General features: G+C 62.5%; 47 protein-coding genes and 1 tRNA gene (1 of these 48 running past the window's edge). 27 read left to right on the plus strand and 21 right to left on the minus strand.

Annotation, left to right across the window (positions count from 1 at the left end; all coding sequences use genetic code 11):
• Together ACYVHT_RS09900 and ACYVHT_RS09905 are read right to left on the minus strand one after the other, a co-directional pair.
• Nucleotides 1-227 (minus strand): helix-turn-helix domain-containing protein (locus ACYVHT_RS09900; protein WP_460550549.1); only part of this gene is annotated, 227 nt, incomplete at its 3' end.
• 200 nt (nt 228-427) lie between these two features.
• On the minus strand, nt 428-2,041 hold the full coding sequence (locus ACYVHT_RS09905; RefSeq protein ID WP_460550552.1) for an OLD family protein: 1,614 nt from the start codon (nt 2,039-2,041) through the stop codon (nt 428-430).
• Nucleotides 2,042-2,173: 132 nt separating this feature from the next.
• Between ACYVHT_RS09905 and ACYVHT_RS09910 the strand changes: the two genes are divergently transcribed.
• On the plus strand, nt 2,174-2,302 hold the full coding sequence (locus ACYVHT_RS09910) for a hypothetical protein (RefSeq protein ID WP_460550555.1): 129 nt from the start codon (nt 2,174-2,176) through the stop codon (nt 2,300-2,302).
• Between the two features lie 13 nt (nt 2,303-2,315).
• Here the strand turns inward: ACYVHT_RS09910 and ACYVHT_RS09915 are convergent, their stop codons facing one another.
• Together ACYVHT_RS09915 and ACYVHT_RS09920 are read right to left on the minus strand one after the other, a co-directional pair.
• Nucleotides 2,316-2,918, minus strand: coding sequence for a Uma2 family endonuclease (locus ACYVHT_RS09915; protein WP_460550557.1), 603 nt, complete (start codon nt 2,916-2,918; stop codon nt 2,316-2,318).
• Nucleotides 2,919-3,214: 296 nt separating this feature from the next.
• The gene (locus ACYVHT_RS09920; RefSeq protein ID WP_460550560.1) at nt 3,215-3,562 is read right to left on the minus strand and encodes a hypothetical protein; all 348 of its coding nucleotides are present in this window, start codon (nt 3,560-3,562) and stop codon (nt 3,215-3,217) included.
• 177 nt (nt 3,563-3,739) lie between these two features.
• Between ACYVHT_RS09920 and ACYVHT_RS09925 the strand changes: the two genes are divergently transcribed.
• Nucleotides 3,740-5,623 (plus strand): ABC transporter ATP-binding protein, encoded by a 1,884-nt coding sequence (locus ACYVHT_RS09925; protein WP_460550563.1) that lies wholly within the window; start codon nt 3,740-3,742, stop codon nt 5,621-5,623.
• Between the two features lie 152 nt (nt 5,624-5,775).
• Here ACYVHT_RS09925 and ACYVHT_RS09930 read toward each other — a convergent pair whose 3' ends face one another.
• Nucleotides 5,776-6,381, minus strand: coding sequence for a Uma2 family endonuclease (locus ACYVHT_RS09930; RefSeq protein ID WP_460550566.1), 606 nt, complete (start codon nt 6,379-6,381; stop codon nt 5,776-5,778).
• Nucleotides 6,382-6,629: 248 nt separating this feature from the next.
• On the opposite strand from ACYVHT_RS09930, the gene ACYVHT_RS09935 reads away from it, so the two are divergent.
• Nucleotides 6,630-7,244 (plus strand): DUF4136 domain-containing protein, encoded by a 615-nt coding sequence (locus ACYVHT_RS09935; RefSeq protein WP_460550569.1) that lies wholly within the window; start codon nt 6,630-6,632, stop codon nt 7,242-7,244.
• Nucleotides 7,245-7,388: 144 nt separating this feature from the next.
• Here the strand turns inward: ACYVHT_RS09935 and ACYVHT_RS09940 are convergent, their stop codons facing one another.
• Together ACYVHT_RS09940 and ACYVHT_RS09945 are read right to left on the minus strand one after the other, a co-directional pair.
• Entirely contained in the window at nt 7,389-8,384 is a 996-nt protein-coding gene (locus ACYVHT_RS09940; RefSeq protein ID WP_460550571.1) for an XdhC family protein, read from the minus strand.
• Between the two features lie 135 nt (nt 8,385-8,519).
• Nucleotides 8,520-9,941 (minus strand): urate hydroxylase PuuD, encoded by a 1,422-nt coding sequence (locus ACYVHT_RS09945; RefSeq protein ID WP_460550574.1) that lies wholly within the window; start codon nt 9,939-9,941, stop codon nt 8,520-8,522.
• A 204-nt stretch (nt 9,942-10,145) separates the two neighbouring features.
• Between ACYVHT_RS09945 and allB the strand changes: the two genes are divergently transcribed.
• The 7 genes from allB to ACYVHT_RS09980 all read left to right on the plus strand — a co-directional run bounded on the left by allB (nt 10,146) and on the right by ACYVHT_RS09980 (nt 16,350).
• Nucleotides 10,146-11,480, plus strand: coding sequence for an amidohydrolase family protein (gene allB, locus ACYVHT_RS09950; RefSeq protein ID WP_460550577.1), 1,335 nt, complete (start codon nt 10,146-10,148; stop codon nt 11,478-11,480).
• Nucleotides 11,481-11,484: 4 nt separating this feature from the next.
• Entirely contained in the window at nt 11,485-12,738 is a 1,254-nt protein-coding gene (locus ACYVHT_RS09955; RefSeq protein ID WP_460550580.1) for a Zn-dependent hydrolase, read from the plus strand.
• Nucleotides 12,739-13,485 carry a (S)-ureidoglycine aminohydrolase gene (allE, locus tag ACYVHT_RS09960; protein WP_460550583.1) on the plus strand — a complete coding sequence of 249 codons (747 nt, stop codon included), beginning with the start codon at nt 12,739-12,741 and terminating at the stop codon, nt 13,483-13,485.
• A gap of 208 nt (nt 13,486-13,693) precedes the next feature.
• The gene (locus ACYVHT_RS09965; protein ID WP_460550586.1) at nt 13,694-13,966 is read left to right on the plus strand and encodes a hypothetical protein; all 273 of its coding nucleotides are present in this window, start codon (nt 13,694-13,696) and stop codon (nt 13,964-13,966) included.
• Nucleotides 13,963-14,472: a 2-oxo-4-hydroxy-4-carboxy-5-ureidoimidazoline decarboxylase gene (uraD, locus tag ACYVHT_RS09970; RefSeq protein WP_460550589.1), complete on the plus strand. Its 510-nt coding sequence runs from the start codon at nt 13,963-13,965 to the stop codon at nt 14,470-14,472. Before ACYVHT_RS09965 ends, uraD begins: the two co-directional genes overlap by 4 nt.
• Nucleotides 14,469-14,807 carry a hydroxyisourate hydrolase gene (gene uraH / locus ACYVHT_RS09975; RefSeq protein ID WP_460550592.1) on the plus strand — a complete coding sequence of 113 codons (339 nt, stop codon included), beginning with the start codon at nt 14,469-14,471 and terminating at the stop codon, nt 14,805-14,807. The genes uraD and uraH overlap by 4 nt, the downstream gene beginning before the upstream one ends.
• A gap of 109 nt (nt 14,808-14,916) precedes the next feature.
• On the plus strand, nt 14,917-16,350 hold the full coding sequence (locus tag ACYVHT_RS09980) for a DUF6986 family protein (protein ID WP_460550595.1): 1,434 nt from the start codon (nt 14,917-14,919) through the stop codon (nt 16,348-16,350).
• Between the two features lie 459 nt (nt 16,351-16,809).
• Here ACYVHT_RS09980 and ACYVHT_RS09985 read toward each other — a convergent pair whose 3' ends face one another.
• The 7 genes from ACYVHT_RS09985 to ACYVHT_RS10015 all read right to left on the minus strand — a co-directional run bounded on the left by ACYVHT_RS09985 (nt 16,810) and on the right by ACYVHT_RS10015 (nt 24,191).
• Nucleotides 16,810-17,772, minus strand: a complete 963-nt coding sequence (locus ACYVHT_RS09985; protein ID WP_460550598.1) for a hypothetical protein — start codon at nt 17,770-17,772, stop codon at nt 16,810-16,812.
• Nucleotides 17,773-17,844: 72 nt separating this feature from the next.
• Nucleotides 17,845-20,136 carry a xanthine dehydrogenase molybdopterin binding subunit gene (locus tag ACYVHT_RS09990; protein ID WP_460550601.1) on the minus strand — a complete coding sequence of 764 codons (2,292 nt, stop codon included), beginning with the start codon at nt 20,134-20,136 and terminating at the stop codon, nt 17,845-17,847.
• A 4-nt stretch (nt 20,137-20,140) separates the two neighbouring features.
• Nucleotides 20,141-20,590 carry a DUF433 domain-containing protein gene (locus ACYVHT_RS09995; protein WP_460550604.1) on the minus strand — a complete coding sequence of 150 codons (450 nt, stop codon included), beginning with the start codon at nt 20,588-20,590 and terminating at the stop codon, nt 20,141-20,143.
• Between the two features lie 16 nt (nt 20,591-20,606).
• Nucleotides 20,607-22,148 carry an FAD binding domain-containing protein gene (locus ACYVHT_RS10000; protein WP_460550607.1) on the minus strand — a complete coding sequence of 514 codons (1,542 nt, stop codon included), beginning with the start codon at nt 22,146-22,148 and terminating at the stop codon, nt 20,607-20,609.
• 26 nt (nt 22,149-22,174) lie between these two features.
• A complete protein-coding gene (locus tag ACYVHT_RS10005) occupies nt 22,175-22,537 on the minus strand; it encodes a four helix bundle protein (RefSeq protein ID WP_460550610.1) in 363 nt (120 codons plus the stop codon).
• A 32-nt stretch (nt 22,538-22,569) separates the two neighbouring features.
• On the minus strand, nt 22,570-23,046 hold the full coding sequence (locus tag ACYVHT_RS10010) for a nucleoside deaminase (protein WP_460550613.1): 477 nt from the start codon (nt 23,044-23,046) through the stop codon (nt 22,570-22,572).
• A 209-nt stretch (nt 23,047-23,255) separates the two neighbouring features.
• Nucleotides 23,256-24,191: a hypothetical protein gene (locus tag ACYVHT_RS10015; protein WP_460550616.1), complete on the minus strand. Its 936-nt coding sequence runs from the start codon at nt 24,189-24,191 to the stop codon at nt 23,256-23,258.
• A 250-nt stretch (nt 24,192-24,441) separates the two neighbouring features.
• Between ACYVHT_RS10015 and ACYVHT_RS10020 the strand changes: the two genes are divergently transcribed.
• The 9 genes from ACYVHT_RS10020 to ACYVHT_RS10060 all read left to right on the plus strand — a co-directional run bounded on the left by ACYVHT_RS10020 (nt 24,442) and on the right by ACYVHT_RS10060 (nt 39,304).
• A complete protein-coding gene (locus tag ACYVHT_RS10020) occupies nt 24,442-24,936 on the plus strand; it encodes a redoxin domain-containing protein (protein WP_460550619.1) in 495 nt (164 codons plus the stop codon).
• A gap of 36 nt (nt 24,937-24,972) precedes the next feature.
• Nucleotides 24,973-26,550, plus strand: a complete 1,578-nt coding sequence (locus tag ACYVHT_RS10025; protein WP_460550622.1) for a T9SS type A sorting domain-containing protein — start codon at nt 24,973-24,975, stop codon at nt 26,548-26,550.
• 81 nt (nt 26,551-26,631) lie between these two features.
• Nucleotides 26,632-27,741 carry a glycosyltransferase family protein gene (locus ACYVHT_RS10030; protein ID WP_460550625.1) on the plus strand — a complete coding sequence of 370 codons (1,110 nt, stop codon included), beginning with the start codon at nt 26,632-26,634 and terminating at the stop codon, nt 27,739-27,741.
• A gap of 112 nt (nt 27,742-27,853) precedes the next feature.
• Entirely contained in the window at nt 27,854-29,884 is a 2,031-nt protein-coding gene (locus tag ACYVHT_RS10035) for a peptidylprolyl isomerase (protein ID WP_460550628.1), read from the plus strand.
• Nucleotides 29,885-29,973: 89 nt separating this feature from the next.
• The gene (locus ACYVHT_RS10040; protein ID WP_460550631.1) at nt 29,974-30,783 is read left to right on the plus strand and encodes a mechanosensitive ion channel family protein; all 810 of its coding nucleotides are present in this window, start codon (nt 29,974-29,976) and stop codon (nt 30,781-30,783) included.
• Nucleotides 30,784-30,947: 164 nt separating this feature from the next.
• Nucleotides 30,948-34,142, plus strand: coding sequence for a PAS domain S-box protein (locus ACYVHT_RS10045; RefSeq protein WP_460550634.1), 3,195 nt, complete (start codon nt 30,948-30,950; stop codon nt 34,140-34,142).
• A 552-nt stretch (nt 34,143-34,694) separates the two neighbouring features.
• The gene (locus ACYVHT_RS10050; RefSeq protein WP_460550637.1) at nt 34,695-35,534 is read left to right on the plus strand and encodes a serine O-acetyltransferase; all 840 of its coding nucleotides are present in this window, start codon (nt 34,695-34,697) and stop codon (nt 35,532-35,534) included.
• A 96-nt stretch (nt 35,535-35,630) separates the two neighbouring features.
• Entirely contained in the window at nt 35,631-36,554 is a 924-nt protein-coding gene (gene cysK / locus ACYVHT_RS10055) for a cysteine synthase A (protein ID WP_460550639.1), read from the plus strand.
• Between the two features lie 248 nt (nt 36,555-36,802).
• The gene (locus tag ACYVHT_RS10060; RefSeq protein WP_460550642.1) at nt 36,803-39,304 is read left to right on the plus strand and encodes a GEVED domain-containing protein; all 2,502 of its coding nucleotides are present in this window, start codon (nt 36,803-36,805) and stop codon (nt 39,302-39,304) included.
• Nucleotides 39,305-39,392: 88 nt separating this feature from the next.
• Here ACYVHT_RS10060 and ACYVHT_RS10065 read toward each other — a convergent pair whose 3' ends face one another.
• From ACYVHT_RS10065 to ACYVHT_RS10080, 4 genes are all read right to left on the minus strand, one after another.
• The gene (locus ACYVHT_RS10065) at nt 39,393-41,336 is read right to left on the minus strand and encodes a peptide-N-glycosidase F-related protein (protein WP_460550645.1); all 1,944 of its coding nucleotides are present in this window, start codon (nt 41,334-41,336) and stop codon (nt 39,393-39,395) included.
• Between the two features lie 367 nt (nt 41,337-41,703).
• Nucleotides 41,704-41,777, minus strand: a tRNA-Ala gene (locus ACYVHT_RS10070).
• Nucleotides 41,778-41,963: 186 nt separating this feature from the next.
• Nucleotides 41,964-45,470 (minus strand): outer membrane beta-barrel protein, encoded by a 3,507-nt coding sequence (locus ACYVHT_RS10075; protein WP_460550648.1) that lies wholly within the window; start codon nt 45,468-45,470, stop codon nt 41,964-41,966.
• Between the two features lie 167 nt (nt 45,471-45,637).
• Nucleotides 45,638-46,264, minus strand: a complete 627-nt coding sequence (locus tag ACYVHT_RS10080) for a C40 family peptidase (protein WP_460550651.1) — start codon at nt 46,262-46,264, stop codon at nt 45,638-45,640.
• Between the two features lie 53 nt (nt 46,265-46,317).
• Here ACYVHT_RS10080 and ACYVHT_RS10085 point away from each other — a divergent pair, with 53 nt between their 5' ends.
• Nucleotides 46,318-47,739, plus strand: coding sequence for an FAD-binding oxidoreductase (locus ACYVHT_RS10085; protein WP_460550654.1), 1,422 nt, complete (start codon nt 46,318-46,320; stop codon nt 47,737-47,739).
• A gap of 86 nt (nt 47,740-47,825) precedes the next feature.
• Here the strand turns inward: ACYVHT_RS10085 and ACYVHT_RS10090 are convergent, their stop codons facing one another.
• Nucleotides 47,826-48,251 carry an acyl-CoA-binding protein gene (locus tag ACYVHT_RS10090; RefSeq protein WP_460550657.1) on the minus strand — a complete coding sequence of 142 codons (426 nt, stop codon included), beginning with the start codon at nt 48,249-48,251 and terminating at the stop codon, nt 47,826-47,828.
• Between the two features lie 229 nt (nt 48,252-48,480).
• Here ACYVHT_RS10090 and asnB point away from each other — a divergent pair, with 229 nt between their 5' ends.
• The 7 genes from asnB to ACYVHT_RS10125 are packed head-to-tail and all read left to right on the plus strand — an operon-like array spanning nt 48,481 to nt 56,235.
• Nucleotides 48,481-50,430 (plus strand): asparagine synthetase B family protein, encoded by a 1,950-nt coding sequence (gene asnB, locus ACYVHT_RS10095; RefSeq protein WP_460550660.1) that lies wholly within the window; start codon nt 48,481-48,483, stop codon nt 50,428-50,430.
• 49 nt (nt 50,431-50,479) lie between these two features.
• Nucleotides 50,480-51,823 carry a UDP-glucose dehydrogenase family protein gene (locus tag ACYVHT_RS10100; RefSeq protein WP_460550663.1) on the plus strand — a complete coding sequence of 448 codons (1,344 nt, stop codon included), beginning with the start codon at nt 50,480-50,482 and terminating at the stop codon, nt 51,821-51,823.
• A gap of 26 nt (nt 51,824-51,849) precedes the next feature.
• Nucleotides 51,850-52,797 carry a UDP-glucuronic acid decarboxylase family protein gene (locus ACYVHT_RS10105; RefSeq protein ID WP_460550666.1) on the plus strand — a complete coding sequence of 316 codons (948 nt, stop codon included), beginning with the start codon at nt 51,850-51,852 and terminating at the stop codon, nt 52,795-52,797.
• Entirely contained in the window at nt 52,798-53,226 is a 429-nt protein-coding gene (locus ACYVHT_RS10110) for a sugar 3,4-ketoisomerase (protein ID WP_460550669.1), read from the plus strand.
• 56 nt (nt 53,227-53,282) lie between these two features.
• Entirely contained in the window at nt 53,283-54,164 is an 882-nt protein-coding gene (locus tag ACYVHT_RS10115) for a hypothetical protein (RefSeq protein WP_460550672.1), read from the plus strand.
• A gap of 9 nt (nt 54,165-54,173) precedes the next feature.
• Entirely contained in the window at nt 54,174-55,277 is a 1,104-nt protein-coding gene (locus ACYVHT_RS10120; protein WP_460550675.1) for a DegT/DnrJ/EryC1/StrS family aminotransferase, read from the plus strand.
• Between the two features lie 28 nt (nt 55,278-55,305).
• A complete protein-coding gene (locus tag ACYVHT_RS10125; RefSeq protein WP_460550678.1) occupies nt 55,306-56,235 on the plus strand; it encodes a glycosyltransferase family 2 protein in 930 nt (309 codons plus the stop codon).
• A 20-nt stretch (nt 56,236-56,255) separates the two neighbouring features.
• Here ACYVHT_RS10125 and rffA read toward each other — a convergent pair whose 3' ends face one another.
• Both rffA and ACYVHT_RS10135 read right to left on the minus strand, forming a co-directional pair.
• Nucleotides 56,256-57,401 (minus strand): dTDP-4-amino-4,6-dideoxygalactose transaminase, encoded by a 1,146-nt coding sequence (gene rffA / locus ACYVHT_RS10130; RefSeq protein WP_460550681.1) that lies wholly within the window; start codon nt 57,399-57,401, stop codon nt 56,256-56,258.
• A 30-nt stretch (nt 57,402-57,431) separates the two neighbouring features.
• Nucleotides 57,432-57,671, minus strand: the 3' end of a protein-coding gene (locus ACYVHT_RS10135; protein ID WP_460550684.1) for a GNAT family protein. The gene runs 492 nt beyond the window's last position; the window shows 240 of its 732 coding nt (coding positions 493-732); the start codon falls outside the window, past its right edge; the stop codon is at nt 57,432-57,434.

Here is a 57,671-nt window from a genome sequence, read left to right on the forward strand (position 1 = left end):
GGCAGCGCCGCCGGGGTGGGCGCGGGGGCCTCGGCCGGGGGCAGGTGCTGCACCAGCGGCCGCAGCGCCAGCAGCAGCTCCGGGGTGAGGCGTCGGCGGCCGGCCTCCACGGAGCTAACCAGTGCCGGGCTCACGCCCAGGTACAGCGCCAACGCGGGCTGGTCGAGCCCGAACCAGGCCCGCACCCGGGCCAGCAAATTGGTAGAAGGACGGGAGCTGCGGGCCATAACCGGCTGTACAAGAATTTTTAAATCTGTTTATGTTCTTGTACGCGAATATACTGAAGTTTGTACAATAATATTTTATTTAATAAAAATTATTGTACAAAGATGTAGCGGGTGCGGCCTGGGGTTTCTGCTGGGCCGGAACCGCAAGAAGCCCCAGCCGCTGGCGGGGCGGGGGCTTCTGGGGGTGCAATGATAGCTACTTAAGTCGCGCTAAGCTGAGAAACGGTGCCCACAGTAGGAATGTATTGTTGCAAAGCCGCTACTATTTCCGCCTTCTTATCTGTTTTAAGTAGACGAATGATTAGCTTGTCATATTCACCCCTTCCTAAGTGAAGTATGTTTGACATATTTGGTAGCAATCCTTTGTTTGTATAATGACGGAGAGCTGCTCTTAGGTCACGAGTATCAATGATGCGTTGATACAATGCACGATGTCGTTCGTAAATGGCATCAACGTCAATGGTAGAGGCCAAGTCGGCGACAGCTTGTTTAATATCGGCTAATCCAAGTTTCTTTTTATTGAAAGCGTTGAGGCGGTAATTAATTTCTAAAGAAGAGGTATAGGACACCTCCTTTTCAAATTCTCGTTCCAAGTGGGTTATAACGAAATTTGTGGTTGCATCAATGAATTCAGTGGGGTCTTGGTACCCCTGATGCTTGGCAACGAGTGCAATCAATTCCGGAATCAAGAGTAGATTTTCTACTTCGGCGACATCGCATACTCTAATGTGGTTCTGCTCCAAGCCAGCTATTTCTTCTGACGTTTTATAGTCACGGTCAACTAATCCCCACGCTTCAATGGTGTGTAATGAAGCGTTACCTCGTAGTGCCTTAGTAGATTCAATAACCTTTGAGCCACCACCGCGGGGGAGGATAGTGAACTGGGGAAAAATATATTGGAATAGTTCGTAATCATAGCTGCCCTTTTCTCCTTCTACAAAAAGAATTGGTTTACGACTGCCTACTATTTGTAGAACTAGTTCTTCAGGAATTTCCTCAACCTCAGGTACTATTTGCCAATCCCAAGTGCTGTTTGCAGAAAATGATTTTACCCAAATCTTAGTTGCTTTTGTACGAGAAGATGCGAATTCTAAATCATGAGTGATATATATGAACTGACAGTCCTGTCGTGCGCTCTCTACCTGGCTCCATAAATTGCTCATTAGTGATTTATGCAAATGAAGCTCAGGTTCATCAACAATTATAATCGAATTTGCTTTTGCAGCAAGACAATGACCAATTAAATAAAGCGACACCCGTTCTCCGTCACTCATTTCCTTGCCTTGGTAAGCGTTTCCAGATGCTTTGGCTTTTACTCTACTATCAATAAATTCGATTTCTCTGTGGGGTAGAATATCCTGCCAAATTCTTACTATAGTGTCAATTGAAGAATTTGGTACTCCATCATTATTATTTGCACCTGAGCGTGCTAACTTAACAAAATTGGCGTTTCTGGTGTTTTCTTGGGCAAAAAGAGCAGATAGCAAATGACCGTAATCATTTTGTAGGTATACTGTAGGTGATTGATTGCTGTACTTGAAATGTTGAGGGTTATTGCGACCTTGAGGTGAACCATATTTTAGAGCGTCTTCTGCCTGTTCCATGCTAAGAAGTGTTGCATGGTCAGGCATATTCAGTGCCCTATGTGCAGATATCCTCACTACTGGATTTTGCCTTTCGTTATGCTGCTCTATAAAATAGCCCATTTTGGTTTTCCCAGAGCCATTAGCACCAATTAGCACTATTGGTTGGCTATTTGTTTCAATAGCGAAGGTGCCATTAGTATTATTTGCAGAAGGAATTTGTACAAGCATTGTGAAATGGAGTTGATTCGCTGGTTTGACTGATTAGACTGAAAAATTTACTATTGATATCGCAAGGTATTACAGCATCTGCCAAAACGGCCGCCCCCCAAACCCGGCCCCAACCTTGCCCACGCCCCGGCAATGTTTGACTTCCTGAAATCCATCTCCGCCAAGAACCCCAACGCCGGGCGCGGCCCCGAAAAGCCCGCCGGGCAGGTAGCGGGGTGGCGGTTGTTTCAAGCGCTACGCAGGCACCGCTACGCCCGCTAGCCGGGGGGGGGCGTTACCCCGCCGCGTCAAACACTTCGCTCCATTCCACGGCCAGCCCGGGCAGCACCGTGACGGGCATGGGGCCGGGGGCGGCGTACTCACCGGCCACCTCGTAGCGGCCGTGCGCGTCCAGCAAGTAGGCCAGCACGGTTTGCTCGCCGGGAAACACCACCCAGTATTCGCGCACCCCATTTTCCTCGTAAAGGTCGAACTTCGTTTTGGTGTCGTGCTTCAGGTTGCCGGGCGACACGATTTCGATAATCCAGTCCGGGGCCCCCACGCAGCCGCGCTCGTCCAGCTTGGCCGTATCGCACACCACCATAATATCGGGCTGCACCACGGTCTGCACCTGCGCATCGCCCGCGCCCACGTGGCGCGTGAGGCGCACATCAAACGGGGCGTGATACATCTCGCAGGGGCTGCGCCGCAAGTGGCTTTCAATAACGTACTCCAGGCGCCGCGACAGCTGCTGGTGCCGGCGGCTGGCTCCGGCCATCGGCCGCAATACCTTGCCCTTTATCAGCTCCACAAACTCATCAAACCGCCACGTCAGGTAATCGGCGTAGGTGTAAACACCGTCGGGGTCGAGCTGCGAGAGAGAGGTGATGGTTGACATGACAAAGGGCAGTTTGGGGCGTGAGGGGTATAAGCAAATATACCACGCCGGGTAGCAGGCCCCGCCGCCAAGCGTGTAAGCCCGGCCAGCACCCGTGCGCCGAGACGCCCGATAAGTCACCGGCCCCGGCCGGAACCGCAAGAAGCCCCAGCCGCTGGCGGGGCAGGGGCTGCTGGGGAAACGTTGAGTCGTAGCTGAGTTTCTTAGAATCTGTCGGGGCTGCGGCGGCCGGGTGGCTACCTGTTGCCGAGGGGTTGGGGACGTTTAGGAAACCGAGAGTTTCTGTGCTTGCTTGGCTACAAAACCACTTCCACAGACGGGTTGGCAAATCGGAGCAGTAGGTAGCGGTTGTCTATTGTGTTAATCACCGCCTCCGCCCCCTCAGCGGTCCAAGCGAAGTACATCAGTAAGCTGACGATGCCCATGCACTCTTCCAACCGGACAAAGCGGGGGCTTACGGCCTCCTCTTGGCAGCGGGCATCGGTCCATTGGTGAATCAACAAATGACAGGGCCCATCGTGGTAGCGCTTGGTGGCGATTTCCCAGCAGCCGGTGAAATGAATTTCCAGGCGCTTGCCGTCCATGTCGTAGTAAAACTTCGAAGCAACTTCGTCGTCAAATGAATAAGCAAGGTCCTTTGGCATGGGAACAGCAGAAGATAGACAGTGGCATCGGGCGCAAATAAGGCACCTAGCTGCTCTTTTAGCAAACGGTGGATTAAGCTGCTAGTTAGTGCTTAATTCCGAGCATCCGAGTAGCCCCACCCCCTGCCAAAACGGCCGCCCCCCAAACCCGGCCCCAACCTTGCCCACGCCCGGGCCATGTTTGACTTCCTGAAATCCATCTCCGCCAAGAACCCCAACGCCGGGCGCGGCCCCGAAAAGCCCGCCGTGAGCGTGCGCGAGCGGGTATCGGCCCTGCGCCACCTGCCCGCCTTCCTGAAACTCATCTGGGCCACCAGCCCCGCGCTGGCCTCCGCCAACCTCGTGCTGCGCCTGCTGCGCGCGTTTCTGCCGCTGGCCACGCTCTACGTCGGCCGCCTGATTATCGACGACGTGGTGGCCCTCACCAAGCTGCCCGCCGCCGCCCGCCAGCTCACGCCCGTGCTCACCCTCGTGGGCCTCGAGTTCGGCCTCGTGCTGCTCGCCGATGCCCTGGGCCGCGGCGTGGCCCTGCTCGATTCGCTGCTCGGCGACCTGTTCGCCAACCAGTCCTCCATTCGCCTCATGGAGCACGCCGCCCGCCTCGACCTCGACCAGTTCGAAGACAGCACCTTCTACGACAAGCTCGAGCGCGCCCGCCGCCAAACCCTCTCCCGCACCGTGCTCATGAGCCAGGTGCTCAGCCAGGGCCAGGATTTCATCACCCTCGTGCTCCTCGCCGGCGGCCTCGTGGCCTTCCAGCCCTGGCTGCTGGGGCTGCTGCTGCTGGCCGTGGTGCCCGCCTTCCTCGGCGAGTCGCACTTCAACGAGCGCAGCTACTCCCTCTCGCACTCCTGGACGCCCGAGCGCCGCGAGCTCGACTACCTCCGCCAAACCGGCGCCTCCGACGAAACCGCCAAGGAAGTCAAGATTTTCGGCCTCTCCGATTTCCTCATCGGCCGCTTCCGCACCCTCTCCGACGACTTCTACCGCCAAAACAAAAGCCTCGTGCTGCGCCGCGCCGGCTGGGGCACGCTCTTCGCCGCCATCGGCGCCGCCGGCTACTACGGCGCCTACGTCTACATCATCGCCCGCACCGCGGCCGGCAGCATCTCGCTCGGCCAGCTCACCTTCCTGGCCGGCTCCTTCGCCCGCCTGCGCGCCCTGCTCGAAGGCATCCTCAGCCGCTTCAGCTCCGTGGCCGACGGCGCCTTGTATCTCCAGGATTTCTTTGACTTCTTTGCGCTGCGGCCGCGCATCGTGCGCCAGGAGCTCACCGGCGAACGGCCCATTCCCTTCCCCCGGCCCATTCAGCAGGGGTTTCAGTTTGAAAACGTCGGGTTCCAGTACAAGAATGGTACAAAATGGGCCATTCGCAACCTCAGCTTTACCCTAAAAGCCGGCGAAAAGCTGGCCCTCGTGGGCGAAAACGGGGCCGGCAAAACCACCCTCGTCAAGCTCCTGGCCCGCCTCTACGACCCCACCGAAGGTCGCATCCTGCTCGACGGCTACGACCTGCGCGAATACGACCCCGCCGTGCTACGCCAGGAAATCGGCGTCATCTTCCAGGACTTTGTGCGCTTCCAGCTGCCCGCCGGCCAGAATATTGCCGTTGGCCGCATCGACGAGCGCCACAACCAGCCCCGTATCGAAACCGCCGCCCAGCAAAGCCTCGCCGATACCGTCATCGCCAAGCTCCCCGGCGGCTACGACCAGATGATTGGCCGCCGCTTCAACGGCGGCGTAGACCTGAGCGGCGGCGAGTGGCAAAAAATCGCCCTCGGCCGCGCCTACATGCGCGACGCCCAGCTCCTCATCCTTGACGAGCCCACGGCAGCACTCGACGCCCGCGCCGAGTTCGAAGTCTTCGAGCGCTTCAAGGAGCTCACCCAGGGCAAAACCGCCGTCCTCATCAGCCACCGCTTCAGCACCGTCCGCATGGCCGACCGCATCCTGGTCATCGAAAACGGCCAGTTCGTGGAGATTGGCAGCCACGAGGAGCTGCTGGCCCGGGGCGGGCGCTATGCCGAATTGTTTGCCCTGCAGGCCGCTGGTTACCGCTAGGGGAGAAGAGCGTTGATTTTTATCGTCTGTCATCCTGAGCGCAGCGAAGGACCTTATCTGGTCAGAACGATTGGCCGTAATTTCAAGCGGCGCGAACGTGATAAGGTCCTTCGCTCCGCTCAGGATGACAGACGTCCTACCCTAAACAGCGGCTACTCCTCTTCCGCCGCAAAGCCTGCCTGCATCGGCGCTACGCCGGCTTCCTCATAAATCTGTACCAGCGTCATCGTCAGGTTTAGCTCCGGGATAACGACGGCATCTTCTGCTTCGGCCAGGGCGGTGTGGCCCCACACGCCGTGCTCGCTCAGCTGGTACCACTCCACCAGCCAGGTTTTTTGCGATACCAGCAGGTAGTGCCGCAGCGAGGGCAGCTTCTTGTACTGGTTGAATTTCAGCCCCCGGTCATAGGCTTCGGTGGAGGGCGAAAGCACTTCTACGATAAGCGTTGGGTGATGCAAGCGTCGGCTCTCGCGCTGGTCCTGTGGGTCGCAGCTCACCATGATGTCGGGGTAGGTATAGTGGCGGTTGGCTTCTACCGCTAGCTGGATGCCTTCTATTTGCACCCGGCACTGCTTGCCACGGAGAGCCTGGCGGCAGGCCATTGCCATGTTCAGCGCAATGGTGTTATGCGCGATGCTCTCGCCCGCCATGGCGAATACCTCGCCCTCGAAAAACTCGTGGCGCAGGTCGCTCTTGTCTTCCAGTGCAAAATATTCCTCGGCCGTGTAGGAGCGCGGCGGTATTTCGGGGTGTCCCATAGGCGTCAAATATAGTAGCGGAGGAAGCAGGAAAGGGCCAGCTCATGGAGACTGAGAGCCACGAGGAGCTGCTGGCCCGGGGCGGGCGCTATGCCGAATTGTTTGCCCTGCAGGCCGCTGGTTACCGCTAGCGCCGGGTTTTGGCCGAAACGTTGAAAAAACCACAATTTTATTGACCCTCGGCCAAACGCTAAGTGCCTTAGGTTTCGTACATTGGTAGTCCCATAACCAGGATTAACCGTTACCTTATGAAACCTACGATTACGCTATTATTACTCGCCGTGCTCGCCCTGACGGGCTGCATGACCATGCGCGAAGCCCGCGTCGATTCGGACTACAGCTACCGGGGCAATTTCCGCCACTACCGCACCTACGATTTCGTAACCGGCACCGGCCTCACCTCCGACAGCAGCCGCCTGGGGCAGTCGGTGCGCGAGGCCATTCAGCAGCGGTTTATGGCCCAGGGCTACCGCCTGGCCAAGAAGCGGCCCGACATGCTGGTGAACTTCCGGGTGTATCAGGGCGATATGAACTTCCACGGCTTCCAGCAGGAAGACCTTAGCCAGTGGATTAAGCGCAACATCGAGGAAAACGACGACACACCCAAAGAAGAGCGCCAGGGCTACGAGCCCGTGCGCCTGCTGCTGGCCGAAGGCACGCTGCTGGTCACGCTCATCGACGTGAAATCGAACCGCGCCGTGTGGAACGGCTACGCCTCCGGCGTGACCGTGCCCGAAGGCCCCATGGGCGAAATCGTGCTCAAACGCTCCGTGCGCTCCATCCTCGACCGCTACCGCGTCTTCACCGAAGAGTTTGCCAACGGCACCTTGCCCCAGACCGAATCCAGCGACTCAGACCGGTAGGGCAGCTTCGGTTTAATGAAGAATCGAAATCTGTCATCCTGAGTGCAGCGAAGGACCTTGTCACCTCTGAACGATTGGCAGTAAATGCCGAGCAATTCGAACGTGATAAGGTCCTTCGCTGCGCTCAGGATGACAGATTTTTACTCATTGCTCATTGCCCCGCCGCACCTGAATCAGCTCGGCCGCGATGCTGATGGCAATTTCCTCCGGCGTCTGGCTGCTGATGGCCACGCCGATGGGGCCGCGCAGCCGCGCAATTTCCGCGGCCGAAAACCCGGCTTCGGCCAGGCCCCGGCGCAGCTCGGCTACTTTGGCCACGCTGCCCATCACGCCCAGATAGCGGTAGGGTAGGGGCAGCAGCTGGCGCAGCACCGCGGCATCGGTGCGGTAGCCCACGGTCATCACCACCACGTAGCGGTGGGGGCCGGCGGGCACCTCGGCCGCCACGTTCTCGTAGCTGATGACGCGGCGATGGTGGGCGGCCTCGTTGGCGTCGAGCGTGGGCAGGTCGGGGCGGTCGTCGAGCACGGTCAGCTCAAAATCGAGCGCCGCCGCCACCCGCGACAAGGCCAGGCTGACGTGCCCGCCGCCCACAATAACGAGCTGGTCGCGGAAACCCAGCCGCTCGCGGTAGCGCCAGGCGGGCCCAGGCTGGTAGCTATGGAATGCGGCATCAGCCCCTGAGGCAGCGGCCGCTTCCGCAGGGGCAACAAGCTGAAGGCCGGCGGCCGCGCTTAACTGCAAATAGCCGCCGATACCGGCCTGCAGGGCCTGTTCAATGGCCTGCACCGGGCCTGAGTCGGCCGCTGCCAGCGGCCAGAGCAGCACGTCCTGCTCGCCCGAGCACATCATGCCGGAGCGGTCGGCCGGGGCCTCCCGCCGATGAATCTGCGGGCGCAGCAGGGGCGTGGCGTCGGCCTCGCGCAGGCGCTGGCGGGCCAGCTCCACCCACTTATGCTCCATGATTCCCCCGCCGATGGAGCCGGCCACGGCGTCAGCCGTTACGGCCATCTTAAAGCCCTGGCGGCCGGGGCTGCTGCCCTCGCTCCGCAGCACGCACAGCAGGGCCACGGGCTTGCCGGCCTGCAGGCTGGCCGCCGCCAGGGTCCAAACGGGCAGGTCGCGGGGAGGGGAGGGCATGGGAGAAATTAAAAACGTCATGCAGAGCGCAGCGAAGCATCCTGCGTGCAGCAGTTACTCAATCGATTATATTACTTGAGCACGCGAGATGCTTCGCTGCGCTCTGCATGACGTTCGGATAGTTGCGGGCATCTGCTACTTATTCTGCGCCCCCTGATTTATCCAGCAGGCAATGAGGTCGCGCTCCTCCTGCGTAATCTGGGTTTTGTTGTTCTGGGGCATCGTTTTGGTCACCACCACGCGCTGCATGATTTTGTCTTTCAGGCGAATGATGTCCTCGGGCGTGTCGTACACCACACCGTTGGGCGGCGACTTGAACACGTCGTCCGTCGGGTGCGCGGAGTGACACTGAATGCAGCGCTTCTGCACAATCATGTTTACCTGGCTCATGCTCACCTGTTGGGTGCAGGCGGCTGCCGCGCCCGCCGTGCCGCCCGATTGGGCGGGCGGCGCCGTCACGAACACCACGCCCAGCAGCAGGGCCACGGCGGCGGGCAGCACCCACACGGCGGTATCGGTCTGGTGCTTTTCGCGCAGGTTCAGCCAGTGCTTCACGCCGGCCGTGCCCAGCGTGATGGCCGCCAGAATGGCCCACGGATAAGCATGGCCGAAGGTGCTGGGGAAGTGGTTGCTGACCATCACAAACAGCACCGGCAAGGTGAAGTAGTTGTTGTGCAGCGAGCGGGCCAGGGCGTTTTTGCCCAGCGTCGGGTCGAGCGGGGTGCCTTCGGTGGCGGCCTTCACCATGGCCTTCTGGGCCGGGATGATGATGAAAAAAACGTTGGCCACCATCAGCGTGCCCAGCATGGCCCCGAAGTGAATGTAGGCCGCCCGGGCGCTGAATACCTGCGCGTAGAAAAACGCAAACCCCGTGGCCAGGATGAAGCCCACAACCTTGAACCACGGGCTGCGCACGAACTCGGTGCGGCACAGCCCGTCGTAAATCAGCCAGGCGGCCACGAACGAGCCCACCCCGATGCCCACGCCCGCCAGCGGCGAGATGTCGAGCACGCGCGGGTCAATGAGCATGGAGCTGGCGTTGAAGTAGTACACCACGAACAGCAGGCTGAACCCCGAGAGCCAGGTGAAATACGCCTCGTACTTGAACCAGTGCAGGCTTTTGGGAATGACCGGCGGGGCCGACTTATACTTCTCCAGGTAATAAAAGCCGCCGCCGTGCACGGCCCAGAGGTTGCCGGCCAGCTCGTCGCGCACGTTGTCGGTGCGGTTGAGGGCGTTTTCGAGGAACACGAAGTAGAACGAGGCCCCAATCCAGGCAATGCCGAAGGTGATGTGCATGAGGCGCACCACAATGTTGAGCCATTCCATGATGTGGCCGGCCCAGGGCGAGTCGCGCGCCAGCACGTAGCAGATGCCCACGCCCGCCACCACGGCCAGCAGCATCAGGGCGTAGGAATAGCCCTCCAGCGTGAAGCCGCTGCTGCCGACCGCGCCGCCGCCGGGCCGCGTTTTGGCCACGCGCTGCAGCACGAAAATGACGCCCAGCAACAGCAGAAACGCGAGAATAAGGGAAAGCAGGGTAACGTATTGGAGCATACAGACGCGAGTAGGCCAGAAGAGTATTCGGATAAATTCAGAACGTCATGCTGAACGCAGTCGAAGCATCTCTACCGTGTAAGTAATTCATTTACTATTGCAGTAGAGATGCTTCTACTGCGCTCAGCATGACGTTCTTTTTCCTCCCCACCAATTTAATTGAACCGGGAAAAAGCCCCCAATTTAGCGCGAAACTTTGCTACCATGCCAACATCAGCCCTGCGCAGCCAGCGCGTCGTGACGCCCGAGGGCGAGCGCGCCGCCACTATTCTCATCGAAAACGGCCGCATCAGCGCCCTGCTGCCCTACGAGGCCGAGGTGCCCGGCCCCGTGCGCGACGTGGGCCGCCACGCCATTCTGTCCGGCGTGATTGACCCGCACGTCCATATCAACGAGCCCGGCCGCACCGACTGGGAGGGCTTCGACACGGCCACCCGCGCCGCGCTGGCCGGCGGCCTCACCTCGCTGGTCGACATGCCGCTGAACTCGGCGCCCGTCACCACGTCGGTGGCCAGCCTGGACGCGAAAAAGGCCGCCGCCCAGGGCCAGCTGCACTGCAACGTGGGGTTTTGGGGCGGCGTGGTGCCCGGCAACGAGGCCGAGATTGAGCCGCTGATTGCGGCCGGTGTGCTCGGCTTCAAGGCGTTTCTGACGCACTCCGGCATCGATGATTTTCCGAATGCCACGGAGGACGACCTGCGGCAGGTGATGCCCGTGCTGGCACGACACCGGCTGCCGCTGCTGGTGCACTGCGAGCTGTCGGAAGACCACGACGACTGGAAGCAAAACGACCACCGCTCGTACCCCAACTACCTGGCCTCGCGGCCCAAAGAATGGGAGGACGCGGCCATTGCGATGATGATTCGCCTGTGCGAGGAGTTCAATTGCCCGGTGCACATCGTGCATCTGTCGTCGGCCAATTCCATTGCGCCCATCGCGGCGGCGAAGGCGAAGGGCCTGCCGCTGACGGTGGAAACCGGCCAGCACTACCTCTACTTCAACGCCGAGGACATTGCCGACGGCCAGACGCAGTTTAAGTGCGCCCCACCCATTCGCGAAAAGGCCAACAACGACCAGCTGTGGGCCGCGCTGCAGGCCGGCATCATCGACTTTGTGGCCACCGACCACTCGCCCGCGCCACCCGACCTCAAGCAGCTGGCCAGCGGCGACTTCACCACCGCCTGGGGCGGCATTGCCTCGCTGCAGCTGGCCCTGCCGGTGCTCTGGACGGCCGCCCGCCGGCGCGGCGCCGGCCTGAATGACATGGCCCGGTGGCTGAGCGAGAACCCGGCGAAACTGGCCGGCCAGGCGCAGAAAAAAGGCCGGATTGCGCCGGGCTTCGACGCCGATTTAATCGTGTTTGACCCCGAGCAGACCTTCGTGGTGCGCGAGGAAATGATTCGGCACAAACACAAAGTATCCCCTTACATTTGCCAGGAATTGGCGGGGGTGATTGAATTAACTTTCCTCAAAGGCGAGGAAGTTTTTCGGCACCCGAGTTTCACCCATCTCCGCCACGGCGAAATCCTAACCCGGTAGCTGCATGCAACAATCCTACACTGCCCGCGCCGAGCGTATTATGCAGCGCATTCTGGAGCTGGCCGCCATCAGCGAGCAGGCCGAGGGCGTGACGCGCACCTTCGGCACGGCCGCTTTCCTCGACGGCCGCCGGCTGGTGCAGGGCTGGCTGGAAGCCGCCGGCCTGGCCACCCGCACCGACAGCATCGGCAACCTGCGCGGCCGGCTGGTGAGCGCCAACCCAGCGGCCAAAACCTTCGTGCTGGCCTCGCACATCGACACGGTGGTGAACGCCGGCAAGTTCGACGGGCCCTTGGGCGTGCTCATGGCCCTCGACGTGCTGGAGCAGCTGCTGGCCCAGCAGGTGGCGCTGCCGTTCCACGTCGAGCTGATTGCCTTCAGCGACGAGGAGGGCGTGCGCTTCCACACTACTTATTTGGGCAGCAAAGTGGTGGCCGGCTCCTTCGACCACAGCTGGCTGACGCGGCCCGATGCCGGCGGCATCACGCTGGCCCGCGCCCTGGAAATGATGGAAGCCGACGCCGCCCGCATTGCCGATGACGCCATTCCGGCCGACGACTGGCTGGGCTACTTCGAAATGCACATTGAGCAGGGCCCGGTGCTCTGGGAGCGCAACCTGCCGGTGGCGCTGGTGACGGCCATTGCCGGCCAGATGCGCGTGGAGCTGACCTTTACCGGCATGGCCGGCCACGCCGGCACCGTGCCCATGGACATGCGCCAGGATGCCCTCTGCGCCGCCGCCGAGTTCGTGCTCATTGCCGAGCAGTTTGCCCTCTCGCACGGGCGGGGGCTGGTGGCCACCGTGGGCAAGCTCAGCCTGAGCCACGCCGCCAGCAACGTCATTCCCGGCGACGTTACCTGCAGCCTCGACCTGCGCAGCCCCGACGCCACGCAGCTCGCCGATGCCTACGCCGCCCTCAAAACCTACACCGAAGCCATTGCCACCCAGCGCAACGTGGCGCTGGACTGGAACCTGATTCAGGAAACCGCACCCGCCGCCTGCTCCGCCGCGCTGAACGAAACCCTGGCCGAAGCCATTGCCGACGCCGGCCACGAAGTGGTGGCCCTGGTGAGCGGTGCCGGCCACGACGCCGTACCGATTTCGGCCGTGGCGCCGGTCACGATGATGTTCATCCGCTGCTACAAAGGCATCAGCCACAACCCGCTGGAGGATGTGGAGCTGGCCGACCTGGCCGCCGCGCTCGAAGTGGCCGACCGGTTTCTGCACCTCCTCCGCCTTCAAATTCCCACCAAGTAAATGGAAATGTCCGCCCTGACGCGCTCCGTGGTGAAGCGCAACCACGCCATCATCGCCCCCGACGGCTACATCAACAGCAACGTGCCCGGCTGGACGGGCTGCACCACCAACGTCATCATCAACGAGCAGATGGGCGCTAATCTGTGCCAGACGCTCGTCACCCTCACCGAAGCCGGCCGCGTGCAGGGCGAAACCGAGGCCTCGCAGATTTTCTTCTACGTGGTGCAGGGCGGCTGCACAGCCACCGTGGGCGACGAAACCCGGGCGCTGCAGCAGGGCCAGTACGTGTACGTGCCCGTGGGCCAGACCTACGAGTTCAGCCAGCCCGAGGCCGGTACGCAACTGCTCACTTTCCACAAGGTGTACGAGCCGCTGGCGGGCCACGCCACGCCGGGCATCTGCTGGGGCGCGCGCGACTACAGCAAAGCGCCCATCTACATGAACGACGAGGCCCTGCGCATCCAGGAGCTGCTGCCGAACGAGCCGGGCTTCGACATGGCCGTGAACATCTTCACCTACGGCCTCGGCGGCAACCTGCCCATGGTCGAAACCCACATCATGGAGCACGGCCTCATGTACCTCGAAGGCCAGGCCATCTACATGCTCGACCAGTGCTGGTACCCGGTGAAAAAGGGCGATTCTATCTGGATGGCGCCCTACTGCCAGCAGTGGGCCACGGCCATGGGCCAGGAGCCGTCGGTGTACATCTACTACAAGAACGTGAACCGGTTTCCGACGGTGCGGTAGGCGTCACCTCACCCCCCGGCCCCCTCTCCTGCGGAGAGGGGGAGCCTGACGATTGTAGCACATGCTTTAGCTTGTGCATCGTTGCGCGGTCCCGGCACAAGCTAAAGCATGTGCTACAAGGCATTACCGGTGCCCCCTCTTTTTTGGCTTCGCGCTTAAAGCGAAACGGGGGGCAGGGGGTGAGGTGACCCGCCAGAACAACCAACTCATGAAATTCCTCGAGCAGTTACTTTCGGCGCTGGCGTGGCTGCAGCTATTCATCGCTCCGGCTTTGATTGGCAGCTTCCTCGGCCTGCTGCTCTGGCTGAATTTCCGCAGCGGCTGGGGCGTGGCCGGCGGCGGCCTGCTGGCGCTGCTGGGCGTAGCAGCCGGCATTGCCTTCGCCGAGAAAGCCCGCCGGGGCAAAGGCACCATTGAATTTATGTCGCGTACCAGCGCCCACCCCGAGCTGTACCGCGACGACAAGAAGAACCAAGCATGACCCTAGCCGAACTCAACTACCTCGATAAACCCGCTCTGGCCGAAGCGCTGGGCAAATGCTGCGGCTCGACAGCCTGGGTGCAGAGCATGCTCGCCGCCTTCCCCGTGGCCGACGAAGCGACCCTATTGCGCGAGGCTACCGCCCGCTGGCAGCCGCTGAGCGAAGCCGACTGGCGCGAAGCCTTCACCCACCACCCCAAAATCGGGGGCGACGTGGAGGCCCTGCGCGCCAAATTCGCCAGCACCAGCACCTGGGCCGAAGGCGAGCAGGCTTCCGTACGCCAGGCTTCGCAGGAAACGCTGGAAGCTTTGGCCACGGGCAACGAGGACTACGAGCGCCGCTTCGGCTACATCTTCATCGTGTGCGCCACCGGTAAAACGGCCGATGAGATGCTGGCCCTGCTGCAAGCCCGCCTGCCCAACCTGCCCGAAGCCGAAATCCTGATTGCCGCCGGCGAGCAGGACAAAATCACCCGCCTCCGCCTCGAAAAACTCCTCGCCGCATGAGCCAGATTACTACGCACATTCTCGATACCACCAAGGGCAAGCCGGCGGCCAACGTCAGCATCGCCCTGCTGCAGCAGGTCGGCGACGACTGGCAGGAAATCGCCCGCGGCAAAACCAACTCCGACGGCCGCATTCCCGATTTATTGGCTAAGGAAAAGCCGGTGGCATTGGGCGTGTATAAAATGAAATTCTACACCCAGGAATATTTCGCGCAGGACGGCACGACGAATTTCTATCCCTGGGTGGAAATCGTGTTCAACGTGGCCGAAAACGCGCATTACCACGTGCCCCTGCTGCTGAATCCGTTCGGCTATTCCACCTACCGCGGGTCGTGATATAATGGTTAATGATTAACGGTTAATGGTAAATGTTGGGCGCCAGCACATTCACCAAAGCCATTAACCATTAACCATTAACCATTAATCATTAAAATAATTTCCCACCATGAAACTCAGCTTACCCGAATCCGACAAAGCCGCCCTGCTCGATGAGCTCGGCACGGCCAACTTGGCCTTCCAGCGCACCTACCCCGGCGACCGGCCCGACCGCCAGCCCGTGCACACCGTGTACGGCGGCGCCAACCTCTTCAAGGCCGATACCTGCGTGCGGATGGGCGAAATCGCCCTCAACAACCTGCTCACCTACGCGCCCAACTTCGTGGAGCTGGCCCGGGCGCTGCAGTTCAAAAACCACGAGCAGCTGCCCACGCTCGAAGCCGACGTGGCCGCCCTCACCGCCAAGCTCGACGCCCTGAGCCCCGAGGACCGCAAGCAGGAGCCCGCCTGGCTGGCCTACTCGGTGTACAATAAGATTGTGGCGAAGCTGAAGCGCGAGGCCGTGGAAGACTTCCGCGTCGATTTCGAAGACGGCTTCGGCAACCGGCCCGATGCGGAGGAGGACGAAACCGCCGTGCGCGCCGCTAAGGAAGTGGCCAAAGGCACGCAGCAGGGCACGCTGTCGCCGTTTATCGGCATCCGCATCAAGCCCTTCACCGAAGACCTCAAGCAGCGCGGCGTGCGCACGCTCGACATCTTCCTGACCACGCTGCTGGCCGAAACCGGCGGCCAGCTGCCCGCCAACTTCGTGGTGATGCTGCCCAAGGTGACCATCCCCGAGCAGATGACGACCATGGTGCGCCTGTTCGAGCTGCTGGAACAGGCCAACGGCCTGGCCCCCGGCACGCTCAAAATGGAGACGATGGTGGAGGCCACCCAGATTATCATGGACGAGGAGGGGCGCAACCCGCTCATGCGCATCATCCGGGCCAGCGAGGGGCGCTGCATCGCGGCCCACTTCGGCACCTACGACTACACGGCCAGCTGCGGCATCACGGCCCGGTATCAGACCATGGGCCATCCCGTGTGCGATTTCGCCCACCACATGACCAAGGTGGCCCTCGGCGGCACCGGCATCTTCCTCTCGGACGGAGCCACCAACGTGATGCCCATCGGCCCGCACCGCGGCGACAACCTCACGTTTGCCCAGCTGCGCGAAAACCGCGAGAGCGTGCACAACGCCTGGCGGCAGGCCTACCACCACAGCACCCACTCGCTCATCAACGGCTTCTACCAGGGCTGGGACCTGAACCCCGCGCAGCTGCCGATGCGCTACGCCGCCACCTACAACTTCTTCCTGAGCAGCTACGACGACGCCGTGTTCCGCCTGAAAACCTTCGTGGAGCGCGCCGCCATCAGCACTCTCACCGGCGACATCTTCGACGACGCCGCCACCGGCCAGGGCCTGCTCAACTTCTTCCTCAAGGCCCTAAACTGCGGCGCCATCTCGGAAGAGGAAATTCTGGCCACCGGCCTGACGCTGGAAGAGGTGCAGACCCGCTCGTTCTACCGCATCCTGCAGGGGCGGCGGGCTAAGGCGTAAGGATAAAAAACAGGGGGCGAAGCCTCGCGGCCCCGCCCCCTGCCAACCTTTAGCCAATCCAGTGGCGGGCCGCGGCGGCTAGTGCCACCTTGACCGTTTCCAGAACCAGCCACCACCAGAAACCTTTTTCGGGCGCTGGTGGTATGGGTTTACGAAGCACGACTTTCCGCCGTATCTTCGCCGCACGATTTCTTCTCATAGGACCGAGAATTAGGTGCTGATTCCACCTTCTTCTTCGAAGCCCTCGGTGTTCCTGCACCGGGGGCTTCATCGTTGAAGGGGCAGCCGTGTGGTGAGGTGGAAAAACCGTGCGGTAGAGCAAAAGTAACCGGCCGCCGCGCTCGGCGCTGGCCCGATAACCGGCCCGCGTCCGCCCCACGCCTTCCCCAAAGCCCTGAGCTGCGGCAGAAACTGAAAGAGGCTGAAGCTACGGGAGCTTCAGCCTCTTTGCGTATTTGTTTAGTTTTCGCTTGTAGGAATGTTTTCTTCCTTGCAATAGGCGAGTATGTCGGCTTCTGATTTGAAAGAAGTATCACAAAACTCTTCAAGCTCCCTTTCGCTTGATTTTACATAGCCGTCTTGTGCTTTTAATATCTTATCAATCTTATCTATGAATTTATTGAAATCTGTATTTATGTTACACAGCTTATCTATTGTTTTGAAATCAAGGCTTTTAAATTTTGAAGGATAAAGAATTTTGCTCTCGTAAGGATTGGCTTTTATTTCTATCACACCAATGCCGAATGATTGATTTAGTCTGCTAATTTCATCATTCAGATTGTCGCTTATTTCGAAAGCAACCAAATAGCCAAAATTAGCCCAGCTTGAATTTGATACTGCTTGGAAATAAGCTTGTTTCAAATCGTAGTCAGTATTTATCTCTCGCTTTAATTCGTAAGAGGTTATTTTAAATGACTCTGCAACGCTAATGGATTTAATAAAGCTTTGACTGGTTTTCGTGTGAAGGCTGGTGAACTCAACTCCAACCATGTCTGGGTGAATCCACTTTTGGTTACTGTCTTTGCTATTCGCTGATTGTTCGTGATAAATTGTTTTAGAAGAAATGTTAACACTTTTCAAATACGTGCTAAACAATTTGTGCAAGCTTCTTTCGCTATAATGCGCTTGTTTCAGCGTAATTAGCGGGACTACTTGATTGATGTTGCCTGTTGCAGGGAAAATGGAGTCTTCAAATTTGCTCAAATAGTAGCTGAAATTTCCTTTTCCGGTACTTATCCGTTTTACTCTAGAATCTCCTTTGCGAACAAAGTCGCCAAGTAATGCAGAAACTGTTGAAGCAGGAGTTTTAGCCGACCCAAAATCGTAGTAAGCTTTGTTGATAATGTTCCCACATACATCATTGTGAGTTACTAGTTTCCCTAGTTCTTCTAAGGATATCAGGACAGCTTCTTTCAGGGTCATAATTTGATGGCAAAGCTCTGTTTCAAGTAAAGATGCATTATCGCAGCTTTAAATCCTGCGACTTATTCTGCCCTAACCCCGCGCCACCGCAGCTACCTCGCTCGCCGCCACAAACTCCGGGTACAAGCTCACCAGCACCTTTTCCGGCGTCATCGGCGCGGAGAAGGGCAAGACCGTGTGGCCCTGGAAGGCCCGCACCGCGTCGCGCAGGGCGAAGTAGGTGCCGATGCCGTACATGAGCGGCGGCTCGCCCACGGCCTTGGAGCGCAGGATGGCCTTGGGGTGGCCCGGCGTGTCGAGGAAATGCACGTCGAGCACCCGGGGGGCGGCGTAGATGTCGGGGATTTTGTAGCTGTTGAGCGAGTTGCTGAGCAGGCGGCCCTCGGCGTTGTAGGCTACTTCTTCCATGGTCATCCAGCCGATACCCTGCACCGCGCCGCCCTCAATCTGGCCCCGGTCGATGACTTCGTTGAAGCTCTGGCCGAAATCGTGGGCAATGCGCAGGGCATCCACGGTGTAGGTGCCGCGCAGGCAGTCTACCGTCACGCTGGTGAGGGCCGTGCCGTACACGTGGTAGGCGAAGGGGTGGCCCTGGTTCACGGTGGCGTCGAAATGCAGGTCGGGGGTGGCGTAGTGGGCGTTTTCGGTGAGGGCCACGCGCTTCCAGAACGCCGACGACACCAGCTTCTCCCAGTTGGTATCGGCGGGCACGCCGGCGGCCAGCACCTGCTCGTCGTGGATTTCGAGGCCCTCGTAGTTGAGCGTGTATTCGGTGCTGGCGTGCTCGAGCAGGCGCTTGCGCAGGGCGGCGCAGGCCATTTCGGTGGCCTTGCCGTTGAGGTCGGCGGTGGCGCTGGCGGCGCTGGGCGAGGTGTTGGCCACGCGGGTGGTGTTGGTGGTTTCGATTTTGATGCGCGAAATCGAAATGCCCAGCGTGCGGGCCGCCACCTGCGCGATTTTCGTGTTCACGCCCTGGCCCATCTCCACCGCGCCCGTGCTGATACCCACCGAGCCGTCGGAGTAGATGTGCACCAGCGCCCGCGTCTGGTTCATGGGCGTTTTGGTGAACGAGATGCCGAAGCAGATGGGCATCACCGCGAAGCCCTTCTTCTTCAGCTTATGGGTTTGGTTGAACTGCTCGACTTCGGCCCGCATGCCGGCCAGGTCGAACTCGCGGGCGGCCGTGTCCCAGGCCTGCTCGGCGTGGCACAGCTCGGCCGCCTGGCGGTACGAGAACAGGTCGCCCTCGCGCAGCAGGTTGCGCCGCTGCAACTCGTGGGTGGGCAAGCCCAGCTCCTCGGCCGCCTTGGCCAGGGCCGACTCGATTACGAACATGCCCTGCGGCCCGCCGAAGCCCCGGAAGGCCGTGTTGGGCGGCAGGTTGGTGCGGCACGAAAAGGCCGTAGCCGTCACGTTCGGCACGAAATAGGCGTTGGTGGCGTGGAAGAGCGTGCGCTCCATCACGGCCGGCGAGAGGTCGGCCGCCGCGCCCGCGTTCTGGTAGAAGGTGACTTCGTAGGCCACGATTTTGAGGTCCTTGTCGAAGCCGATTTTGAAATCGGACGAGTAGGGGTGGCGCTTGCCGGTCATGCGCATGTCGGCCATGCGGTCGAGCACCAGCTTCACCGGCTTCTTGGTGATGAAGGCGCCCAGCGCGGCCAGCGCGCCCCAGGGCGTGGCCTGGTCTTCCTTGCCCCCGAAGCCGCCGCCAAGGCGCGTCACGTCCACTTCCACCTGGTGCATGCCCAGGCCCAGCACGTGGGCCGTGTGGCGCTGCACGGCCGTCGGTCCTTGCGTCGAAGAAATCATCCGCACGCCGCCCATCTCGGTGGGGAAGGCGTAGGCGCCCTGCGTTTCGATGTACAGATGCTCCTGCCCGCCGTTCTCGGCCACGCCCTCAAAAACGTGCGCGCACTCCGCCCAGGCAGCCGCCGAATCGCCGATTTTGAAGGTGCGCGGCGGCACAATCAGCTCGCCCTGCGCGGCCGCTACCCGCGGGTCGGTAATGATAGGCCGCGGGTCGATTTCGACCTGGATGAGCTTGAGGGCGGCGTGGGCCTGCGCCTCGGTGCGGGCCAGCACCAGCGCCACCGGCTGCCCCCGGAAATGCACGTGCCCCTCGGCCAGCAGCGGCTCATCGGCCACGATGCCGCCAATCTGGTTTTCGCCGGGAATGTCAGCCGCCGTGAGCACGCGGGCCACGCCGGGCGCCGCCAGCGCGGCGCTGAAATCGAGGCGGCGGAGCACGCCGTGGGCCAGTGGGCTTTCAAACACGGCCGCGTACAGGGTGCCCTGCTGCACGGGCACATCGTCGAGGTACTGCGATTCGCCGCGCACGTGGCGGTTGGGGTCGAGGTGGTTCATAAACTCAATTTTGGTCTTGCAAACCAAATAATTCTGCTCTTAAATCAATTGACAAATCAGCGGCAATTGTCCACCAATCTTGTCCTTTCCAATCATCAAGTAATTCCTCCATTGACCCGAAAAAGATAAAACCAGGGCCTCTTACTTGAACAGTATTTTCACCTTTTATTTCCTCTAAATCTGAAGTATCAAGCGGCCCTTCCTGCTGGCGTCTCAAGGAGCAATTGTGACAGAAAACTTTAAGCGCGTTGGTTTTGCATTGCAGTGTAGAACAGTATTGAAGTGCTTGACTGACTTCTGAGCGAGACAACTCAAAATCAATCAGTGCCTCGTGAAGGCCTCCGTACTTCAACGTGCTCATTACATCCCCAACAGCCAGCCGTCTGCCATCAATTCTAGGAGAGCCCCAAATGGTATCCTCGGTACAAACGATGGATGGGAAGTCTATCGGCATAAGCAGCAACTGAAAATCAGATTTCTACTTCTAATTCCGGCGAAAACTGCAGGAAATGCGCCCACAGCAGCTGGCGCAGCAGCAGGCGCTTGTAGTCGGCGGTGCCGCGCACGTCGGAAATCGGGCTGATTTCGGCCTGCATCACGGCGTTGGCGGCGGTCAGGGTTTCGGCGGTGAACTCACGGCCCGCCAGAAACTCGCTGGTGCGGGCCAGCAGCAGCGGCACCGGCCCCACGCCGCCCGCCGACACGCGCGCCGCCTGGATAAGACCGTTTTCGACCCGCAGCCAGGCGGCGGAATTCACGCTGGCAATGTCGAGGTGGGTGCGCTTGGATACTTTCTCAAAGTGGAAGAAGTCGCCGGGCAGCGGGGTAGGGAAGCTGATTTCGATAACCTGCTCATCGGCGGCTTTCGCCAGCTTTTTGTAGCCGAGGTAAAGGTCGGGCAGGGCCAGCTCGCGGGTGGCGCCTGCGGCGTCGAGCAGCGTGACGGACGCGCCCAGGGCCAGGAACATAATGGTGAGGTCGCCGATGGGCGAGCCGTTGATGAAGTTGCCGGCCACCGTGCCCATGTTGCGGATGGGCGTGCTGCTCACCAGCTTCAGGTACTGCGGCAGCTTGGGCAGCAGGCCGCGCAGCAGCTCCGAGTCGAGCAGCTGGCTGGCGGTGGTGGCGGCGCCCAGCACTACGCGGCCGGTGGTTTCGTGGCGGATGCCGCGCCGGCCGGGCTGGTCGAAAATCAGACGCACGCCGGGCTGCTCGCGCAGTTCTTCGAGGCGCTGCACCAGCAAATCGGTGCCCCCGCCAATGAGTGAATGCGTGAATGGGCGAATGGGTGAACCGTGGCCGTGGTCGTTCTGGTTTTGGGCGTGGCCGTTAGGCGAGGTCGAAACGGCGCTGCCACCGTTAGCGTGGGGCGTGGCGGCGGCAACTGAGGCGGCGGCAGAAGCTTCCGCGGCTGGCGTGGCGGCGGGGCGCAGGGCCGCCAGCTGAGCCGGGATTTCGGCGAAGTAGCTGGGTACAAACTGCTTTTCGCTCAGCCAGGCCAGGGCGTTTTCGGCGGGGCGGGCGGCCAGGTCGGCGGTGAGGCGGGCGGCGGCGCGCTCCAGGCTCTTGTAGCCGGTGCAGCGGCAGATGTTGCCGTCGATGGCCGCAATGGTGCTTTGCTCGGTGGCCGGGGCGCTGCTCAGGCTGTGGCCCGTCAGCGACATCACGAAGCCCACCGTGCAGAAACCGCACTGCGAGCCGCCTTCGTCCACAATGGCCTGCTGCACGGGCGTGAGCTGCGCGCCAGCCGCGTTGATGCCCTCCACCGTCACGATGTGCTTGCCGGCGGCGTTGCCCAGCGGCGTGAGGCAGCTGGTCATGCTCTGGTAGTTCACCATCTGGCCGTCGGCGCTCAGCTCGCCCACCAGCACGGTGCAGGCGCCGCAGTCGCCCTCGCGGCAGCCGATTTTGGTGCCCTTCAGCTGCTCGTGGTAGCGCACGAAATCGAGCAGGGCGCTGGCCGGGGCCTCCGTGGTGCGAATGGGCTGGTCGTTGAGATAAAACTCTATCACAATGATTAGTGATTAACGATTAGTGATTAATCTTTTTGCTTGTTGGCTTTGGCGGTTTTGATGGAAGCGGTCAGCAGCTTCAGGAGTTCCAAACCATCATTGTGGATGCTGGTCGATTGCGGGCGGGTAAGGTAATCTGTTTCAGTAAGCAGCTCAACCCAATACAAGGTTTCGTTGGCTTCTTTTTGCGCGATGGCCAGCTTGTGGATGAAGTCAGATTTACTTTCCGCATACTCGGCTTCCCGCACCATACTGCCAATGGCAGTGCCACAGCGTAAAAGCTGTTTAGCTAAAACAAACTCTCGTTTCTCGGTCTGCAAGAAATGGCATACCCGAACAACCCGAACCGCAAACGCGAATGATTTTGACTTTAGGATATTATCCGCCATTAATCACTAATCATTAACCGCTAATCATTAACTCAATATTCCGTCCGGCCGTCCAGCTCCGTCCAGGCCTTGAACCCGGCCAGGGCCTCATCGCGCAGCAGCTGCGTCATGGGCAATTTACGCTCGGCCATGGGCTGGTCCAATTCCTCGTAAATGAACTGGTCGTCGAAGCCGATGGCGGCTGCATCGGCCTTGGTGTTGCCGTAGAACACCCGGCGCGGGCGGGCCCAGTAGATGGCGCCGAGGCACATGGGGCAGGGCTCGCAGCTGGTGTAGAGGTCGCAGCCGTCGAGCTGGAAGGTGCCGAGCACCTGGCAGGCCTTGCGGATGGCGTCGACTTCGGCGTGGCAGGTGGGGTCGTGGGTGGTCGTCACCTGGTTGAAGCCGCGGGCGATAATCTGGCCGTCCTTCACCACCACGGCGCCGAAGGGACCGCCGTGCCCGGCCTGCATTTTCTCAATGGACAGGCGAATGGCTTCGCGCATGAATTCGGGGTTGGGAGCTTCCATAGGGTGGGGGAGTGGAATGGCCGGGGGACCTAAAGTTTTGAAAAACGGGCAACAAAGAAAGCCACAGAATGCCAGATTCGCAGTGAGTGGCCTTGAATAGCTCGCAGAGCAAATACCGTAGCCTGCAGGCCCCAAAAAAGACCGGGGCAGTGCCACGCCCAAAAGTCGTGGTACTGCCCCGGCCCGAACCGGACGCCAAGCGCGGCTGGCTACTTCGTAAAATTGGGAATGCGCAGCTGGAAGCCCAGCGAGGGCACCACCGTCACGCCGCTGAGCGAAGTGCTCTGGCCGTTGAGCAGGGCGTAGTCGCCGTAGTTCTGGTAGAAGAGCGACACGGCCGGGATGACGTAGAAGTAGCGGTAGCCGAGCTTGAGGTTAACGAAGCCGCCGAACGACGAGAAGTTGCGGCTTTGCAGCGGCAGCTCGGGCACCTTCACCGAGCCGTTGTAGATTTTGTCGGGCGCGAAGCCGTAGCTCACCCAGCTGTGGGCGTACACCAGGCCGTAGCTGATGGCCCCGATTTCCTCTTCCGGCCCAAACGACTGACTGAACGTGAGCGGCACCAGCAGGTCGTTGCGCGTGGCCCGGAAATTCAGCACCGAGTTGATGTCGGACAGGAAGGGAATGCTGGGCAGCTTGGCCCGCTGGGTGGCAAACTGCAGGCCGATGCTGGCGTAGGTGGTGCCGCTGGCCGCGCTCCGGTCGGGGCTCTCGGGCGTGCCGGTGGGGCCCAGCAGCTGGTACTGCGCATCGAAAACGTGCGAGCCGAAGGCGTATTTATAGCCCGCGTCGAGGCGCGGCACGATGCCGTAGCGGATGTTGAGGTCGGCGGTGGGCTGCACCGGGTCGAGGACGTAGGCCAGGGCGGCGGCCTGCAGCTGGGTGGTGGCGTCGGAGTAGTCCACTTTGTCCTGGCTGGCGGCCTGGCTGGCGGCGGCTTTCACGGCGCTGCCGGCTTTGGCAACGGGCGCGCTGGCCAGGTTGAAGCCCTGGTTGTAGCCCACCCGGAACTCGCCCTGGGGCGTGACCTTGCCGGTGGCAATGATGGCGCGCGGGGCCGTGCAGGAGCTGGCCAGCAGCAGGGCCGCTGCGGCCAGGGCTGCCGCCAGCGGCCGGCGGGCAAAGGGCAGAGCAGAAGTAGTCATGGCGAATGATGAAGCGAAGAGGTTTCAGCGGCGTAAACGAAAACCGGGCCGAAAAGTCGGAACCCCACCAGCCGGGCCAGTGTCTGGTAGGGGCCGGCCCGGCGGGGGCTGGTCAAATAATTTGGTTTTGCTATGTAACTTATGCGTGGTTTACCAATCCAACCGCCGCAAAGCAAACGCACCAGCGGCGCTATTTCTTGCCGCCCGCCGCATTAAACCGCATTTCCGCCCGCTCTCAATAGCCTTTCCGATGCCGCTTCTGCTACTTTGGCTGCTCAGTTTCATGGGGTTTGGGGCCGCGCCCGCGCCCCGGGCCACGGTGTATGTTTTTCTGGCCGAAACCTGCCCCATCAGCCAGGCCGCCACGCTGCCGCTGCGCGAGCTGCACCGCCAGTACGGCGCGCAGGGCGTGCAATTCGTGGGCGTGTTTCCGGCCAAAGAAACCGGTGCGGCGGGCATGGCCACCTTCGCCAAAACCTACCAGCTGGCCTTTCCGATGCAGGCCGATGCCGGCCACCAGCTCACCAGGAGGCTGCACGCCCGCGTCACGCCCGAGGCGGTGGTGGTGGCGGCCGATGGCCGCACCGTGCTCTACCAGGGCCGGCTGAACGACGCCTACGCCGGCCTGGGCCAGCACCGCACCGTGGTGCGCCACCACGAGCTGGCCGAGGCGCTGGCCGCCATCGTGGCCGGCCAGCCGGTGGCCGTGCCGCGCACCGAGCCGGTGGGCTGTTTTATTGAGTAAATTTGAAGTTCGTCGCCTTTCTGAAAAACCAGCATTATGATGAAACACTACCTCTCCACCCTGCTGCTGGCCCTGGGCTGCCTGGCCCTGCGGCAACCAGCCCGGGCCCAGACCACGCCCTACACCTTCAGCCAGGACATTGCGCCGCTGGTGTACCAGCACTGCACCAGCTGCCACCGCACGGGCGAAGTGGCGCCGTTTCCGCTCACCACTTATGCCGAGGTGGCCAGCCACGGCCAGACCATTAAGTACGCCACCGGCACGCGCTACATGCCGCCGTGGAAGCCCGACCCGAACTACAAGCATTACTTGGACGAGAACACCCTCACGACGGCCGAAATCGCCAAAATAGCCTCGTGGGTGGATGGCGGCATGCCGCAGGGCAACCCCGCCCAGACGCCGCCCGTGCCCACGTACCCCAGCGGCTCGCAGCTGGGCACGCCGGACATGGTGATTCCGATGGCCCAGCGCTTCACGCACCTCGGCAATGGCCAGGACATGTACCGCATTTTCGTGCTGCCCATCAACATGCCCGCCGACCGCGACATTGCGGCCATCGAGTTCCGGGCCGGTAACAAGAGCATCGTGCACCACGTCATCATCGGCATGGACACCACGCAGCAGGCCCAGGCCCTCGATGCCGCCGCGCCCGGCTACGGCTACACGCAGTTTGGCGGGTTCGGCTTCAACCCCGTCGAAACCAACTTTGCGGCCTGGGTGCCGGGCATGCAGTCGCGCTTTTACCCCTCGGGCATGGGCAAGAAGCTGTTCCGCCGCTCGTCGCTGCTGCTCCAGATTCACTACGGCCCCAACTACGTGACGCAGACCGACTCGTCGGTGGTGAATATTTTCTTCGCCCGCCAGCCCGTCACGCGCTACATTCAGACGCTGCCGGCCATCTCGCCGGTAACGCTCACCAACGGGCCGTTCGTCATTCCGGCCAACCAGGTCAGCACCTTCCACGCCCAGCTCACGGTGCCGTTCGAGGCCACGGTGCTCAGCGTGGCCCCGCACGCCCACCTGCTTAGCAAAAGCTGGAAAGTGTGGGCCGTGAAGCCCAACGGCGACACCATCCGGATGGTGAAAATCAACGACTGGGACTTCCGCTGGCAGGGCACCTACCGCTTCACCAGCCTGCAGCGCATCCCGGCCGGCTCGCGCCTCATGGCCGATGCCACCTACGACAACACGGCCCAGAACCCGCGCAACCCCAACAGCCCGCCCGTGACCACGCAGTGGGGCGAGAGTACCACGGCCGAGATGCTGCTCACCTACTTCGACGTGCTGCCCTACCGCGCCGGCGATGAAAACGTGGTGCTCAGCACCATGCCGGGCGTGGCCACCACCCCCGGCACCGTGCAGATGGCCGTGTACCCCAACCCCGGCAGCGGGGCCACGGCCATCAATTTTCAGCTGGAGCGCGCCAGTCCCGTCACGGTTTCGCTGCTCGATGCCACCGGCCGCCTGGTGCGCGCGGTGGTGCGCGAAAAAACGTATCCGACGGGCCCGCAGCAGCTGCGCCTGCCGCTGAGCGACGTGCGCGCCGGCATCTACATCGTGCGCCTGGAATCGAACCAGGGCACCCGCAGCGAGAAGCTGGTGGTGACCGAATAGCCGACCGCCTTTAAAGCAGATAGGCCCTGGCTTGACAAAGCCAGGGCCTTTTTATTTGCCTTAATACCCATCTTTGCACCCATGAAAATTCTATACGGAGTGCCCGGCGAGGGCCTGGGCCATGCCACGCGCAGCAAAGTGGTCATCGGCCACTTGCTGGCCGAAGGCCACGAAGTGCAGGTGGTGAGCAGCAGCCGCGCTTACCGGATGCTGGCCGCTGCCTTTCCCGGCCGGGTGCACGAAATCAGGGGGTTTCACCTGGCCTACAATGGCCTGGCCGTGAGCAAGGCCCAGACCGTGAAGCTCACCCTGCGCACCGCCCCCGAAGACCTGCAGGTGAACTTCAGCAAGTACCGCGAGCTGCTGGGCGGCTTCGAGCCCGAGGTGGTGGTGTCGGATTTCGAGTCGTTCAGCTACCTGTTTGCCAAGCTGAAGCGGCTGCCCGTGGTCAGCATCGACAACATGCAGATTATCAGCCGGGCCCGGCTGAACGTGAAGGTGCCCGCCGCTGAGTTTGGCAACTACCAGGTGGCCAAAGCCATTGTGCGGGCCAAGCTGCCGCGCAGCCGCCACTACTTCGTCACCACCTTCTTCGGTTTGCCGCTGAAGAAAAAGCGCACTACCTTGGTGCCGCCCATCATCCGGCCCGAGATTCTGGCCGCCGTGCCCAGCCAGGGCAGCCACGTGCTGGTGTACCAGTCGGCCACCACGCAGCACGACCTGGTGCCGCTGCTGCAGCAGCTGCCCGAGCAGGAGTTCCGCGTTTACGGCTTCAACAAGGAGGAAGACCACGGCAACGTGCAGCTCCGGGCTTTCTCCGAAGCCGGCTTCATTGCCGATTTGGCCAGCGCCCGCGCCATCGTCACCAACGGCGGGTTTTCGCTGATTTCGGAGGCGGTGTTTCTGCACAAGCCCATTTGCGCCATTCCCATTCCGGCCCAGTTTGAGCAGTGGCTGAACGCCGCCGAAGTGCAGCAGATGGGCTACGGCCGGCATTTCGCGGCCATCACGGCCGAGAACCTGCGGGCGTTTCTGGCCGGGCTGCCCGCTTTTGAAACGGCCCTGGCCAGCTACCAGCAGCACGGCAACGAAGTGCTGTTTGCCCAGCTCGACGAGCTGCTGGCGGACATTGGCACGCAGCACCTGCCGGGCGAAGCCGCGCCGCAGGAAGAATCCTGGGGGGGAGAGTAGGGCGGAAGTAGCGCGAACTTCGTAGTTCGCGTTCCCGTGCTGTTCATCCGAATCGTTCTGCCACGCGAACCACAAAGTTCGCGCTCCTTTCCGCGCCACCATTCCTTGTTCTATGACGCTTCGCTCCCTTCGTTTCTGGCCTCTGCTGCTGCTGGCCGCCGCCTGCGCCCGCACCCCGCGCCCGGGCGCCAACCTGGCCAACAAGTACCACGACGCCACCATTCGCCAGATTGGCACGGCGCAGGACGAGCGCAATACCACCGCCCTTCTGCCCTTCCTCGCCAACGCCAACCCCGCCTACCGGCGCGAGGCGGCGCTGGCGCTGGCCTCGGTGCAGGCCCCGGCCGCCGTGCCCGGCGTGCTGCCGCTGCTGTGCGATGGCGGCCAGCGCCTGCGCCGCGCCGCCACCTACGCCCTGGGCCAGACCGGCGACAGCACCGCCGTGGACAGCCTGCGGGTGCGCGTGCTGAAGGAAACCGACGGCACCGTGCGCCGCTACGTGCACGAAGCCCTGGGCCGCACCGTTACGCGCCACAGCCTGCCCGAGCTCTGGCGCGTGGAAATCCTGACCGACACCGCCCGCGCCGCCGCCCTGGCCTGGGGCCTGAGCCGCGCCGCCCTGCGCGGCCTCACCTCGCCCGAAACCATCCGGCGCACCGTGCTGCTGCTGAACTCGCCCCGGCTGCCCGTGCGGGGCCGGCTGGCGGCCGTGGTGGCGCTGAGCCGCACCCGGGGCCTCGATGCCGACCTGAAACGGCTGGCCGAAAGCACGCTGCTGCGGGTGGCGCAAAAAGACCGCAGCTACGCCGTGCGGGCAGCTGCCGCGACTGTACTGGGAAAAATAGCAGCCGTTTCGCCGCCGGCTGGCTCAACGGCCGGCCGGGTGGCCGGTAGCCCCGCCGATGTGCTGGCGCGACTGGCCGTGAAAGACCGGGACTACCGGGTGCGCCTGATGGCCATTCGGGCCCTGCCGTTCGATGCGGAAAGCTACCCACTCAGCCGCAAGGCCGTGTTTTTCGCGTTGAACCACGACCGCGCCCCGGTGGCCCTCACGGCCGCCGAGTGGCTGCTGGCCCACGCCAGGGGCGAGTCGGGGGCGGCGCTGGCGGCCCTGGCCGATGGCAGCAAGCAGGCCTCGGTGCGGGTGCGGGCGGCCCTGCTGCGGGCGGCCGTGCACCACGCCAGCCCGGCCGCCCGGCCCAGCCTGGTCGAAACCATTGAGAAGCGCTACCCGGCCGCGCCCACGGTGTACGAGAAGGGCTTTTTGCTGGAAGCGCTGGGCGAAGACCCGGCCGCGTTCGACTTCGTCCGGATGGAGGCGTTTGCGCCGGGGCAGTCGCCGGTGGTGGCGGGCTACGCCCTCAACGCCCTGCTGGCCATGCGCCGGCTGCCCGACTTCCCGGCCGGCCGCCACGCCGATTTTGCCCTGGCCATGCGCCAGGGCCTGCGCAGCGGCGACGTGGCCCTGCTCGGCACCGCCGCCGAAGCACTGGGCGACGCTAAAATCTACCCCACCGCCCAGCCCGCCGACCTTACCGCCCTGCGCGACGCCCAGGCCCGGCTGCAGCTGCCCACCGAGATTGAGGCCTGGCAGAGCATTCAGCAGGCCCTCGACAAGCTGGAAAAAGCCCCGAAGCCCACGCCCACGCCGCTGGCCACCGCCACCCAACATCCCATCGACTGGGCGGTGGTGCAGGGCGTGCCGCTGGGCCAGCAGGTGCGCCTGCGCACCAGCAAGGGCATTATCCTGCTCGAGCTGAAGCCCAACGAAGCACCTGGCGCAGTGGCCAGCTTCGTCACGCTTATCAGGCAGCACTTCTACGACAACCTGTATTTCCACCGCGTGGTGCCCAATTTCGTGGCCCAAGGCGGCGACCCGCGCGGCGACGGCAACGGCAGCGCGCCCTACAACCTGCGCTCCGAGTTCGGCGACCTGCGCTACGAGGAGGGCAGCGTGGGCCTGGCCTCGGCCGGCAAGGACACCGAGAGCTGCCAGTTCTTCATCACCCACACGCCCACGCCGCACCTGGACGGCCGCTACCCCATTTTCGCCCAGGTGGTGGGCGGCCTCGACGTGGTGCACAAGCTCGACATCGGCGACCAGATTCTGGGCGTGGAGCTGGTGCCGGTGCCCGCGCTGTAGTTTTTTAGCGTCCGTGATGCCGTGCGTAGCGCAGCACGACAGGCGCTTTATTTATTTGCGCTCCTCTCAACTACCCGGTCTTCTTCGCTATGAGTCAAATTGCCACCTACGCCCAGCAGCTTCAAAATCTCGTCGTCCTTTACCTGCCCCGTGTGCTCATGGCCCTGGTGGTGCTGGTGGTGGGCTGGTGGCTGATTGGCTGGGTCAGCCGCCTTGTGACGGCGGCTTCCCGGCACCTGGATGTGTCGCTGGCTTCGTTTCTCAACAGCCTGGCCACCATCGTGCTCAAAGTGCTGCTGCTGATTTCGGTGGCCGGCATGGTGGGCTTCGAAACCACGTCGTTTGTGGCCATTCTGGGGGCGGCGGGGCTGGCCGTGGGGCTGGCCTTGCAGGGCACGCTGGCCAATTTTGCCGGCGGCGTGCTCATCCTCGTGTTCAAGCCCTACGTGGTGGGCGACACCATTGAGGCGCAGGGCAAGGCGGGCGAGGTGCGCGAAATCCAGATTTTCAACACCATCCTCGTCACCGGGCAGGGCGATACCGTGATTCTGCCCAACGGCACCACGTCGAACTCCGTCATCGTCAACAAAACCACCCAGAACAAGGCCCAGGTCGAAATCCTGGCCGATGTCGACAACGCCACCAACCTCGACGAGCTTCGCGCCTGGGCCATCCCGCTGATGGCGGCCGATGCCGACGTGGTGGCCGTGCCGGCCCCGCAGGTGGCCGTGACGGCGCTGCGGGCCGGGGGCGTCACGCTGGCGTTCCGGGCCTACACCCTGGCCGGGCACAACGGCAGCGCCCAGAGCCGCCTCATCGAGCAGCTGCAGCGCGGCATGGCCCAGCACGGCGTGGGCAGCCCGGTGCCGGTGTCGCACGTGCGGACCCTGCCCGGCTAGCCATTCATCGGCCCGGCCGGATACGGGAATACCATTATTCCATGATAAACGTTGTGCGCTCCTGATAAGCTGAACATTTAGCATCCTTTCGCTGGGAATCCGCTACTAAATTGGTGCCGTAAATAGCCCTCCACAAGCATCATTGCTCTTCCACGTTTCCCGCTGTGAATCAACCTGACATGACCCGCGCGCAGCTGGAAGCGGCCCTGAGCCGGTTGCGGGCCGAAAACGAAGACCTGCGCGCGCAGCTGGCGGCCCGCCCTGCCGCTACCAACCCGCTGGCGCCCGAGCCCGCGCAGCTGGAGCAGCTGATGCAGGGCATCTACTCGGCCGTGGTGTTTACCGATACCGCCGACCGGATAATCTGGGCCAACGACGGCTTCGGACAGCTCTATGGGGTGGAGGTGGCCCAGCTGGTGGGCCAGCCGGTGAAGCAGTACCTGCGCCCCCTGCTCACCGAGCCCGCCACCCTCAGCTACATTCAGGAGAGCCTGGCGGCGCAGGTGGCCTTTCAGTACGAAGTGCCCCGGCCGGGCACCGGGGGCGGCTGGATACGCGTGAAGGTGCTGCCCATTCGCAGCGCGGCGGGCGAGGTGGTGGTGATGGCCAAGCTGGTCGAGGACATCACCGAATGGAAGAAGGCGCTGGCCGAAACAGAAGTCCGCTTTCAGGCCCTGGCCGAAAATGCGCCCGGCGTGCTCTACGAGTGGCGCAAAAACGACGACAACAGCTTCGAATTCATTTACGTGAGCCCGAAGATGTATGAGCTGTTTGGCATTCAGCTGGAAGAGGTGGGACGGATGCCCGAATTCATTCACCCCGACGACCGGCCCGGCTTCATGCAGTCGATGGCCACGGCGGTGGGGAACCGGCAGCACTGGAATTTTGAAGGCCGCGTGGTGGTGGCCGGCCAGCCGCTGCGCTGGATGCAGGGCAGCGCCGCCGTTATCGGCACCGATGACCGGGGCGTTATCTACAGCGGCATTCTGCAGGACATCACCCCCCTGAAGCAGGCCCAGGCCGTGCTGCGCGACAGCGAGCTGCGGATGCGCCTGGTGGTGGACGGCTTCGGCGACGGCACTTGGGAGCTGGACCTGCACACCCACCAGCTCACGTTCTCGCCCGAGTACAAGGCCATGCTGGGCTACGGCAGCCAGGATTTCGACGACCTCTACGAAACCTGGCTGGGCCACATCCACCCCGACGACCTGGAAATGGTGCTGACCGTGGTGCGCGAGTACGTGCGCGGCGAGATTCCCGCCGCTGCCGCCGAGTACCGGATGCGCTGCAAAGACGGCACCTACAAGTGGGTGCTGAGCCGGGCCGTGATAACCGAGCGCGACGCCCTGGGCGAGCCCCGGCGGCTCAGCGGCCTGCAAAGCGACATCTCGGCCCTGAAAGAAACCCGCGAGGCCCTCGATGCCTCCGTGCGGCGGCTCTCCACCGTGATTGCCAACTTCCAGGAGGGGCTGGTGCTCGAAGACGAGCACCGCCGCATCATGCTGGTCAACGATGCCTTTTGCGAGCTGCTGGCCAAGCCCACCACGCCAACCCAGCTGGTGGGCCGGCAGGGGGCCTGGCTGGCCGAGGGCTCCAAAGCCTACGTGCGCTACCCCCACCGCTACGTGGCCCGCATCGCGGCCCTGTTGCAACGGCGCAAGCCCGTGAGCGGCGACATCATCCCGCTGCTCGACGGCCGGGTGCTGCAGCGCGACTTCACCCCGATTTTCGACGGCCACCGCTACATCGGCCAGATGTGGAAGTTTCAGGACATCACGGCCCGCACCAGGGCCGAGGCCGACCTGCGCCGCAGCGAGGAAAAATACCGAAGCATCATCGAAAACATGTCGCTGGGCCTGGTAGAGGCCGATTTGAACGACCACCTGCTCTACGCCAACCAGAGCTTCTGCGACATGACCGGCTACTGCACCGACGAGCTGGCCGGCCAGCGCCTCTCGCCCCTGCTGCTCGACGGCGACGACCTGGCCATGGTGGAAAACAAGCTGCGCACCCGCCAGGACGGCGTGTCGGACTCCTACGAAATCGTGGTGACCACCAAGGCCGGCGAGCGCAAGTGGCTGCTGGTGAGCGGCGCCCCGCTCTACAGCGACGACCACCAGCCCATCGGCTCCATCGGCATCTACCTCGACGTGACGCCCCAGAAAAACCTCGAAGCCAGCCTGCGCGAGGCCAAGGCCCAGGCCGAAATCAGCACCCGCGCCAAGCAGGATTTCCTGGCCAACATGAGCCACGAAATCCGCACGCCCATGAACGCCATTCTGGGCATGAGCCAGCTGCTGGCCCAAACCGAGCTCAGCGGCCCCCAGGCCAGCTACCTGCACGCCATCTCGGCCTCGGCCGAAAACCTGCTGGTCATCATCAACGACATCCTGGACCTGTCGAAAATCGAGGCCGGCCACATGGCCATCGAGCGCATCGGCTTCAGCCCGCGCGAGGTGCTGGCCCAGGTAGAGAAAACCCTGCACTACAAGGCCGAGGAAAAGGGCCTCGACTTCACGATACAGGTGGGGCGGGGCGTGCCGGAAGTGCTGTTCGGCGACCCCTACCGCCTCACCCAAATCCTGCTCAACCTGGCCGGCAACTCCGTGAAATTCACCGAGCGCGGCTCCGTCACGGTGGCCTGCTCCCTGCTCGAAGCCCTGCCCGACGGCGCAGTGTGCGTGGAGTTTGCCGTGGGCGATACCGGCATTGGCATGGATGCCGAGTACCTGGCCCAGATATTCGAGAACTTCAGCCAGGAAGACTCGTCGGTGTCGCGCAAGTTTGGGGGCACCGGGCTGGGCCTGGGCATCAGCAAGAAGCTGGTGGAGCTGCTGGGTGGCGAGCTGCGCGTGAGCAGCCAGAAAAACTGGGGCACCACCAGCCGCTTCGCGCTGCGCCTGGCCCCGGCCACCCCCGCCGACCTGCCCCAGCCCCAGCCCAGCGCCGACCTGAGCAGCCTGCGCTACGCCCTGCGCGGCAAGCGCGTACTGCTGGTCGAAGACAACTCCTTCAACCGGATGCTGGCCGGCGTGTTTCTGGCCAACCTGGCCATGGACGTGACCGAGGCCGCCAACGGCGAAATCGCCGTGCAGCTGGCCCAGACCCAGTCCTTCGACCTCATTCTGATGGACGTGCAGATGCCCGTGATGGACGGCTACGAGGCCACCGCCATCCTGCGCCAGCAGCAGGGCCTCGCCGTGCCCATCATCGCCCTCACGGCCAACGCCATCAACGGCGAGCGCGAAAAATGCCTGGCCGTGGGCATGAACGACTACCTCACCAAGCCCTTCCAGGAAAACGCCCTCATCCGCATCGTGCAGGATTGGGTGCTGGGCCAGACACAGCCAGCCGGGTAGGGGAGGGCTATATTTGGCAACCCCCTTTTCTATTTCCTGATGAAGCATTTGCCTCTTTATTTCCCCTGTGCCTGTTGGCCCTTCTCCAGCTAACTATTCGCCTCCCGGCGGTAGCGGCAGCTACCGGTAATTTTTCAAAAGTGAGCGCCACAGCCATCGATGCGGCAGGAAATGTGTGCCTGGCCGGGGCTTTAGGAAATGCAACAGTGCCGGGTGCCACCACCCCGCCCCAATCGGAACCGAAGCCGCGCTTGGCCTGCAAGGACTGCCCGCCGGCCTCTACCTGCTGCGCGGGGCCGGCCCGGCCCCGCGCCTGATGGTGGAGTAGGGGAGAGATGAACGAAAAGCCCGTCATGCGGAGCGCAGCCGAAGCAGCTCGCGTGCAGTAGTAATCCAGGCATCAGGGTTTACTATTGCGGTAGAGATGTTTCGGCTGCGCTCCGCATGACGGGCTTTCGGTTGCGGCATCTGTGCTGCCCTGGCGCTCTGCCCCGAAACCTTCGCCCGGCCAACGGGTTTCTTTTCCTGCCTCTTACTTATCGCCTTATTTCTGTGCCCATCCTTCCTGATTCTTTTGCAGCCGAGCTGGCCCTGGCCCATGCCTCCGTGCCCGATGCCCTGCCCGGGGCGGCCTTCTGCGCCCTGGCCGATGGGCTGCTGGCCCTGCTCTTTCCGCACCGCGCCGAGCGGCCCCTGGCCACGGCCGATGCCGTTGCCTCCGAGATTTATCATTTCCGGTCCGAGCTGGCCATTCTGCTCACCAAGGTGCCGGCCCTGCCGGCCCCGGCCGGGGCGCTGGCCGACGAGTTTACGGCCCAACTGCCGGCGCTGCGGGCCGCGCTGCTGCGCGATGCCACCGCCATTCTGGCCTCCGACCCCGCCGCGCAGGGCATTGGCGAAATCATCAGCTCCTATCCCGGCTTCTATGCCACGGCGCTCTACCGGGTGGCGCACGCGCTCTACCAGCGCGGGCTGCCGCGCCTGCCGCGCCTGCTGAGCGAGTACGCCCACCAGCGCACCGGCGTGGATATTCATCCGGGGGCGCACATCGGGCCGGCGTTCTGCATCGACCACGGCACGGGCCTCGTCATCGGCGAAACAGCCGTGATTGGGGCCAACGTGCAGATTTACCAGGGCGTGACCCTCGGGGCCCTGAGCGTGACCAAGGGCCTGCAGGGCCAGAAGCGCCACCCCACCATTGAGGACCACGTGGTGATATATGCGGGGGCCACCATCCTGGGCGGCAGCACGGTGGTGGGGGCGCACAGCGTCATCGGCGGCAACGTCTGGCTCACGGAGAGCGTACCCTCGCACTCGCGCGTCTATCACCGCGCCCACATCAACATCTCGCGCAGCGTGGACCCCGCCGCCGAGCTGGTTTTTTCGATTTAACCGTAGCGCGGACTTTGTAGTCCGCGCATTGGTCGTTCAAAAATGCGCGGACTACAAAGTCCGCGCTACAAGCAACCCAAACCTTTACTTACCCCCATGAAAGCCAATACCATTCTCGACACCATTGGCAACACGCCGCTGGTCCGCCTCAACAAACTATTCGCCGCCACCCGCCCCGACGTGGAAATCTGGGTGAAGCTGGAGCGGGCCAACCCCGGCGGCTCCATCAAGGACCGGATTGCGCTGAGCATGATTGAGCAGGCCGAAAAGGATGGCCTCATTACCAAAGACAGCCTGATTGTGGAGCCCACCTCCGGCAACACCGGCGTGGGCCTGGCCCTGGTGGCCGCCGTGAAAGGCTACAAGCTCACGCTGGTAATGCCCGAAAGCATGAGCATCGAGCGCCGCCGCCTGATGGCCGCTTACGGGGCCAACCTTGAGCTCACGCCCCGCGAAAAGGGCATGAAAGGCGCCATCGAGAAAGCCCAGGAAATGGTGAAGAACACCCCCGGTGCCTGGATGCCGATGCAGTTCTCGAACCCCGCCAACCCGCAGGTGCACGCCCAGACCACGGCCCAGGAAATCCTGCGCGACGCGCCCGAGGGCTTCGATTTCCTCATCACCGGCGTGGGCACCGGCGGCCACATCACGGCCGTGGCCGAAACCCTCAAGCCCCACTTCCCCAACCTGAAAACCTTTGCCGTGGAGCCCGAGGCTTCGCCCGTTATCAGCGGCGGGGCCCCGGGGCCGCACCCCATTCAGGGCATCGGCGCGGGCTTCATCCCCGATAACCTGCACACGGTCATTCTGGACGGGGCCATTCAGGTTTCGCAGCAGGAGGCCTTCGACATGACCCGCCGCGCCGCCCGCGAGGAGGGCCTGTTCGCCGGCGTGTCGTCGGGCGCGTCGCTGGCCGCCATTGCCAAAAAGCTGCCCGACATGCCCCAGGGCAGCCGCGTGCTCACCTTCAGCTACGACACCGGCGAGCGGTACCTGTCGGTAGAGGGGCTGTTTGTGTAGTGTAGGGGCGGGGCTTGCCCCCGCCCGCCGTCGGCATCGGCGCATACAATTGTCGTTCAACGACGGGCGAGGGCAAGCCCCGCCCCTACAGCCAAATGACTTTACCAATTAAACGCCCGGCCGGATTTCTGGCCGGGCGTTTTGCTTGCCGCAGCATTGGGGCCTACTTTTAACGATTGTAACCCCCTCACCCCAACCCCCTTCACCGACTGCTGACCAAAACCCTCTTCACCCCCTTTTATTTCTGTATGAAAAAACCCATTACCCACCTTCTAACCCTGGCCCTGAGCGCCCTGGGGCTGGCCACGGCCCCGCTGGCGCACGCGGCCTACACGCCCGTTACCGTGACGGGCTACAACGCCGACGTGGTGGCCAACGGCACCGGCACTTCCATCAACTCGACCACCATTGGCATCGACGCGGGCGGCTACGTGTTCATGGCCCAGGACTACAACCCGACGGGTACTTCCTACCTGCCCACCAGCGGCCTCATCAACAGCGCGGCCACGGCAGGCGTGACCTTCCAACTGGCCTCCTATGCGGCCAGCAACTCGCTGCGGATTCCGGCCAGCGGCACGGGCACCGGGACGGGCACGGGCACGCTCACGTTTGCCACGCCGCAGTCGGCCGGCGAGGTGTACCTGCTGGCCACCTCGGGCAGCGGCGCGGCCACCGTGGACGTGACCGTAACGTTCAGCGACGGCACCACGCAGGTATTTGCCGGCCAGACCGTTTCGGACTGGTACGGCGGCGCGGGCTACGCCATTCTGGGCCTGGGCCGGGTGCAGCGCGGCGTCGAAAACCGGGAGAACAACGCCTCGGACCCGCGCCTGTATCAGATTCGCCTCACCATTTCCACGGCCAACTTCGCCAAGCAAATCCAGAGCATCGGCTTCTCGAAGACCTCGACTTCGGGTGTGCTCAACGTGATGGGCATCACCATCAACTCGGTGTGCAGCGGCACGCCGGCCGCCGGCACGGCCACCAGCACCACGGCCAGCGCCTGCGTGGGCAACAGCTTCACGCTGAACACCACCGGGGCCGCGTTTGGCTCGGGCATCAGCTACCAGTGGCAGAGCAGCCCCGCCGGCGCCAATACCTTCACCAACCTGGGCGCTTCGCAGGCCACGGCAGCCTACACCGTGGCCAACCAGACGGCGGCCACCGACTACCGCGTGGTGGTGACCTGCGCGGGCAGCAACCTGTCGGCTACCTCGTCCGTCATCGCCGTGGCCCAAAGCTCCTTCCTCAACTGCTACTGCACGCCCACCGGCGGCAGCTGCACCAACGAGTGGATTCGCGGCGTCAGCTTCGGCGCCCTCACCAACACCAGCGCCTGCACCAGCGGCGGCTACGTGAGCTACACCACCAACACGGCCCTGACCACCACGCTGGCCCCCGGCACCACCTACCCGCTCACCCTCGACCTGCACATCAACGCCACCAACAGCCAGGCCGGCGTGTGGATTGACTACGACCACAGCGGCACGTTCGACGTGAGCGAATACACGCTCATCGGCACGGGCCCGGCCACCGGCTTCACCGGCCTCGACCTGAGCCTGACCGGCTCGGTGGCCGTGCCGGCCACGGCCCTCACCGGCCCCACCCGCATGCGCGTGCGTTCCAACAACGGCGGCGTGGTGGGCAACCAGGCCTGCTTCAACAGCTATTTCGGGGAGGTAGAGGACTACCTCGTGACCATTGCCCCGGCTACGGCCTGCACCGGCACGCCCACCGGCGGCACGGCCACGGCCTCGTCGGCCACGGTGTGCCCGGCCACCTCGTTCATTCTGCGGGCCAGCGGCTACACCACCGGCGCCACCGGCCTCAGCTACCAGTGGCAGAGCAGCCCGGCGGGAGCCAATACGTTCACGCCCATCAGCGGCGCTACCACCGTGCCCTACACCGTGCCCAGCCTGACGGCGAACACCGACTACCGCCTGCAAATCACCTGCGCGGGCAGCGGCGCCTCGGCCGTGTCGGCTCCGGTGAGCGTTACGCTTTCGCCCTTCACGCAGTGCTACTGCACGCCCACCTACGTGAGCGGCGGCAACACCGACATCATCCGGACGGTGACGGTGGGCACCCTGAGCAGCAACACCAGCACCCTCGGCAACGTGGCGCCCTATTACCATGACTACAGCGCCCAGCAGCCCGCCACCCTGGCCATTCCCAGCCTGCCCGTGAGCCGCACCACCAACGTCACGCTCACCTTCGGCTCGGATGTGAACCAGTACAGCGCCCTCTGGATTGACTTCAACCACAACGGCATCTTCGACAGCTCGGAATACTTCACGCTCGGCACCAACGCCGGGGCCAGCGGCACGGCCGTGATTCCGGTAGCCGTGCCAGCGGCGGCCCTGCTCGGCCAGACCAAGCTGCGCGTGCGCGGCGGCGACGACCTCACGCCCCTGGCCACGCAGGCCTGCGGCGCGTCGCAGTCGGACTACGGCGAGGCCGAAGACTACACCGTGAACCTGGTGGTGGCCACCGCCAGCCGCACCGGCCAGGCCAACGTGGCCCTCAGCGCCTTCCCCAACCCGGCCACGGCCACGCTCACCGTGCAGGTGGGCCTGGTGGGCCCGCAGGCGCAGGTGGCCCTCACCGACCTCGCCGGCAAAGTGCTGCAAACGACGGCAGTGACCAGCCAGACGGCTCGCTTCGACCTGAGCGGCCTGGCCGCCGGCATCTACCTGGTGCGCTACCAGGATGCCAGCAATACCCAGACCATCAAGGTCAGCAAGCAATAGGCTGAATTGATGTAAACGTAAAAAGGCCCCGCAACCTGGTTGCGGGGCCTTTTTATTGGCTGCCTGGGTGGCTCAGCCAAACGCCGGGTTAGTCAATCACCAGGCGGCGGTTCAGCTTGGTGCCATCGGCCAGGCGGACTTCCAGGGCATATACGCCCGGAGCCACGCCCGCCAGATTCAGCGGCTGCACGGCTGCTTTCACCTGCGCGAGCTGCAGGGTGCGCACCTGCCGGCCCAGCGCGTCAATCACGCGCAGCTGCACGTCCTGGCTGGTGGGCAGGTTCAGGTCGAGGCTGAACTGGCCGTCGTGGCTGGGGTTGGGGTACACGTCCAAGGCATTCAGCAGCTGAGCCGTGGCCGCGCCGGTCACTGTGCCGGCCACCTGGAAGTTGAGCGTGTACTCGCAGCCGAAGTCGCCGCTCAGGATGCGCAGTACGTTGCCGGCCGAGTTCAGAATCCGCATGCTGCCGTTGCCCACCGTGGGCGAGGCCCACCAGGCAAAGCCGTCGCAGCCGGTATCGGCCACGCGCAGCGAGTAGCAGCCCGGTGCCAGGCGCACGTTGTCGTTGTAGGTGGTGAGGCTGGTAGCCCCCGTGCGCTGTGCCACCACGTTGCCGGCCACGTTCAGAATCTGCCAGCTGGTTTCGTTGATGCCCGATACACCGCCCGCGTTGTTGGTGGTCATGTTCACCGTGATGGAGCCCGGCAGGGTCATGGTCGCGTCGAACTTGGTCGTGAGGGTGTCGTTGTAGGCGTTCTGGTCGCGGGTGCCGTTCGGGCTGGCCGTCCAGGCCTGGAAGCGGCCGCCGGCCGTGTTGTTCATCAGCGTAGTCAGGGCGGGCAGGGTCACCAGCGTGTCGCGGCCATACGAGAGGTTGCCGGTCCAGTTATAGGTCTGCAGGGGGCCCCGGCCTTTCACGCGGTAGGCAATGGTGACGGCCGTGAGGCGGTTGCTGCCCAGGTTGCGCAGGCGCACCTGGGGGCCGCCGCAGGTGGGGTTTTCGCGCACGTAGTTTTCGTTCGAGTTCGGCGAGATGATTTCATCCAGCGAAGCATCGCTCTGGAAGTTGATTGCTCCCGAGCTCACCAGCTGGCTGCTCCAGATGTACTGCGCCGAAGCGGCCGTCTGGTTGGCGGCGGTGTAGGGCTGCATGTTCAGGTCGAGGCTGAAGGGCTGGCCCGGCGTGGTGAGCGTGGTAAGCGGCTGCGCAATGCGGCGCACCACCGCGCCCGGGCACCAGTTGCCGCGGTTATACACCCAGGTGCCCGTCTGCGGGTACACCTCGTTTTTGCCGCAATCGTCGCGCCACAGAAACGTAGTGCCGCGCGTTTGGTTATCAACCAGCAGCGAGTAGTAGCGGCGGCAAAACTCGGCGCAGTTCACGGGGTCGGAGCCGTGGCCCGAAATCAGGCTTTTGAGCACAATCGTGCCCGCCGACGGAGCCGTGAAGCTTTTGGCCGGCAGGTGGCTCTCAATCGGGTCGGCCGTCACGCCGTAGGCAAACGTGCCGTTGTACACGTTGCGCACGTCAATGGGGTCCTGCGGCGGCGTACCCTCAATGAAATCAAGCCGCACCGTCACCCGGAAGCCCCACGAATACCCCTGGTACTCGAAGCGGTAGCCCGGGGTGCCCACCAGCAGGGGGGCATAGTCGGTCACGTCCACCACGTAGTCGTGGGTGTGGTCGGTGGCCAGCCAGTCGGTGGCGTAAGGAGTCATGATGCGGGCCAGCTCCAGCGAGTCGTGGGCTGGCGGCTGCAGAATTACGCGGGTGGTGTAGTCCCACGAGCCGCAATATTGCGTGCCGGCCGGGCAGGCATAGCGACTCAAAATGTAGTGCATCAGTATTTTGCGGTACCGACGGCCGGCCGCCGGCATCACGGCCGTGGTGTCGTAGTTGCCGTAGTGCGTGAGGGGCCGACGGTTGAAAATGGTGACGCGGGTAGTGTCGCCGGGGGCTGCCAGGCTGCGCTCGGGCAGGGCCAGCATTGCCGTTACCAGGCCGAGCAGAAAGAGTATTTTTCTAAACATAAGCGAATGAATGATTTAGGCCTCAAGATAGAAACGGAAACCCATACCTGCCTACTTGCCCGCACTTGCCCCCGCGGCCCGGACCGCCGCCCCGCCCCCGGCAGGGGAGCTGCTGCTGTGCAGCGCCGTGCATTTGGGCACTATTTGGTATCAAATTCTTAACACTCCCGCCAAAAGCTGCTAAGCCTGCTAATCGGCCCGCTGCCAGAATATTCAGCCCGCCCCGGGAAAAAAATAGCGGTGCCAGGGCGCTGCTGCCAGCCGGACCATGCCCGCCTTAATCGACGCTTGCCGCACAAACTCCCCAAAACAAAACAGGCCGCCACAACTTGGGTTGTAGCGGCCTGTTTGCCTTCATTCACTTCAGTGGAGAATATCGGAGTCGAACCGATGACCTCTTGCATGCCATGCAAGCGCTCTAGCCAGCTGAGCTAATCCCCCTGATTTGGTTGTTTACCGCCGTGCCAGTTGCGCTTTGGTTCGACAAAAGTACGGCCGATTTGCGGTTTGGCAAGCCCTGACCGTACTTTTTTCCTGTCTTTGCCACAACCCTCAAATAATCAGCCACAAAAAAAAGGGCAGGAATTGCTTCCTGCCCTTTTCGAAGGCTACGCTAAGCCGAAAAGCTTAGTTGAAGATGTAGCGAATGCCAATCTGGCCCTGCCAGCGCGAGCTGATGCCACCCGTGTCCTTGCGGAAGGTGTCGGTCAGCGGAACGCCGGGTGTAATCACGGCAGGCGTGGTGCCGCTGGCGGCGCTCACCAGTACCGGGTTGGTGAGGTAGGGGAACGTGAAGGTGGGCTGGCCCGCCGCGTTGTAGTTGGCAAACGTGAGCGGGTTCGTCTTGTTCGCCGTCTGGAAAGTGCCCCAGTTGCTGTTGAGCAGGTTGCCGATGTTGAAGATATCGATGCTGAGCTGCAGCGTGTTGCGGTTCTCGCCCAGGTTGGTGAAGATGTCCTGCAGCAGTCGGAAGTCCAGGCGGTTCTGCCAGGGGCGCACGGCGCCGTTACGCTCGGCGTACTCGCCGCGGTGCTTTCTCAGGTAACTGTCCTGGTTGATGAAGTTGTCGAGGTCGGTCCACTGCTGGGCAGCGGTGTAGGTGCCACCGCCCTGGGTTGCCGGAATGGTAATGGGGTTCAGAATGATATCACTCTGCGTGCGGGGGATGTACATCAGGTCGTTGGCCGTCTGACCGTCGCCGTTCATGTCGCCCGAGTACACATACGAGTAACGGCCGGCCGGCGCAGCTTCGTAGAACAGCGACAGCGTGGTGGCCAGGTGGCCAACGTATTCCTTGCGGTACGAAGCCGAGGCGATAACGCGGTGCTGCTGCAGGAAGTTGGAGTAGCTGAGCACGTTGGCATTGGGGTCGCCCGATACCGAGCGGTCGCGCCAGATGGACTGGGCAATCGAGCCACCGTCGTTCACCGAGCGCGAGTCGGAGTAGGTGTAGGCTACGCTGGCGTAGAAGCCGCTGCTGAACGATTTCTGCAGCTGCGCCGTGATGGCGTAGGAGTAGCCTTTGTTGGTGTTGCGCATCAGGATGGCGTCGCTGATGTTGGGGCGGGCAGCAGTGTTACCGTTTGCCAGATTGTTCGGGTTTGGCGTCGGAGCGGGGATAAAGCCGTAAATCTGGTTGTTTTTGGTGTTGGTGCCGGGCACGTAGAAAATCGGACGGTTGTCGGGGCCTACGGCGCGGTTGTAAGGAATCGCTTCGCTGCCGGGCAGGTTCACGTTCTGGTGATACACGGCGTTGATGTCCTTCGTGTAGAAGGCTTCCAGGGTACCGATTACGCCGCCGGGCAATTCCTGGTCAACGGCCAGGTTCGTGCGCCACACCTGCGGGAATTTGAAGTCGCTGGCGGTCACGGCAATGTTGTAGGCCGTGTTAGCCGCTGCGTTTTGCGGACGGTAGGCATCCACGCTGGGGTTGAAGTAGGCCGGGGTCGTGCCGGTGGGCACGATGGTGGTGTTGCCGATAGAGCTGAACGAGCCGAACTGCACACCGTTGTTGCTGGCCTGGTTCGAGAGCCACACAAACGGCACACGGCCGGTGAAGATGCCCGTACCGCCGCGCAGCTGCGTTTTGCGGTCGTCGTTCACATCCCAGTTGAAGCCAACGCGGGGCGAGAACAGCACGTTTTTCTTCGGCGCATTGCCCGTGTTGAGCTGCACGCCGTCGCGGAAGCCCGTCAGGGCGGCCACGTTGGTGTTCTGCTGCAGGTCCGAAGTCAGGTAGGGCAGGTCGGCGCGCACACCGTAGGTCACTTTCAGGTTGTTGCGGGGCGACCATTCGTCCTGCACGTACAAGCCCAATTGAGCTGCCGAGATTTCGGCGAAGGGGAAGCCGCCGGGCAGGGCCGAATAAGACAGGTTGTAGCGCTGCGCGCCGGGGCGGGTGCCCGTCAGGGGCGAAACGGAAGGGCCGTTGGTGGCATCGCCACGGGTGTAGTTGAAACCAGCCGAAGCGTAGAAATCTTCCAGCGAGTTGTAGGCGTAGTTGCCGTAGTAGTTCGGCGAGAAGCCGTTCTTGAACTTATAGTATTCGTTGTAAGTACCCACCGTCACGTTGTGCTTGCCGAGGTAAGCCGTGAAGTTGTCGCCCAGCTGATATACGTCCGAGTTCAGGATGTTGAAGGCCGAGAAAGGCTCGTAACCAAACGAGGTCAGCGAGTTCGACGCCGTAATGTTGGCTGTGCCGCTGGCCGTGCGGCCCACCGCGTTGCCGATATCAACCAGCGGGAAAATGCCGCCGCTGCTTTCGCGGAAGTCGCGGAAGGCCGAGTAGCCGGCCGTCAGGTTGTTCGAGTATTTGCCGCCGCCCAGGGTGCTGTTCAGTTCGGCAATAATCGAGTTCAGGTTGTTGTTGATGCGGTAGTACGACGACAGGAAGGGCAGGCCAAACTGCGACTGCGACCGTTGGTTGTTGATGCCGCCCGAGGTGCTCGGTGCGATGTCGGCGTACGACTTCAGGTAGTTGTACTTGATGTTGAAGCGGTTGTTGGCGTTGATGTTCCAGTCGATTTTAACCGTGGCCTTGTCGCTGTTCGACTTCAGGTTGTAGCTTTCATAAGGACCGGGGTTGTAGCCGTACTGCTGCTGCAGGAAGCTGCTCAGGAAATCAAGGTCGCGGGCCGAAGCGTTCGAGATGGTGCTGCCAACCGGAGCCGCCGAGCCGTCGGTAGCGCGGTTAGCCGTGAAGTTGCCCGTGGGCGGGTCATTCCGACGCTCCGATTCGGCGTTGATGAAGAAGAACAGCTTGTCCTTGATAATCGGGCCGCCTACGCGGAAGCCGATGTTGTTCAGGTTGAACTTGGGGTAGTCCGACTTGATGTCGCCCACCTTGCTGCCCACCAAGTCCTGGTTGCGGTAGAAGTCATAGATGGAAGCCTGCACCTTGTTCGAGCCCGAGCGGGTTACCACGTTGATGCCGGCACCCGTGAAGGAGCCCTGGCGCACGTCGAACGGCGCGATGCTCACCTGAATCTGGTCGATAGCGTCGAGCGAGATGGGCTGGGCGCTGGCCTGGCCACCCACCGTCGATGACAGACCGAAGGCGTTGTTGAAGATGGCACCGTCCACGGTGATGTTGTTGAAACCGCTGTTGCGGCCGCCGAAGCTCTGGCCGTTGGCCTGGGGCGTGAGGCGGGTGAAGTCGTTCAGCGAACGGTTCAGGGTGGGCAGGCGCTCGATGGTTTCGCGCTGCACCGTGGTGCTGGCGCCGGTGTGGTCGGCGTTCATCACCGGGTCGCGGCGGCCGCTCACCGTCACCTCGCTCAGCTCCGTAGCGGCATCGCTCAGGGTCTGGTCGAAGCGCAGGTTCTGGCCCAGGGTCAGGTTCAGGCCTTCCCGAACCAGGTCTTTGTAGCCCACAAAGGTCACGCGCACCGTGTAGGGGCCACCCACGCGCATGTTCTGGATGTTGAAGCGCCCATCGGAGTTGGTGGGGGCTACGTATTGCGTATTGGTCGGCGTGTGAATGGCGATAACAGTAGCGCCGGGCAAGCCCTGGCCTTTGCCATCACTGATGACGCCGCTCATCGCGGCCGTGGTGGCACCCTGGCTCCAGCCCAGGTGGGCTGAAAGCAGCAGTACCGCCAGCAGTAAAAAGTGGCGTAAAGATGAATTATTCATAGGGAAATGGTTTGGTGGAAACAGTGAGCTTAGTGAAAGTTAGGCAAAGGTACGGTTGGGCATAAAGAGCCAATATTACGTAAAATTTACTATTTATTGGGTGCTGAACCCTAGTTCTTTAGACAAAACCTTATTCAATTTGCAATACAAAGGTACTCGGCATGCCGCTATAATCGGGGGCGGACGGCGCGGATGAAGCGGCTCAGATAATAGTCAGATTCTAAGCTGTTTTCTACTACGCCCAGCGAGGTCGAGGCGTGAATGAAATCGACGCCTTCCTCATCTGCCACCGTCACCATGCCCACGTGCGTAATGGTGCGGCTGCCGGGCGCCGCTCCAAAAAAAAGCAGGTCGCCGGGCTGCAGGTCCGTGCTTTTAACGGGGTCGCCCCACACGGCCTGCTCGTTGGAGGAGCGGGGGATGCTCACGCCGGCTTCGGCAAACGATAGTTGCAGCAGGCCCGAGCAGTCGAGCCCGAGGCGCGTAGTGCCGCCATATAAATAAGGAGTGCCCTGGTAGGAGCGGGCCGCTTCAATGACGGAGGCCAGCGTGCCGGTGGCGCTGCCCACGCGGGCAGGCCGTTTCACCACCACTTTGTTTTTAGCACCGCTGGGGGCCACGCCCACGGCTTTGGCTTTGCCCACCGGGCGGGCGCTCACGCGGCTGCCACCCTTTTTAAGGCGTACCATCTCGCGGGCCGAGCGGTACTGGCCGTCGCGGTAATTGAGCTTGCGGTGGCAGCTTGCCAAAAAGAGCAAAGCCGGCAGCAGCAGCGGTAGTATCTTCGTTGTCACCCTCCCCATCGGCCGCAAAGATAGTTTGCGCGGCCTTTCTAGTTTTGCCGCTCATGGATTTTAACGTTTTGACTCCCGAATTATTGGTGGCCTTCGAGGCCATCGTGGGCCCCGCGCACGTCCTCACCGCCCAGCGCGCCGAGGCCACCGCCACCGCCGATGCCTACGCCGACTACGGCCGCGACCACACCGAGGACTTTCACTTTGCGCCCGATGTGGTGCTGCGCCCCGGCTCGGCCGAGGAAATCGGCCAGATTATGCGCCTCTGCCACGAGCACCGCCTGCCCGTGACGCCGCGCGGGGCCGGCACCGGCCTCAGCGGCGGGGCGCTGCCCATCCACCACGGCGTGGTGCTCAGCACCGAGCGGCTCAATAAAATTCTGCAGATTGACGAGCGCAACCTGCAGGCCACCGTGGAGCCCGGCGTGATAAACGAAGTGTTCCAGAACGCGGTGAAAGAAGTGGGCCTGTTTTACCCGCCCGACCCCGCCAGCAAGGGCAGCTGCTCGCTGGGCGGCAACCTGGCCCACAGCAGCGGCGGCCCCAAAGCCGTGAAATACGGCACCACCAAAGACTACGTGCTGAACCTGGAAGTGGTGCTGCCCACCGGCGACATCATCTGGACAGCCGCCAACACCCTCAAAAACTCCACCGGCTACAACCTCACCCAGCTCATGGTGGGCTCGGAGGGCACGCTGGGCATCATCACCAAAGTGGTGTTCCGGCTGCTGCCGTTTCCGCAGCACAACATCCTGATGCTGGTGCCCTTCCGGCAGGAAGAGCAGGCGGCCGACGCGGTTTCGGCCGTGTTCCGGGCGGGCATCATCCCGTCGGGCATGGAGTTTATGGAGCGCGAGGCCATTGCCTGGTCGTCCGACTACCTCAAAATTCCGCTCACGCTGCCCGAAGACATCAAAGCCCACCTGCTCATCGAGCTCGACGGCCAGGATTTGGACGAGCTATATAAGGAAGCCGAGCAGGTGTACGGCGTGCTGGAGAAGTACGACGTAGGCGAAATTCTGCTCGCCGACACGGCCGGCCAAAAGGACGACCTGTGGAAGATTCGGCGCAACATCGGCAATTCGGTGCGCTACAACTCCGTGTATAAGGAGGAAGACACCGTGGTGCCACGCGCCGAGCTGCCCACGCTGCTGAAAGGCGTGAAGGAAATCGGGGCCCGCTACGGCTTCAAGAGCGTGTGCTACGGCCACGCCGGCGACGGCAACCTGCACGTCAACATCATTCGCGGCGACCTCGACGACGAGATGTGGAACGTGGGCCTGCGCCAGCCCATCTCCGAAATCTTCGAGCTCTGCGTGCAGCTAGGCGGCACCATCTCGGGTGAACACGGCATCGGGCTGGTGCAGAAAGGCTACATCGGCATCGCCCTCAAGGAAGCCAACCTGAACCTGATGCGCGGCATCAAAAACGTGTTCGACCCGCACGGCATCCTCAATCCGGGCAAGATTTTTTAGCGCCCAATCGCCGCCTGCCAAAACGAAGCAAAGCCAGCCCGGTCGAGGGCTGGCTTTGCTTCGTTTTGGTAAAAAATGCTGAAAAGCTATGCCTGCTGGCTCTTCAGCTTATCCTCGCCGCCGTAGGGCGAGCCAGCTTTGATGTCGCCGCGCAGGCCGCCGTGGTCGGTGGTGCGCGGAGCACCCGTCTGGTTATCGGTGGGCACTTCGCTGGCCTCGGTGGCGGGGCGGCCAGCTATTTCATTGGCTTTGGCCACGTAGCGGCGCTTGGCTTCGTCGGCGGCCACGCCCTTAAACTGGTTCCAGGAGTCCCATTGGGCTTGGGAAAGGCCGGCGGGGCCGCTGGCTTTGTCGGCGGCGCTGGCATCTACTTCGCCGGGCTGCATGTTCACATCGCCTTCGGTGGCTTGCTTGTAGAGGCCGTAGAGCTCGGTCATGTGCGGGGCGGCCACGTCGCCGGGCAGGTTGTTGACTTGCTGGGCGGCGGCCTGGAATTGTGCGTTGAGGTCCATAAAAGTTGGCGTTTGGGGATGGATGGGAAAGAAATGAAAACCAGTAGCCGCCCCCGCATTGGGCGAGGGCAGGCGGAAAAGTGCGGCGTGCTATTCGGTAGGGCAATGTCCGGCCGGGCTAACTTCGTCCACGGAATCCGCGAAATCAGGTAAATCCGATAAATCCGTGGTTCAGACAATACCCCGGGGCTGACCTTTAGGTTGCGGGGTCGTACTTTTGCCAGCAACTATGTGCGGAATAACCGGAGTATTTGCTTTTACCGAAACAGGTCGTCAGTCGCTGGCCAACCTGCAGGCGTCCACCGACGCCATCATTCGCCGTGGTCCTGATTCGGAGGGCCATTTCGTGTACGACCAATGCGGGCTGGGCTTCCGCCGGCTGGCCATCCTCGACCTTTCGGCCGACGGCAACCAGCCCATGACCGACGAGTCGGGCCGCTATACCATCGTGTTCAACGGCGAGATTTTCAACTACCGCGAGCTGCGCGAGAAGCTCATCAAGCGCGGCTGTAAGTTCCACTCGCAGACCGATACGGAGGTCATCCTTCAGCTCTACATCACCGAAGGCCGCGGCTTCATCAAGAAGCTGAACGGCTTTTTTGGCTTCGCCATCTACGACAAGGAGGAGAACTCGCTGCTCATCGCCCGCGACCGGTTTGGCGTGAAGCCCCTGCTCATTTACCGCGACGAAGACAAGCTGTTTTTCGCTTCGGAAATGAAGTCCATCATGGCGCTGGGCGTGCCGCGCAAGCTCGACTACGTGGCCCTGAGCCAGTACCTGCAGCTCAACTACATTCCCGGGCCCGCCAGCATTTTCAAGGGCGTAAAAAAAATGCTGCCCGGCCACTACCTGTATATCAAAGACAACAAAGTAGTTGGCAAGGCCTGGTATAAAATCCCCTACGACCCCAAAAAAGTCGCCAAAAACAAGCTCAGCTACGAGCAGCAGCAGAAAAAGCTGGTCGAGCTGATGGACGGGGCCGTGCAGCGCCGCCTCGTGGCCGACGTGCCCCTCGGCGCCTTCCTCAGCGGCGGCATCGACTCCAGCGTGATTACCGCGCTGGCCGCCCGCCACACGCCGCACCTCAACACGTTCAGCATCGGCTTCAAAGACGAGCCCTTCTTCGACGAAACCAAGTACGCCAACCTCGTGGCCGCCCGCCACAAGACCAACCACACGGTTTTCTCGCTCACCAACGACGACCTCTACGAGCACATCCACAGCATGCTGGATTACCTCGACGAGCCGTTTGCCGATTCCTCGGCCCTGGCCGTGTACATCCTCAGCCAGCGCACCCGCAAGCACGTTACGGTGGCGCTGAGCGGCGACGGGGCCGACGAAATGTTCGGCGGCTACAACAAGCACATGGGCGAGTTCAAGGTCCGGCAGGGCGGCGTGGCGGCCGAAGCCGTGACGGCCCTGGGCTTTGTGTGGGATGCCCTGCCCAAGTCGCGCAACGGCTTCTTCGGCAACCGCATCCGGCAGCTCCAGCGCTTCTCGCGCGGCATGACCTCCGGCGTGAAAGACCGGTACTGGGACTGGGCCAGCTTCGCCTCGGCCGCCGATGCCCGCGACCTGCTCAGCGCCGCCAGCCGCCGCAAAGTGGGCAAGAAAGCCGCTACCAAGCGCCGCAAAGACATTCTGGAAGACCTGCACGCCGACGGCGACCTCAACGAGGTGCTGCTCACCGACATGAAGCTGGTGCTGCCCTACGACATGCTCACGAAGGTGGACATGATGAGCATGGCCAACTCGCTGGAAGTCCGCACCCCGTTCCTCGACTATAAAGTGGTCAATTTCGCCTTCTCGCTGCCCGTGAGCAGCAAGGTGGATGCGAGCATGAAGAAGAAAATCGTGCAGGACGCCTTCCGCTCCGAGCTGCCCGCCGAGCTCTACGACCGGCCCAAGCACGGCTTTGAAGTGCCCCTGCTGAAGTGGATGCGCGGCGAGCTGCGCGGCCTGATTGAAAACGACCTGCTGCGCGATGACTTCATCGAAAGCCAGGGCATTTTTGACGTCGATGCCATTCGGGGACTCAAAACGCAGCTTTTCTCGCGCAACCCCGGCGATGTGCACGCCCGCATCTGGGGCCTCATCGTGTTCCAGACCTGGTGGAAACAATACATGGCCGGCGAATCGGCCACGCCTTCCCGCGCAAGCAAAGGACTGGCCGCCTAATTTTGCCCGGCCAATAACCTCGCCTTTAGACACCCCCCTTAATAAATATATGAAAATAGCAGTAGTAGGCACCGGCTACGTCGGTCTGGTCACGGGTACGTGCTTTGCCGAAGTCGGCATCGATGTGACGTGCATCGACATCGACCAGAAAAAGATTGACAACCTGCACAAGGGCATTCTGCCGATTTACGAGCCCGGGCTCGAAGAAATGGTGAGCCGCAACGTGGAGAAGGGTCGTCTGCATTTTTCGACCAATCTGGCCGAGGCCATTCAGGACTGCGACGTGGCGTTCATCGCCGTGGGCACCCCGCCCGGCGAAGACGGCTCGGCCGACCTGAAATACGTGCTGGCCGTGGCCCGGGGCATTGGCGAAAGCATGAACAGCTACTGCGTGGTGGTGACGAAAAGCACGGTGCCCGTAGGCACGGCGGCCAAAGTGCGCACCGAGCTGGAAAACGCCCTCGCCAAGCGCGGGGCCAGCATCGAGTTCGACGTGGCTTCCAACCCCGAGTTCCTGAAGGAGGGTGCGGCCATCGACGACTTCCTGAAGCCCGACCGCATTGTGGTGGGCATTTCGTCGGAGCGTGCCGAGGAGGTGATGAGCCGCCTCTACAAGCCCTTCCTGCTCAACGGCCACCCGATTATCTTCATGGATATTCCGTCGGCTGAGATGACGAAATACGCGGCCAACTCCATGCTGGCCACCAAAATCAGCTTCATGAACGACGTGGCCAACCTGTGCGAAATCATGGGTGCCGACGTGAACATGGTGCGGCGTGGCATCGGCTCCGATGCCCGCATCGGCACCAAGTTCATTTACCCCGGCATCGGCTACGGCGGCTCCTGCTTCCCCAAAGACGTGAAGGCGCTGATTAAAACTGCCCAGGAAAATGGCTACGACATGCAGGTGCTCCGCGCCGTGGAGGGCGTGAACGAAAACCAGAAATCGGTGCTCTTCAACAAAGTCAGCAAGCATTTTGGCGGCGACCTGCGCGGCCTGAAAATCGCTGTCTGGGGCCTGTCCTTCAAGCCAAAGACCGACGATATGCGCGAGGCGCCGTCGCTGGTTATCATCGAAAAGCTGCTGGCCGCCGGCTGCACCGTCACGGCCTACGACCCCGTGGCCATGCCCGAAGCCAAGCACTCGCTCGGCGACAGCATTGCCTACGCCAAAGACGAGTTTGACGCGCTGCTCGACGCCGACGCGCTGCTGGTGGTGACGGAATGGCCTGAATTCCGGGTGCCGAATTTCAAGGTGATGTCGCGCCTGATGAAGCAGCAGGTCATTTTCGACGGCCGCAACATCTACGAGCCCGCCGAGATGAAGGAGCTGGGCTTCGTGTATCACTGCATCGGCATCAAAACCGACCACAAGGAGCCGGTTCAGGCTTAATTCTTACCGTTCTGACAAGAAATTTTATGTCTGAAGAAAAAAAACGCGTCCTCATCACGGGCGGTGCAGGTTTCCTGGGCTCGCACCTCTGCGACCGGTTCCTGAAGGAAGGCTACCATGTGGTGGCCATGGACAACCTGATTACGGGCTCCATCCAGAACATTGAACACCTCTTTGGCCGGCCCGATTTCGAGTTCCACCAGGCCGACGTGAGCAAGTTCGTGTTTGTGCCCGGCAAGCTGGACTACATCCTGCACTTTGCCTCGCCCGCCTCGCCCATTGACTACCTCAAGATTCCGATTCAGACCCTGAAAGTGGGCTCGCTCGGCACGCACAACCTGCTGGGCCTGGCCCGCGTGAAAGGCGCCCGCATGCTGATTGCCAGCACGTCGGAAGTTTATGGCGACCCGGAAATTCACCCGCAGGTGGAGGAGTATTTTGGCAACGTAAACCCCGTGGGCCCGCGCGGCTGCTACGACGAGGCCAAGCGCTTCCAGGAAGCCATCACCATGGCCTACCACAACCACCACGGCCTGGAAACCCGCATCATCCGCATTTTCAACACCTACGGCCCGCGCATGCGCCTCGACGACGGCCGTGTGCTGCCGGCCTTCCTCTCGCAGGCCCTGCGCGGCGAGAACCTGACCGTGTTCGGCGACGGCTCGCAGACCCGCTCGTTCTGCTACGTGGACGACCTGGTGGAAGGCATTTACCGCCTGCTGCTGAGCGACTACCACCTGCCCGTGAACATCGGCAACCCGTCGGAAATCACCATCAAGGAGTTTGGCGAAGAAATTGCCCGCCTCACCGGCGTCGAGTTCAAGCCGACCTATCAGGCTCTGCCCGAAAACGACCCGATGAAGCGCCGGCCCGACATCACCAAGGCCAAGGAAATTCTGGGCTGGGAGCCCAAAGTGGACCGCGCCGAAGGCCTGCGCCGCACGCTGGAATACTTCAAAGAGCACGTGAAATAAATGGAGGTAACCGATTATCCGGCACCATACCTGCTGCGGTTTTCCAAACTGGGTGCACCGGATATCGGCTACATTTCCGTGGCTGAAAACGACCAGGACCCGCTGCCCTTCGTGGTGCAGCGGGTCTTTTGGACGTATTATACCCCGGAAAGCATCGTGCGCGGCCGCCATGCCCACCAGCGCACCGAGCAAGTGCTGGTGGCCGTGGCCGGGCGCATCATCGTAACCACCGAGCTGGCGAACGGCGATATTCAAATCTTCCGGCTGGAAGAGCCGGGCGTGGGGCTGTACATTCCGCCCTGTGCGTGGCACACCATGCAATATTCGCACACGGCGGTGCAGCTGGTGCTGGCCTCCCAGCCGTATGCGGAGGATGATTACATTCGGGATTACAACGCATTTCGGCAGCGATGGGCCCCGAAAATCTAGCCGGTTGGGCTGCCAGCCGGGCAGCGGCGCTTTTCTATTATTCGCCGTATTATTTTTTGCGGGAGCTTTCGCGGGAGCGCCAGCAGGAATTGTTCGGCACCGGCCGGGCCGCGCGTTGGGGCCAGGCGCCGGCCGAGGAAGTGCTGCGCACCAGCACGGGCCCGAGCGATATTTATTGGCTGCTGCATCGGCTGGAATGGGACTCAGAATACTTTGCCACTCCCGCTTACCGGATTTTTACGGGGCTTTTTGAGGCCCGGGCTTCGGCCGCCGACCTGGTGGCGGCGGCCGCAGAGCTGCGGCAGCAGTTGGGCGCGCGGCACGAGCACTTCTATGCCTTCAGCGTGGTGCCCGCCGAAGATGTGCAGCTGCTTCAGGCGCTGACGGGCGCCGGCTGGCAGCTGGTGGAAACCCGGTTGACGTATTATCACAACCAGCTTCCGGCATTTGTTGCCTCCCGCCATGCCGTGCGGGCAGCCACGCTGGCCGATGCCGCCCGCATCGGGCAGATTGCGGCAGCAGCCCGAAATCCTTACGACCGGCTGCATGCCGATGCCCGGGTTGATGATGCGCAGGCCGATGCCTACGTGGGCCGCTACGCCGAAAACACCGTGGCCGCGGGCCTGGCCACCACCGTGCTGGTACCCGACGAGCCGGACCTGGCGGTCGATTCCTTTCTGGCTATCAGCGACTTGGACAGCGACACGGCGGCGCTGCACACGCGCCTGTCGCGGGTGTTGCTCACCGCCGTGGGGCCGGCAAACCGGGGCTGGCACCTGAAGCTGGTGGCTGAAACCCTGCAGCGGGCCCGCGCGCTCGGGCACGAAGCCGTGCTGATGACCACGCAGGCCACCAACCACGCCGTATTCCGGACGAGCGAGAAGCTGGGGTTTCGGCTGGGCGCTACCAGCCACGTGCTGGCCTGCCACGGCGCGTAACTTTGCCGCATGAAGGTTCCGTTTCTGGCATTCGACCCGCAGCACCAGCCCCTGCGCAGCGCCATGCTGGCCGCTTTTGCGCGGGTATACGACTCGGCGTGGTATGTGCTGGGCGAAGAAGTGGAGGCGTTTGAGCGCGAATACGCGGCTTTCAGTCAGGTGGCGCATGCCGTGGGCGTGGCTAACGGCCTGGATGCGCTGGTGCTGGCATTGCGGGCCCTGGGCATCGGGCCGGGCGATGAAGTCATCGTGCCTTCCAATACCTACATCGCCACTTGGCTGGCCGCGACGCAGGTGGGCGCACGTCCCGTGCCGGTAGAGCCCGACCCCGCCACCAGCAACCTCGACCCCGCCCGCATTCGGGCTGCCCTCACGCCGCAGACGCGGGCCATTATGCCGGTACACCTCTACGGCCAGGCCTGCCGCATGACCGAGATAATGACCCTGGCCGAGGAGCACGGCCTGTTGGTGGTCGAAGACAATGCCCAGGCGCAGGGCGCAGCGTTTGCCGGCCAAGCTACCGGGAGCTTCGGCCACATCAACGGCACCAGCTTTTATCCGGGCAAAAACCTGGGGGCGCTGGGCGATGCTGGGGCCATTACGACCAACGATGCCGCCCTGGCCCAGCGCGTGCGGGTGCTGCGCAACTACGGCTCGCAGCAGAAATACTACAACGAAGTAGTGGGCTACAACTCCCGCCTCGACGAGCTGCAGGCCGCGCTGCTCCGCACCAAGCTGCCCGAGCTGCCCCGCTGGACGCAGCAGCGCCAGCAGGTAGCCGCCTGGTACGGCGAGGCCCTGGCCGGCATTGCCGACCTGCGCCTGCCAGCCGTGGCACCGGGGGCTACGCACGTTTACCACCTCTACGTGGTGCATACGCCCCGGCGCGATGCGCTGCAGCAGCACTTGGCCAGCCAGGGCATTGGTACGCTCATTCATTATCCGGTGCCGCCGCATCTGCAGCAGGCCTACCGGGCCTTGCAGCTGCCGGCCGGCAGCTTCCCCATTGCCGAAGCGCTGGCAGCTACCTGCCTGAGCCTGCCCCTGTGGCCGGGCATGACCGAAGCCCACGTAGCGGCCGTGGCGGCGGCCATTCGCAGCTGCCCACGCTAGCGGCGTTTGCTGCATCTTTGCCCTGCCTATGCCTAAGCTCTCCGTTATTATTCCCTGCTACTTCAACGAGGACAACATTCCGGTGACGGTGCGCGAGCTGATTGACAACGAGGCCCGCTTCCCCGCCGAAGTCACGTTCGAGTACGTGTTCGTGAACGACGGCTCGACCGACGATACCCTGGGCGCTCTGCGCCGGGCGCAGGCGCAGCACCCAAACCGGATTAGAATTGTGGACCTGGCCGGCAATGTGGGCTCCTACAACGCCATTGTGGCGGGCATGGCCCACGCTACCGGCGACTGCCGGGCCGTCATCACCGCCGACCTGCAGGACCCGCCCGAGCTCATGGTGCAGATGTATGCATACTGGCAGCAGGGGTTCAAGCTGGTCATCGGCAACCGGCAGGACCGCCATGAAACGGGCCCGGCGCGCTGGCTGGCCCAGCTGTTTCACTGGCTGATGAAGCGGCTGGCGCTGAAAAATATTCCCGATGGCGGCTTTGATTTCGTGTTTTTTGACCGCCAGGTAAACGACGAGGTGGTGGCCCTGCAGGAGCGCAACTCCAACGTGTTTTACCTGATGGTCTGGCTGGGGTTTCCCTACGTGAACATCCCGTACGTGCGCCGAAAGCGTGAGATAGGCACTTCCCGCTGGACGCTCTCGAAGAAGGTTAAGCTGCTGATTGACTCGCTGCTGGCGTTTTCCTATTTCCCTATTCGGGTTATCTCGGCCTTCGGGCTGGGGCTGGGCGGCATTGCCCTGCTCTACGGGCTCTACATCATCGGGCTCAGGCTGATGAACCCCAACGAGCCCGCCGGCTGGACCACCCTCATGGTGGTGCTGCTCTTCGTGTCGGCTTTTCAGATGGTGGCGTTGGGCGTTATCGGCGAGTATGTGTGGCGCGGGCTGGATGCCTCCCGCAAACGCCCGCTCTACGTCGTGAAAAAAGTATTGGAGTAGCCCGCCGCCGCTTGCCGGGCCTACACGCCGTAAAAACGCCGAATGGTGTCGATGACGCGCTGCTGCTCGGGCTCGCTCAGCTCGTAGTAAAGCGGCAGCCGCAGCAGGCAATCGGTATAGTGGTCGGCCCAGGGCAGGTGCGGGCTGGGGTTGTGGGCCGTGTAGTAAGCACTTTTGTGCAGCGACAGGTAGTGAAACACAGCCAGAATGTTCTGCGCTTTCAGCACAGCCAGCAGGGCCGTGCGCTCCTCGTAGCTGGTGCAGACGATGTAAAAAATATGGGCATTATTGCTCGCATAATCCGGAATATGCGGCAGCCCCACGCCCTGGTTTCTCAGCGGCAGCAACGCCTCGTAGTACCGCTGCCAGATGTGGGTGCGCCGCTGCTGAATCTGGTCCAGATGCTCGAGCTGGGCCCACAAAAACGCGGCAATGATATCGGACGGCAGAAACGATGAGCCGATGTCCACCCAGCCGTATTTGTCCACCTCGCCCCGAAAAAACGACGAGCGGTTGGTGCCCTTCTCCCGAATAATCTCGGCCCGCTCGGCGTGGCGGGCGGCATTCACCACCAGCATACCGCCCTCGCCCGAGATAATGTTTTTGGTTTCGTGAAACGAAAAGGCCGCCAAATCGCCGAAGCTGCCCAGCGGGCGGCCTTTGTAGTACGAGTCGATGGCCTGGGCCGCATCTTCTACCACGGCCAGCCCGTGCTGCCGGGCCACCGCCCCAATCACGTCCATGTCGCAGGCAATGCCGGCGTAGTGCACCGGCACAATGGCGCGGGTGCGCGGCGTGACGAGGCCGGCCAGCGTGCTGGCATCCACGTTGGGATTGTCGGCGCTGCTGTCGGCAAACACGATGCGCGCCCCGCGCAGCCCGAAGGCATTCGGCGTCGAGACAAACGTGTAGGAGGGCATAATCACCTCGTCGCCGGGCTGCAAATCGAGCAGGATGGCGGCCATTTCCAGCGCATCGGTGCACGAGGTGGTGAGCAGCACCTTCGGAAACCCGAAGCGCCGCTCGAAAAAGGCATGGCAGCGCTTGGTAAACAGGCCATCGCCGGAAATTTTGCCCGAGCGCACCGCCTCCTCAATGTACCGCGTTTCCGGCCCCGACAGGTAGGGCTTGTTGAAGGGAATGGCCGTGGGAGAGGACGTTGACATCGGGTAAAAACGGTAGAAAGCAGGCCGAAGCTACGCCGGCAGCCACAAATGATAAAGGTGCTCCACGGCCTGCACGCGAAAGCCGCAGCGCTGGTAGAAGGCGCAGGCGGGCCGGTTGTCCTGCTGCGTAACCACCTGCAGCGCCGGCAGCCCCCAGGCAGCGGTGAGCTGGCGGGCGGCCTGCACCAGGGCCGTGCCCACGCCCCGGCCCCGGCTGCTGCCATCCACGGCCAGCAGGCCAATATCGGCGCAGCCCTGCTTGAGGCCGAG

It is taken from the genome of Hymenobacter daeguensis, from assembly GCF_054780555.1.

What these genes read in the sequence shown, in the direction of transcription:
- ACYVHT_RS10040 (WP_460550631.1), top strand. Translation starts at nt 29,974, where the DNA reads ATGAGTCAAATTGCCACCTACGCCCAGCAGCTTCAAAATCTCGTCGTC.
- uraD (WP_460550589.1), top strand. Translation starts at nt 13,963, where the DNA reads ATGACCCTAGCCGAACTCAACTACCTCGATAAACCCGCTCTGGCCGAA.
- ACYVHT_RS10090 (WP_460550657.1), bottom strand. Translation starts at nt 48,251, where the DNA reads ATGGACCTCAACGCACAATTCCAGGCCGCCGCCCAGCAAGTCAACAAC.
- ACYVHT_RS10105 (WP_460550666.1), top strand. Translation starts at nt 51,850, where the DNA reads ATGTCTGAAGAAAAAAAACGCGTCCTCATCACGGGCGGTGCAGGTTTC.
- ACYVHT_RS09945 (WP_460550574.1), bottom strand. Translation starts at nt 9,941, where the DNA reads ATGCTCCAATACGTTACCCTGCTTTCCCTTATTCTCGCGTTTCTGCTG.
- ACYVHT_RS10075 (WP_460550648.1), bottom strand. Translation starts at nt 45,470, where the DNA reads ATGAATAATTCATCTTTACGCCACTTTTTACTGCTGGCGGTACTGCTG.
- ACYVHT_RS10100 (WP_460550663.1), top strand. Translation starts at nt 50,480, where the DNA reads ATGAAAATAGCAGTAGTAGGCACCGGCTACGTCGGTCTGGTCACGGGT.
- ACYVHT_RS09955 (WP_460550580.1), top strand. Translation starts at nt 11,485, where the DNA reads ATGCAACAATCCTACACTGCCCGCGCCGAGCGTATTATGCAGCGCATT.
- ACYVHT_RS10060 (WP_460550642.1), top strand. Translation starts at nt 36,803, where the DNA reads ATGAAAAAACCCATTACCCACCTTCTAACCCTGGCCCTGAGCGCCCTG.
- uraH (WP_460550592.1), top strand. Translation starts at nt 14,469, where the DNA reads ATGAGCCAGATTACTACGCACATTCTCGATACCACCAAGGGCAAGCCG.
- ACYVHT_RS09965 (WP_460550586.1), top strand. Translation starts at nt 13,694, where the DNA reads ATGAAATTCCTCGAGCAGTTACTTTCGGCGCTGGCGTGGCTGCAGCTA.
- ACYVHT_RS09990 (WP_460550601.1), bottom strand. Translation starts at nt 20,136, where the DNA reads ATGAACCACCTCGACCCCAACCGCCACGTGCGCGGCGAATCGCAGTAC.
- ACYVHT_RS10010 (WP_460550613.1), bottom strand. Translation starts at nt 23,046, where the DNA reads ATGGAAGCTCCCAACCCCGAATTCATGCGCGAAGCCATTCGCCTGTCC.
- ACYVHT_RS09930 (WP_460550566.1), bottom strand. Translation starts at nt 6,381, where the DNA reads ATGGGACACCCCGAAATACCGCCGCGCTCCTACACGGCCGAGGAATAT.
- ACYVHT_RS10125 (WP_460550678.1), top strand. Translation starts at nt 55,306, where the DNA reads ATGCCTAAGCTCTCCGTTATTATTCCCTGCTACTTCAACGAGGACAAC.
- asnB (WP_460550660.1), top strand. Translation starts at nt 48,481, where the DNA reads ATGTGCGGAATAACCGGAGTATTTGCTTTTACCGAAACAGGTCGTCAG.
- ACYVHT_RS10005 (WP_460550610.1), bottom strand. Translation starts at nt 22,537, where the DNA reads ATGGCGGATAATATCCTAAAGTCAAAATCATTCGCGTTTGCGGTTCGG.
- ACYVHT_RS09985 (WP_460550598.1), bottom strand. Translation starts at nt 17,772, where the DNA reads ATGACCCTGAAAGAAGCTGTCCTGATATCCTTAGAAGAACTAGGGAAA.
- ACYVHT_RS09925 (WP_460550563.1), top strand. Translation starts at nt 3,740, where the DNA reads ATGTTTGACTTCCTGAAATCCATCTCCGCCAAGAACCCCAACGCCGGG.
- cysK (WP_460550639.1), top strand. Translation starts at nt 35,631, where the DNA reads ATGAAAGCCAATACCATTCTCGACACCATTGGCAACACGCCGCTGGTC.
- ACYVHT_RS09915 (WP_460550557.1), bottom strand. Translation starts at nt 2,918, where the DNA reads ATGTCAACCATCACCTCTCTCTCGCAGCTCGACCCCGACGGTGTTTAC.
- ACYVHT_RS09980 (WP_460550595.1), top strand. Translation starts at nt 14,917, where the DNA reads ATGAAACTCAGCTTACCCGAATCCGACAAAGCCGCCCTGCTCGATGAG.
- ACYVHT_RS09935 (WP_460550569.1), top strand. Translation starts at nt 6,630, where the DNA reads ATGAAACCTACGATTACGCTATTATTACTCGCCGTGCTCGCCCTGACG.
- ACYVHT_RS09920 (WP_460550560.1), bottom strand. Translation starts at nt 3,562, where the DNA reads ATGCCAAAGGACCTTGCTTATTCATTTGACGACGAAGTTGCTTCGAAG.
- ACYVHT_RS10120 (WP_460550675.1), top strand. Translation starts at nt 54,174, where the DNA reads ATGAAGGTTCCGTTTCTGGCATTCGACCCGCAGCACCAGCCCCTGCGC.
- ACYVHT_RS10065 (WP_460550645.1), bottom strand. Translation starts at nt 41,336, where the DNA reads ATGTTTAGAAAAATACTCTTTCTGCTCGGCCTGGTAACGGCAATGCTG.
- ACYVHT_RS10025 (WP_460550622.1), top strand. Translation starts at nt 24,973, where the DNA reads ATGATGAAACACTACCTCTCCACCCTGCTGCTGGCCCTGGGCTGCCTG.
- ACYVHT_RS09995 (WP_460550604.1), bottom strand. Translation starts at nt 20,590, where the DNA reads ATGCCGATAGACTTCCCATCCATCGTTTGTACCGAGGATACCATTTGG.
- ACYVHT_RS10085 (WP_460550654.1), top strand. Translation starts at nt 46,318, where the DNA reads ATGGATTTTAACGTTTTGACTCCCGAATTATTGGTGGCCTTCGAGGCC.
- ACYVHT_RS09940 (WP_460550571.1), bottom strand. Translation starts at nt 8,384, where the DNA reads ATGCCCTCCCCTCCCCGCGACCTGCCCGTTTGGACCCTGGCGGCGGCC.
- allB (WP_460550577.1), top strand. Translation starts at nt 10,146, where the DNA reads ATGCCAACATCAGCCCTGCGCAGCCAGCGCGTCGTGACGCCCGAGGGC.
- ACYVHT_RS09910 (WP_460550555.1), top strand. Translation starts at nt 2,174, where the DNA reads ATGTTTGACTTCCTGAAATCCATCTCCGCCAAGAACCCCAACGCCGGG.
- ACYVHT_RS10020 (WP_460550619.1), top strand. Translation starts at nt 24,442, where the DNA reads ATGCCGCTTCTGCTACTTTGGCTGCTCAGTTTCATGGGGTTTGGGGCC.
- ACYVHT_RS09905 (WP_460550552.1), bottom strand. Translation starts at nt 2,041, where the DNA reads ATGCTTGTACAAATTCCTTCTGCAAATAATACTAATGGCACCTTCGCT.
- allE (WP_460550583.1), top strand. Translation starts at nt 12,739, where the DNA reads ATGGAAATGTCCGCCCTGACGCGCTCCGTGGTGAAGCGCAACCACGCC.
- ACYVHT_RS10035 (WP_460550628.1), top strand. Translation starts at nt 27,854, where the DNA reads ATGACGCTTCGCTCCCTTCGTTTCTGGCCTCTGCTGCTGCTGGCCGCC.
- ACYVHT_RS10110 (WP_460550669.1), top strand. Translation starts at nt 52,798, where the DNA reads ATGGAGGTAACCGATTATCCGGCACCATACCTGCTGCGGTTTTCCAAA.
- ACYVHT_RS10030 (WP_460550625.1), top strand. Translation starts at nt 26,632, where the DNA reads ATGAAAATTCTATACGGAGTGCCCGGCGAGGGCCTGGGCCATGCCACG.
- ACYVHT_RS10015 (WP_460550616.1), bottom strand. Translation starts at nt 24,191, where the DNA reads ATGACTACTTCTGCTCTGCCCTTTGCCCGCCGGCCGCTGGCGGCAGCC.
- rffA (WP_460550681.1), bottom strand. Translation starts at nt 57,401, where the DNA reads ATGTCAACGTCCTCTCCCACGGCCATTCCCTTCAACAAGCCCTACCTG.